Source organism: Gordonia sp. C13 (genome assembly GCF_023218005.1).
GTDB lineage: Bacteria > Actinomycetota > Actinomycetes > Mycobacteriales > Mycobacteriaceae > Gordonia > Gordonia namibiensis.
Map to the genome: position 1 here is coordinate 57,322 of NZ_JALPSY010000010.1, position 57,671 is coordinate 114,992.

General features: G+C 67.8%; 48 protein-coding genes, 1 tRNA gene and 1 pseudogene (2 of these 50 only partly in view). 18 read left to right on the forward strand and 32 right to left on the reverse strand.

Annotated elements, in window-relative coordinates; translation table 11 throughout:
* From M1L58_RS10595 to M1L58_RS10620, 6 genes are all read right to left on the reverse strand, one after another.
* A protein-coding gene (locus M1L58_RS10595; protein ID WP_248658868.1) for an AMP-binding protein crosses the window boundary here: on the reverse strand, positions 1-103 show its 5' portion. 1,553 nt of this gene lie to the left of the window's left edge; the window shows 103 of its 1,656 coding nt (coding positions 1-103); it begins with the start codon at positions 101-103; its stop codon lies off the left edge, out of view.
* Positions 104-173: 70 nt separating this feature from the next.
* Complete coding sequence (locus tag M1L58_RS10600; RefSeq protein ID WP_248658869.1) at positions 174-1,091, reverse strand: HpcH/HpaI aldolase/citrate lyase family protein; 918 nt, start codon at positions 1,089-1,091, stop codon at positions 174-176.
* A gap of 5 nt (positions 1,092-1,096) precedes the next feature.
* Entirely contained in the window at positions 1,097-1,597 is a 501-nt protein-coding gene (locus tag M1L58_RS10605; protein WP_006867780.1) for a MaoC family dehydratase, read from the reverse strand.
* Positions 1,594-2,739, reverse strand: coding sequence for an acyl-CoA dehydrogenase family protein (locus M1L58_RS10610; RefSeq protein WP_005201192.1), 1,146 nt, complete (start codon positions 2,737-2,739; stop codon positions 1,594-1,596). Before M1L58_RS10610 ends, M1L58_RS10605 begins: the two co-directional genes overlap by 4 nt.
* A 98-nt stretch (positions 2,740-2,837) precedes the next feature.
* On the reverse strand, positions 2,838-4,895 hold the full coding sequence (locus M1L58_RS10615; protein ID WP_248658870.1) for an acetyl/propionyl/methylcrotonyl-CoA carboxylase subunit alpha: 2,058 nt from the start codon (positions 4,893-4,895) through the stop codon (positions 2,838-2,840).
* Between the two features lie 57 nt (positions 4,896-4,952).
* Positions 4,953-6,530, reverse strand: coding sequence for a carboxyl transferase domain-containing protein (locus M1L58_RS10620; protein WP_308221806.1), 1,578 nt, complete (start codon positions 6,528-6,530; stop codon positions 4,953-4,955).
* A gap of 215 nt (positions 6,531-6,745) precedes the next feature.
* Here M1L58_RS10620 and M1L58_RS10625 point away from each other — a divergent pair, with 215 nt between their 5' ends.
* Positions 6,746-10,324 (forward strand): indolepyruvate ferredoxin oxidoreductase family protein, encoded by a 3,579-nt coding sequence (locus tag M1L58_RS10625; protein WP_248658871.1) that lies wholly within the window; start codon positions 6,746-6,748, stop codon positions 10,322-10,324.
* 157 nt (positions 10,325-10,481) lie between these two features.
* On the opposite strand, the gene M1L58_RS10630 is transcribed toward M1L58_RS10625, so the two are convergent.
* The 7 genes from M1L58_RS10630 to M1L58_RS10660 form a co-directional block, all read right to left on the reverse strand.
* Positions 10,482-11,300, reverse strand: a complete 819-nt coding sequence (locus M1L58_RS10630; protein WP_248658872.1) for an SAM-dependent methyltransferase — start codon at positions 11,298-11,300, stop codon at positions 10,482-10,484.
* Positions 11,281-11,973 (reverse strand): DUF5336 domain-containing protein, encoded by a 693-nt coding sequence (locus tag M1L58_RS10635; RefSeq protein WP_248658873.1) that lies wholly within the window; start codon positions 11,971-11,973, stop codon positions 11,281-11,283. The genes M1L58_RS10630 and M1L58_RS10635 overlap by 20 nt, the downstream gene beginning before the upstream one ends.
* Positions 11,974-12,184: 211 nt before the next feature.
* Positions 12,185-13,339, reverse strand: a complete 1,155-nt coding sequence (locus M1L58_RS10640; protein WP_248658874.1) for a DUF222 domain-containing protein — start codon at positions 13,337-13,339, stop codon at positions 12,185-12,187.
* Positions 13,340-13,635: 296 nt separating this feature from the next.
* Complete coding sequence (locus tag M1L58_RS10645; protein ID WP_248658875.1) at positions 13,636-14,871, reverse strand: acyl-CoA dehydrogenase family protein; 1,236 nt, start codon at positions 14,869-14,871, stop codon at positions 13,636-13,638.
* Positions 14,868-16,529, reverse strand: a complete 1,662-nt coding sequence (locus M1L58_RS10650; protein WP_248658876.1) for a class I adenylate-forming enzyme family protein — start codon at positions 16,527-16,529, stop codon at positions 14,868-14,870. Before M1L58_RS10650 ends, M1L58_RS10645 begins: the two co-directional genes overlap by 4 nt.
* A 39-nt stretch (positions 16,530-16,568) precedes the next feature.
* On the reverse strand, positions 16,569-17,549 hold the full coding sequence (locus M1L58_RS10655; protein WP_248658877.1) for a cyclase family protein: 981 nt from the start codon (positions 17,547-17,549) through the stop codon (positions 16,569-16,571).
* A gap of 283 nt (positions 17,550-17,832) precedes the next feature.
* On the reverse strand, positions 17,833-18,672 hold the full coding sequence (locus M1L58_RS10660; RefSeq protein WP_248658878.1) for a TetR family transcriptional regulator: 840 nt from the start codon (positions 18,670-18,672) through the stop codon (positions 17,833-17,835).
* A gap of 97 nt (positions 18,673-18,769) precedes the next feature.
* On the opposite strand from M1L58_RS10660, the gene M1L58_RS10665 reads away from it, so the two are divergent.
* Positions 18,770-20,404: a class I adenylate-forming enzyme family protein gene (locus M1L58_RS10665; protein ID WP_248658879.1), complete on the forward strand. Its 1,635-nt coding sequence runs from the start codon at positions 18,770-18,772 to the stop codon at positions 20,402-20,404.
* On the opposite strand, the gene M1L58_RS10670 is transcribed toward M1L58_RS10665, so the two are convergent.
* The 6 genes from M1L58_RS10670 to M1L58_RS10695 are packed head-to-tail and all read right to left on the reverse strand — an operon-like array spanning position 20,405 to position 24,804.
* Positions 20,405-21,046 (reverse strand): TetR/AcrR family transcriptional regulator, encoded by a 642-nt coding sequence (locus M1L58_RS10670; RefSeq protein ID WP_154883134.1) that lies wholly within the window; start codon positions 21,044-21,046, stop codon positions 20,405-20,407.
* A gap of 17 nt (positions 21,047-21,063) precedes the next feature.
* A complete protein-coding gene (locus M1L58_RS10675) occupies positions 21,064-21,684 on the reverse strand; it encodes a nitroreductase family protein (protein ID WP_006867795.1) in 621 nt (206 codons plus the stop codon).
* 53 nt (positions 21,685-21,737) lie between these two features.
* Positions 21,738-22,136 carry an NUDIX hydrolase gene (locus tag M1L58_RS10680; RefSeq protein ID WP_248658880.1) on the reverse strand — a complete coding sequence of 133 codons (399 nt, stop codon included), beginning with the start codon at positions 22,134-22,136 and terminating at the stop codon, positions 21,738-21,740.
* Positions 22,133-23,602 carry an acetyl-CoA carboxylase carboxyltransferase subunit alpha/beta gene (locus tag M1L58_RS10685; RefSeq protein ID WP_248658881.1) on the reverse strand — a complete coding sequence of 490 codons (1,470 nt, stop codon included), beginning with the start codon at positions 23,600-23,602 and terminating at the stop codon, positions 22,133-22,135. The genes M1L58_RS10680 and M1L58_RS10685 overlap by 4 nt, the downstream gene beginning before the upstream one ends.
* A gap of 45 nt (positions 23,603-23,647) precedes the next feature.
* Positions 23,648-24,124 carry an RDD family protein gene (locus M1L58_RS10690; RefSeq protein ID WP_006867798.1) on the reverse strand — a complete coding sequence of 159 codons (477 nt, stop codon included), beginning with the start codon at positions 24,122-24,124 and terminating at the stop codon, positions 23,648-23,650.
* Positions 24,121-24,804 carry a hypothetical protein gene (locus M1L58_RS10695; RefSeq protein ID WP_248658882.1) on the reverse strand — a complete coding sequence of 228 codons (684 nt, stop codon included), beginning with the start codon at positions 24,802-24,804 and terminating at the stop codon, positions 24,121-24,123. The genes M1L58_RS10690 and M1L58_RS10695 overlap by 4 nt, the downstream gene beginning before the upstream one ends.
* Positions 24,805-24,965: 161 nt before the next feature.
* Between M1L58_RS10695 and M1L58_RS10700 the strand changes: the two genes are divergently transcribed.
* Positions 24,966-26,027: a GmrSD restriction endonuclease domain-containing protein gene (locus tag M1L58_RS10700; RefSeq protein WP_248658883.1), complete on the forward strand. Its 1,062-nt coding sequence runs from the start codon at positions 24,966-24,968 to the stop codon at positions 26,025-26,027.
* 77 nt (positions 26,028-26,104) lie between these two features.
* Here M1L58_RS10700 and sucD read toward each other — a convergent pair whose 3' ends face one another.
* Both sucD and sucC read right to left on the reverse strand, forming a co-directional pair.
* Positions 26,105-27,007, reverse strand: coding sequence for a succinate--CoA ligase subunit alpha (sucD, locus tag M1L58_RS10705; protein ID WP_006867801.1), 903 nt, complete (start codon positions 27,005-27,007; stop codon positions 26,105-26,107).
* Between the two features lie 14 nt (positions 27,008-27,021).
* A complete protein-coding gene (gene sucC / locus M1L58_RS10710) occupies positions 27,022-28,185 on the reverse strand; it encodes an ADP-forming succinate--CoA ligase subunit beta (protein ID WP_006867802.1) in 1,164 nt (387 codons plus the stop codon).
* A gap of 445 nt (positions 28,186-28,630) precedes the next feature.
* Here sucC and M1L58_RS10715 point away from each other — a divergent pair, with 445 nt between their 5' ends.
* The gene (locus M1L58_RS10715; RefSeq protein ID WP_248658884.1) at positions 28,631-29,794 is read left to right on the forward strand and encodes a M23 family metallopeptidase; all 1,164 of its coding nucleotides are present in this window, start codon (positions 28,631-28,633) and stop codon (positions 29,792-29,794) included.
* 93 nt (positions 29,795-29,887) lie between these two features.
* On the opposite strand, the gene M1L58_RS10720 is transcribed toward M1L58_RS10715, so the two are convergent.
* Positions 29,888-32,395 (reverse strand): UvrD-helicase domain-containing protein, encoded by a 2,508-nt coding sequence (locus M1L58_RS10720; protein ID WP_248658885.1) that lies wholly within the window; start codon positions 32,393-32,395, stop codon positions 29,888-29,890.
* A gap of 194 nt (positions 32,396-32,589) precedes the next feature.
* Here M1L58_RS10720 and M1L58_RS10725 point away from each other — a divergent pair, with 194 nt between their 5' ends.
* Complete coding sequence (locus M1L58_RS10725) at positions 32,590-34,146, forward strand: hypothetical protein (RefSeq protein WP_006867806.1); 1,557 nt, start codon at positions 32,590-32,592, stop codon at positions 34,144-34,146.
* A 1-nt stretch (position 34,147) separates the two neighbouring features.
* On the opposite strand, the gene M1L58_RS10730 is transcribed toward M1L58_RS10725, so the two are convergent.
* The gene (locus M1L58_RS10730) at positions 34,148-35,950 is read right to left on the reverse strand and encodes a hypothetical protein (RefSeq protein WP_248658886.1); all 1,803 of its coding nucleotides are present in this window, start codon (positions 35,948-35,950) and stop codon (positions 34,148-34,150) included.
* Positions 35,951-36,050: 100 nt separating this feature from the next.
* On the opposite strand from M1L58_RS10730, the gene M1L58_RS10735 reads away from it, so the two are divergent.
* The 4 genes from M1L58_RS10735 to M1L58_RS10750 all read left to right on the forward strand — a co-directional run bounded on the left by M1L58_RS10735 (position 36,051) and on the right by M1L58_RS10750 (position 39,371).
* Entirely contained in the window at positions 36,051-36,410 is a 360-nt protein-coding gene (locus M1L58_RS10735; RefSeq protein ID WP_006867808.1) for a chorismate mutase, read from the forward strand.
* A 73-nt stretch (positions 36,411-36,483) separates the two neighbouring features.
* On the forward strand, positions 36,484-38,181 hold the full coding sequence (gene pgi / locus M1L58_RS10740) for a glucose-6-phosphate isomerase (RefSeq protein WP_248658887.1): 1,698 nt from the start codon (positions 36,484-36,486) through the stop codon (positions 38,179-38,181).
* 111 nt (positions 38,182-38,292) lie between these two features.
* Positions 38,293-38,817 (forward strand): hypothetical protein, encoded by a 525-nt coding sequence (locus tag M1L58_RS10745; protein ID WP_006867810.1) that lies wholly within the window; start codon positions 38,293-38,295, stop codon positions 38,815-38,817.
* 20 nt (positions 38,818-38,837) lie between these two features.
* Positions 38,838-39,371: a hypothetical protein gene (locus tag M1L58_RS10750; RefSeq protein WP_006867811.1), complete on the forward strand. Its 534-nt coding sequence runs from the start codon at positions 38,838-38,840 to the stop codon at positions 39,369-39,371.
* A gap of 79 nt (positions 39,372-39,450) precedes the next feature.
* Here M1L58_RS10750 and M1L58_RS10755 read toward each other — a convergent pair.
* Together M1L58_RS10755 and M1L58_RS10760 are read right to left on the reverse strand one after the other, a co-directional pair.
* Positions 39,451-40,199: pseudogene (locus tag M1L58_RS10755) on the reverse strand (SDR family oxidoreductase).
* Between the two features lie 74 nt (positions 40,200-40,273).
* Positions 40,274-41,164, reverse strand: a complete 891-nt coding sequence (locus tag M1L58_RS10760) for a DNA-formamidopyrimidine glycosylase family protein (protein WP_006867819.1) — start codon at positions 41,162-41,164, stop codon at positions 40,274-40,276.
* A gap of 25 nt (positions 41,165-41,189) precedes the next feature.
* Between M1L58_RS10760 and M1L58_RS10765 the strand changes: the two genes are divergently transcribed.
* Positions 41,190-41,930, forward strand: a complete 741-nt coding sequence (locus M1L58_RS10765; RefSeq protein ID WP_040536727.1) for a 3'(2'),5'-bisphosphate nucleotidase CysQ — start codon at positions 41,190-41,192, stop codon at positions 41,928-41,930.
* 10 nt (positions 41,931-41,940) lie between these two features.
* Positions 41,941-42,690 carry an ABC transporter permease gene (locus M1L58_RS10770; protein ID WP_248658888.1) on the forward strand — a complete coding sequence of 250 codons (750 nt, stop codon included), beginning with the start codon at positions 41,941-41,943 and terminating at the stop codon, positions 42,688-42,690.
* Positions 42,691-42,696: 6 nt separating this feature from the next.
* On the opposite strand, the gene M1L58_RS10775 is transcribed toward M1L58_RS10770, so the two are convergent.
* The 4 genes from M1L58_RS10775 to M1L58_RS10790 form a co-directional block, all read right to left on the reverse strand.
* Entirely contained in the window at positions 42,697-44,250 is a 1,554-nt protein-coding gene (locus M1L58_RS10775) for an HNH endonuclease signature motif containing protein (protein WP_248658889.1), read from the reverse strand.
* Between the two features lie 145 nt (positions 44,251-44,395).
* Positions 44,396-45,154, reverse strand: a complete 759-nt coding sequence (gene cobF / locus M1L58_RS10780; protein WP_248658916.1) for a precorrin-6A synthase (deacetylating) — start codon at positions 45,152-45,154, stop codon at positions 44,396-44,398.
* Positions 45,151-45,960 (reverse strand): SDR family oxidoreductase, encoded by an 810-nt coding sequence (locus M1L58_RS10785; protein ID WP_248658890.1) that lies wholly within the window; start codon positions 45,958-45,960, stop codon positions 45,151-45,153. Before M1L58_RS10785 ends, cobF begins: the two co-directional genes overlap by 4 nt.
* Before the next feature lie 26 nt (positions 45,961-45,986).
* Entirely contained in the window at positions 45,987-46,202 is a 216-nt protein-coding gene (locus M1L58_RS10790; RefSeq protein ID WP_248658891.1) for a hypothetical protein, read from the reverse strand.
* A gap of 82 nt (positions 46,203-46,284) precedes the next feature.
* Here M1L58_RS10790 and M1L58_RS10795 point away from each other — a divergent pair, with 82 nt between their 5' ends.
* On the forward strand, positions 46,285-47,244 hold the full coding sequence (locus tag M1L58_RS10795) for a GlxA family transcriptional regulator (RefSeq protein WP_006868304.1): 960 nt from the start codon (positions 46,285-46,287) through the stop codon (positions 47,242-47,244).
* Between the two features lie 29 nt (positions 47,245-47,273).
* On the opposite strand, the gene M1L58_RS10800 is transcribed toward M1L58_RS10795, so the two are convergent.
* A tRNA-Arg gene (locus M1L58_RS10800) sits at positions 47,274-47,349 on the reverse strand.
* Positions 47,350-47,647: 298 nt separating this feature from the next.
* Here M1L58_RS10800 and M1L58_RS10805 point away from each other — a divergent pair.
* Entirely contained in the window at positions 47,648-48,940 is a 1,293-nt protein-coding gene (locus tag M1L58_RS10805; protein ID WP_248658892.1) for an acyltransferase, read from the forward strand.
* Positions 48,941-48,975: 35 nt separating this feature from the next.
* Here the strand turns inward: M1L58_RS10805 and M1L58_RS10810 are convergent, their stop codons facing one another.
* Positions 48,976-50,199 carry an oxygenase MpaB family protein gene (locus tag M1L58_RS10810; protein WP_248658893.1) on the reverse strand — a complete coding sequence of 408 codons (1,224 nt, stop codon included), beginning with the start codon at positions 50,197-50,199 and terminating at the stop codon, positions 48,976-48,978.
* A gap of 151 nt (positions 50,200-50,350) precedes the next feature.
* Here M1L58_RS10810 and M1L58_RS10815 point away from each other — a divergent pair, with 151 nt between their 5' ends.
* Together M1L58_RS10815 and M1L58_RS10820 are read left to right on the forward strand one after the other, a co-directional pair.
* On the forward strand, positions 50,351-51,043 hold the full coding sequence (locus M1L58_RS10815; protein WP_006868301.1) for a TetR/AcrR family transcriptional regulator: 693 nt from the start codon (positions 50,351-50,353) through the stop codon (positions 51,041-51,043).
* Between the two features lie 55 nt (positions 51,044-51,098).
* On the forward strand, positions 51,099-52,727 hold the full coding sequence (locus tag M1L58_RS10820; RefSeq protein WP_248658894.1) for an MFS transporter: 1,629 nt from the start codon (positions 51,099-51,101) through the stop codon (positions 52,725-52,727).
* A 7-nt stretch (positions 52,728-52,734) separates the two neighbouring features.
* Here M1L58_RS10820 and M1L58_RS10825 read toward each other — a convergent pair whose 3' ends face one another.
* Entirely contained in the window at positions 52,735-53,175 is a 441-nt protein-coding gene (locus tag M1L58_RS10825) for an SRPBCC family protein (RefSeq protein WP_154884308.1), read from the reverse strand.
* 140 nt (positions 53,176-53,315) lie between these two features.
* On the opposite strand from M1L58_RS10825, the gene M1L58_RS10830 reads away from it, so the two are divergent.
* The 3 genes from M1L58_RS10830 to M1L58_RS10840 form a co-directional block, all read left to right on the forward strand.
* A complete protein-coding gene (locus M1L58_RS10830; protein WP_248658895.1) occupies positions 53,316-54,689 on the forward strand; it encodes an MFS transporter in 1,374 nt (457 codons plus the stop codon).
* A 16-nt stretch (positions 54,690-54,705) separates the two neighbouring features.
* Positions 54,706-56,679, forward strand: coding sequence for a gamma-glutamyltransferase (gene ggt, locus M1L58_RS10835; RefSeq protein WP_248658896.1), 1,974 nt, complete (start codon positions 54,706-54,708; stop codon positions 56,677-56,679).
* A gap of 190 nt (positions 56,680-56,869) precedes the next feature.
* Positions 56,870-57,671, forward strand: the beginning of a protein-coding gene (locus M1L58_RS10840; RefSeq protein ID WP_248658897.1) for a glutamine synthetase III family protein. 1,370 nt of this gene lie beyond the right edge of the window; the window shows 802 of its 2,172 coding nt (coding positions 1-802); it begins with the start codon at positions 56,870-56,872; its stop codon lies beyond the right edge, outside the window.

The following is a 57,671-nucleotide window of genomic DNA, read 5'->3' on the forward strand; positions in this document are numbered from 1 at the left end:
CGACGGTCCGCGCCAGCGTCACGCCGATGGTGTCCGTCAGCAGAGCAGGGCTCTGCGGACCGTGGGTATGTGCGAGGTTCTGGGCGTGAGCGTCATTGCTCATGAGCGGGCTCCGGTCTCTCGATGATGTCGGGGGAACGAGGGGAAGCGGAAAGCGGTTCGGCGCAGCGGGATCAGGCGTCGGCGTCGGCGGCGGGTCGTCCGGCCACGCGGGACAACACGACCTCCGCCTGCCGGAGCACCGGGCCGTCGATCATCTGACCGTCGAGGCTGAAGACCCCGCCACCGTGTTCGGCGGAGCCGTCGATCACCCTGTGCGCCCACGCGATCGCCTCTTCGGACGGCTGGTAGCCGGCGCGGATGTGCTCGACCTGCGATGGATGGATGCACGCGGTCGCGGTGTAACCGAGGGCCACCGCGTCGCGTACCTCGGCGACCAGACCGTCGACATCGTCGATGTCGAGATGCACCGAGTCCACGGCGAATTTGCCGTGCGCCGCGGCCGCGATGCGGACCATCGACCGGACCCAGGCGGCGACGTCGCGGTACTCGCCGGCGCGGGGCTCCGCGGGCCCGAACCGGCTCGACGTCCCGCCGAGTCCGGCGACCAGGTCCTCGGCGCCCCACATGAGGCCGATGCAGTTCGACGTGGCGGCGATGTCGTTGGCGCGGGTGGCACCCAGCGGCGTCTCGATCAGCGCGATCGTCTGGAACGCGGTGTCCAGGATCGACGCCACGTCCTCCGACTTGGCCTGCATGACGACGCGGTAGTTCGTCTCGGAGACCGCGGCGAGGTCGCGACGGTAGTCGCCAGTACCGGCCGGGTTGATCCGCACGATGGTGCGGTCCGGGTCGATCGGGTTGGCGATCAACGCTTCCCGCGCGGCAGCCCGATTCTCCGGAGACACCGCGTCCTCGAGGTCGAGGATCACGACGTCGGCCCGGTCGAGGGCCTTCTGGTAGCGCTCGGGCCGGTCTGCGGGACAGAACAGCAGTGCGGGCCCGGCGGGCAGCCAGGCGTTGGACAGCTGGGAATCGCCCAGACTCGATCCGCTCACGAGCGAATTGTCGGCGGGTCCGTCGAAGAACATCGTCGTCACTCCGTAGGTTTCTTGCGCACCAACGTGGCCCGCGCGGCTCGCGCGACCACCTCGCCGTGCTGATTGCGTCCGATGTGGGTCAAGTTCACCACGCCCTCCCCCGGCCTCGACCGGGATTCGCGTTTACCGGTGCACAGTGTCTCGGCGTAGAGGGTGTCACCGGCGAACAGCGGCGCGGGGAACGCAACCTCGGAAAAACCGAGGTTGGCCACCAGTGTGCCCTGTGTCAGCTGGCTGACCGAGAGACCCACGATCGTCGACAGCGTGAACATGGAGTTGATCAGGCGCTGACCACCGAAACCGGGCTGTTGCGCCGACCACGCGGCGTCGAGGTGCAGGGCCTGGGTGTTCATGGTGAGCGTCGTGAACAAGACGTTGTCGGCCTCGGTCACGGTGCGTCCGGGACGGTGTTCGTAGAGGGTCTCCTCGATGAACTCCTCGAACCACAGGCCGCGCTGGACGACCCTGTTCACGGGTGCCTGGTCGTTGTCGCTCATGCGAAACCCAGCTCCCGGGCGATGAGCATGAGCTGCACCTCGGTGGTGCCCTCGCCGATCTCGAGGATCTTCGAGTCGCGGTAGTGACGGGCGACGGGGTACTCGTTCATGAATCCGTAGCCGCCGTGGATCTGGGTGGCGACGCGCGCGTTGTCCATGGCCGCCTCGCTGGCCACCAGCTTGGCGATCGACGCTTCCTTCTTGAAGGGCTTGCCCGCCAGCATCTTCGCCGCCGCGTCGTAGTACGCGGTGCGCGCGACGTGGGCCCGGGCCTCCATCCTTGCGATGGCGAAGGACACCGACTGGTACTCGCCGATCGGCTTGCCGAACGACTGACGCTCCTTGGCGTACTTGACGCTCTCGTCGACGCAACCCTGCGCCGCTCCGGTCGCGAGTGCCGCGATCGCGATCCGGCCCTCGTCGAGGATCGACAGGAAGTTGGCGTACCCGCGGCCGCGCTCACCGAGCAGGTTCTCCTTGGGCACGCGCACATCGGTGAAAGTGAGCGGGTGGGTGTCGGAGGCATTCCAGCCGACCTTGTTGTAGGCCGGTTCGGCGGTGAAGCCGGGGGTTCCCGACGGCACGATGATCGTCGAGATCTCCTTCTTGCCGTTCTCCTTGACCCCGGTGACCGCGGTGACGGTGACCAGCGAGGTGATGTCGGTGCCCGAGTTGGTGATGAACTGCTTGCCGCCGTTGATGATCCACGAGTCACCGTCGTCACGGGCGGTGGTCGCGGTGGCCCCGGCGTCGGAGCCGGCACCCGGCTCGGTCAGACCGAAACCGGCGAGCGCGGTACCGGCGGTGAGGTCGGGCAGGTACTGCTGTTTCTGCTCCTCGGTGCCGAACCGGTAGATCGGCATCGCACCCAGGCTCACGCCGGCCTCGAGGGTGATGGCGACCGACTGGTCGATCTTGCCGAGTTCCTCGAGTGCGAGGGCCAGCGCGAAGTAGTCGCCGCCCATGCCGCCGTACTCCTCGGGGAACGGCAGCCCGAAGAGGCCCATCTTGCCCATCTGGGCGATGACCTCGTACGGGAAGGTGTGGTCGGCATCGTGTTTCGCGGCCACCGGCGCCACCACGGTCTGCGCGAAGTCGCGCACCGTCTCGATGAGGTCGGTGTACTCCTGCGTGAGTTCCATGAGAGTCCTGTTCACTCTTGTCGTTCGGTTCGATCTGTTCTGTTCCGAGCCCTTCGTGGCTCGTCGCTTGCGCTCCTCGCACCTCAGGGAGCGAGTGGTCAGGGAGTGGGAACGGACTCCCGGCTCTCCGCGGGGGTGACCACGGCGAGGATCTGTCCGGCATCCACCTTGTCACCCACCTTCACCGTGATGTCGACGGTTCCGTCGAGGGGTGCGGTCAACGCGTGTTCCATCTTCATCGCCTCGACGACCACGACGGCCGCGCCGCTGCTCACCTCGTCGCCGGATACGGCACCGACGGCGACCACGGTGCCGGGCATCGGGCTGGCGATCTCGCCGGCACGATCGTCGGCGGCCTCGTCGAGCAGCGGGCGGGCGAGATCGAGGACCCAGGCGCCGGACGGTCCCGACACCCACCAGGATTCACCGACCAGCGTCGACGACCAGGACTGGCTGACCCCGTCGACGATGAGACGGTCGGATTCGCGACCCTCGCCCGACTGTGCGGGGAGGTAGACGACCTCGGCGGTCCACGACTCACCCTCGGCCCCTTCACCACCCTCGGTGACCACGGTCGCCGATCCCGAGATCGACTGTGCATCAGCGTGTTCGACGCGAATCGACACGGTGGAGTGGTGTCCGCCGCTCACGAGCCTGGTGATCACCGGGGCCGGTTCGCCGACGCGCCAGCCGACCGCCGACGACCAGACGTCGCCGCGGTCCCGGGTCCCGATGCGGGCGAGGCCGACGAGGACCTGAGCCTCCGGGGAGGGTTGCGGCACCGCGTAGTCGGCGACCAGACGGTCGAGCAGTTCGGTGTCGAGTTCGGCGTCGACGACGGCCTGTTGCCGGAGGACGAAGCGGCAGAAGTCGATGTTCGTGACGACACCGAGCACGCGGGTGTGTGCCAGCGCCTGGTCGAGGCGTTCGAGGGCCTCCTCGCGGTCGCTGCCGTGCGCGATGATCTTGGCGAGCATCGGGTCGTAGTCGCTGCCGACACGCAGGCCCCCGAGCATGGCGGAGTCGACGCGGATGCCGCTGCCCGACGCCGTGTCCGGGTGGACGAGGTGTTCGATGGTGCCGCCCGTGGGGAGGAAGCCACGGGCGGGATCCTCGGCGTACACGCGGGCCTCGATGGCGTGGCCGGTGAGCGTGATGTCGTCCTGGGCGAAGCCGAGGATCTCGCCGCGGGCCACGCGGATCTGCTGCTCCACCAGGTCGATTCCGGTGACCAGTTCGGTGACCGGGTGCTCGACCTGCAGCCGGGTGTTCATCTCCATGAAGAAGAACTCGTCGGGCTTGTGGGCCGAGACGATGAACTCGACGGTGCCCGCGCCGGTGTAGCCGACGCTGCGGGCGGCGTCGCAGGCCGCCTCGCCGATCCGGGCACGGGTGTCGGTGTCGAGCAGCGCCGAGGGCGCCTCCTCGATGACCTTCTGGTGGCGGCGCTGCAGGGAGCACTCACGTTCACCGAGATGGATGACGTTGCCGTGGGTGTCGGCGAGGACCTGCACCTCGATGTGGCGCGGCGTGTCGACGAAGTGCTCGAGGAACAGGGCGTCGTCGCCGAACGCGGCGCCGGCCTCGCGTCGTGCGCGTTGTAGTGCGGCAGGCAGTTCGGCCGGGTCGGCGACGCGGTGCATACCCTTGCCGCCGCCGCCGGCGCTCGGTTTGATGAGGACCGGGAAGCCGATGTCGGGGGCGGCCGCGATCAGGTCCTCGTCGGTGAGGCCGGGACGCGAGAGACCCGGCACCACCGGCACGTCGCGCGCGGTGACCGCGGCGCGGGCGGTGATCTTGTCGCCCATCGTCGCAATGGCCTCGGTCGGCGGACCGATGAAGACGATGCCCGCCTCCGCCAGCGCGGCGGCGAATTTCTGGTTCTCCGAGAGGAATCCGTAGCCGGGGTGGACGGCGTCGGCACCGGTCTTGCGGGCCGCGTCGACCACGGCGTCGATGTCGAGATAGCTCTGGGCCGCCGCGGCCGGTCCGATCCGGACCGCGACGTCGGCCTCGCGGACGTGCCGGGCGTGCGCGTCGGCGTCGGAGTAGACCGCGATGCTGCGGATGCCCAGGCGGCGCAGCGTGTCGATCACCCGGCAGGCGATCTCACCACGGTTCGCCACCAGGACGCTGCGAATGGGTCGGGTGCTCACGGTCTGAAAGTCCTCTGTTGTCGTGGGTGAACTCGGGGATGACATGTCGGCCTCCGCTCACATCCGGAAGACGCCGTAGCGCGGGTCGGCCAGCGGCGCGTACCGCGCCGTCTCGAGGGCGAGTCCGAGCAGTGTGCGGGTCTGGGCCGGGTCGACGATGCCGTCGTCCCAGAGGCGTGCGGTCGAGTAGTAGGCGTCGGACTGCCGCTCGAACTGTTCGCGGATGGGCGCCTTGAAGGCCTCCTCGTCCTCTGCCGCCCAGGTGTCCCCGGATCGCTCGATCTGGTTGCGGCGCACCGTGCCCAGGGTGTCGGCCGCCTGCGGGCCACCCATCACGGAGATGCGCGCGTTGGGCCACATCCAGAGGAACCGCGGCGAGTAGGCCCGGCCGCACATCGAGTAGTTGCCGGCGCCGAACGAGCCGCCGACTATGACGGTGAACTTCGGGACCCGGGCACAGGCCACCGCATTGACCATCTTGGCGCCGTTCTTGGCGATGCCGCCCTGCTCGTAGGCCTTGCCGACCATGAACCCGGTGATGTTCTGCAGGAAGATCAACGGGATTCGACGCTGGTCGCAGAGCTCGATGAAATGCGCTCCCTTGAGGGCGGATTCGCTGAAGAGCACGCCGTTGTTGGCGATGATCCCCACCGGGTGGCCGTGGATGTGCGCGAAGGCGGTGACCAGGGTCGTACCGTAGTTCGCCTTGAACTCGGTGTATTCACCGGCGTCGCACATGATCTCGATGACCTCGCGCACGTCGTACGGGGTGCGGGAGTCGGTGGGCACCACGTCGTAGATGTCGGTCTGCGGACGGAGCGGCTCCCGCGACGGGATGGTCTCCCACTGCGGTGCCTCCCGCGGGCCGAGGGTGGCGACGATCTCACGGACCTTCGCCAGTGCCTGCTGGTCGTTGTCGACGAGGTGGTCGGTGACGCCGGAGACCGAGGAGTGCATCGCTCCGCCGCCGAGGTCCTCGGCCGAGACATCTTCGCCGGTAGCGGCTTTCACCAGCGGTGGACCGGCCAGGAAGATGGTGCCCTGGTTGCGGACGATGACCGTCTCGTCGCTCATCGCCGGGACGTAGGCGCCGCCGGCGGTCGAGGAACCGAGGACGGCGGCGATCTGCGGGATGCCCGCGGCGCTCATGTTCGCCTGGTTGAAGAAGATGCGGCCGAAGTGGTCGCGGTCCGGGAAGACCTCGTCCTGCTGCAGCAGCATCGCACCGCCGGAGTCGACGAGGTAGATGCACGGCAGCCGGTTGGCGGCTGCGATCTCCTGCGCACGCAAGTGCTTCTTCACCGTGACCGGGTAGTAGGTACCTCCGGAGACCGTGGCGTCGTTGGCCACGATCATGCATTCGCGACCGGCCACCCGGCCGACGCCGGCGATGACACCCGCGGCCGGCGCCTTGTCGTCGTACATCCCGAACGCGGCGAGCGGGGCGACCTCGATGAACGGCGAACCGACGTCCAGGAGGCCGTCGACGCGGTCGCGGGGCAGCAGCTTGCCGCGGGAGACGTGGCGCTCGCGCGCCTTGGCACCGCCGCCGGCGGCCACCGTCGTCAGACGCTGATGGAGCAGGTCGAGATTCTGCTGGTGCGCGGCCCGGAAGCCGTCGAGCGTGCTGGTCACCGTCGACCCTTCAGTTAGTAGGGATTAACTGAGCGGAATGGTACGCCATCGGGTGGCGTGTGTCACGCCCGCAACTGGCACCCCATCTGCGTGACGCGCGTCACGTCATCTCGTAGGGTGGTGTCAGGCCCACCACCCCCGGGCTCTCACAACCGATGCGTCGATCCCCGGCACGACCGGAGACGGCCACCGCACATAGAAGGCCAGGTAACCCCATGACCCTCGCAGACGACCGCGCACGCTTCCAGCAGGTGCCGACCCCACAGACCGGCTCGTCGGCAACACGCTCGTCCGAGCCCCTTCCTGACGACTTCTCGCTCGACGATCGCTACGCCCGCGAGTCGGGCACCATCTACCTCTCCGGCATTCAGGCCCTGGTCCGCATGGTCCGTGACCGTGCTCGCGTCGACCGCCGCCAGAACCTGAACACCGCCTCGTTCATCTCCGGCTACGAGGGCTCTCCCCTCGCCGGCTACGACCTCGAACTCGCCCGACGCCGCAAGCTGCTCGCGCCCTACGACATCACCCACCGGCCGGGCCTGAACGAGGAGATCGCCGCGACCTCGGTGATGGGTTCGCAAGTCGCCGCGCAGGTCGCGGAACTCGCCCCCACCGCCGACGGCACGCCCCGCGACGGCGTCGTCGGCTACTGGTACGGCAAGGCCCCCGGCCTCGACCGCGCCACCGACGCGATCCGTCACGCCAACCTCGTCGGCACGCATCCGTCCGGCGGGGCGGTCGCGCTGGTCGGCGACGACCCGGGCGCCAAGTCCTCGACCGTGCCGTGCGCGTCGGAGATGGCACTGGCCGACCTCTACATCCCGATCCTCTACCCCGCCGACTCGCAGGACATCCTCGACCTCGGTGTGCACGCGGCGGTCATGAGCCGCGTCAGCGGATTGTGGACGTCGCTGAAGATCTCGGCCCATGTCGCCGACGGCGCGTCGACCGCCCACGTCGATCCCGACCGGATCATCCCCACCTACGGCGATCTCGGGCGGAGCCCGCACGTGCCGAGTGGCCGACTGCTGGGCGCCAATCTGATGGAGCTCGAACAGAATCAGCTCACCACACGCATCCCCCGGGCGCTGGAGTACGCCCGGCTCAACGGGATCAACAAGATCGTGGTGTCGACCCCCGACGACCGGATCGGCATCGTCGCCGCCGGCAAGACCTACCTCGATCTCCGAGAGGCGTTGCGCCTGCTGAACATCGGCGATGACGACCTGCGTCGTCTCGGCATCCGCATCCTCAAGCTCGGGATGGTGTACCCGATCGAGCGGGACATCCTCGACCGCTTCATGTTCGGCACCGCGCCCGGTGATCTCGACGAGGTCATCGTCATCGAAGAGAAGCGCGACTTCATCGAGACGATGATGCGCGACATCCTGTTCCGGCATCCGCGTGCGCCGCGGATCGTCGGCAAGGTCCACGAGGACGGGTCGACCCTGTTCTCCCGCTTCGGTGAACTCGACGTCGATGCCGTCACCCGCGGCCTCGCGGATCGCCTCGCACGTCATCACGTCGACGCGGCGCAGGCGTGGATCGACAAGAAGTCGCGGCGTCGGACCCGCATCGAACTCCCGCTCGCCGTGCGCACGCCGTACTTCTGTTCCGGGTGCCCGCACAACAGCTCGACCAAGGTCTCCGAGGACACCCTCGTCGGCGCCGGGATCGGTTGTCACGCGATGGTTCTCCTGATGGACCCGCGCCAGGTCGGCGACGTCGCCGGGGTGACGCAGATGGGTGGCGAGGGCGCGCAGTGGATCGGTATGGCGCCGTTCGTCTCCGCCCGGCACTTCGTGCAGAACGTCGGTGACGGCACGTTCATGCACTCGGGCTCGCTGGCACTGCGTGCAGCGGTCGCCTCCGGTGAGAACATCACCTACAAGTTGCTCTACAACGGCACCGTCGCCATGACCGGCGGCCAGGACCCGGTCGGCGAGATGGACCTGCCGCGGCTGACCTCCCTCCTCATCGACGAGGGCGTCAGCAAGATCGTCGTGACCTCCGACGACCCGAAACGTACTCGCGCGCTGGGCCTGCCGAAGAACGTGGAGGTCCGCCACCGCGACGACCTGCTCGAGGTGCAGACCGAACTCGCGGGCGTACCCGGGGTGACCGTCCTCGTCCACGATCAGCACTGCGCCGCGGAGAAGCGCCGCAAGCGCAAGCGCGGCACCATGCCCACCCCCACCACACGCGTGATGATCAACGAACGCATCTGCGAGGGCTGCGGCGACTGCGGCGAGAAGTCGAACTGCCTGTCGGTGCACCCGGTGCAGACCGAGTTCGGACGCAAGACGCAGATCGACCAGAGTTCGTGCAACCTCGACTATTCGTGCCTGAAGGGCGACTGCCCGTCGTTCGTCACCGTCACCCCGGGTACGAAGCGGACGAGGGCCCGCGCCGCCGACATCCCCGACGCACTTCTCCCGGAACCGACGCTGCCCGCGGTGCGGGACACGTTCTCGCTGCGGGTCACCGGCATCGGCGGCACCGGTGTGGTGACCGTGTCGCAGGTGCTGGCGACGGCCGCGGTCCTCGACGGCCACGCCGCCCGGACCGTCGACATGACGGGCCTGGCGCAGAAGGGCGGAGCCGTCGTCAGCGACATCAAGGTCGCGCCGCACGACGTCGAGCAGGCCGCCAAGGTCGCCTCCGACGACTGCGACCTCTACCTCGTCTGTGACCCGCTGGTCGGAACCGACCCGGTCAACCTGAAGGTCGCGGCACCGGAGAAGACCGTCGCCGTGGTGTCCACGACGCAGGTGCCCACCGGGCTCATGGTCATCGACACCTCGGTGGGCTTCCCGGCGGAGACCGCGATCCATTCGGCGATCGACGCGAGGGTGACACGCGGCCTGTACCTGGATTCCGGTGCCCTGTCGACGGCGCTCTTCGGCGACGAGCAGTTCGCGAACATGCTCATGGTGGGCGCCGCATACCAGGCGGGCGCGCTGGCCATCTCGGCTTCGTCGATCGAGCGGGCCATCGAGCTGAACGGCGTCGCGGTCGATGCCAACGTGCAGGCCTTCCGTCGCGGACGTCAGGCGGTGGCCGACGCGGGCGCCGTGTCGGCGACCATCGCCTCGCTGCACGGCGCGGCGACCACGGAACCCGAACCGTCCGACCACGCGATGAGCGTCGTCCGTGCGAGTGGGTACGACGACGAGTCGGCACGCACCGTCGCCATCCGTTACGACGAACTGATCGCCTACGCCGACGAGCGTTATGCCCGTCAGTATCTCGACGTCGTCGAGCGGGTCCACCGCAGTGGAGGCGGCAACGCGTTGACCGACGCCGTGGCGCGCAACCTGTACAAGCTCATGGCCTACAAGGACGAGTACGAGGTGGCACGTCTGACGCAGGACGCCGCGTTCGCGGCGAAGGTGGCCGATGCGTTCGGCGACGACGCCGAGGTCGCCGTCCGGCTGCACCCGCCGACGCTGCGCCGGATGGGCATGCGCGAGAAGATGTCTCTCGGCGCCTGGGCGGACCGGCCGCTGGCGGGCCTCGCGAAGATGAAGCGACTCCGCGGGACGGCGCTCGACCCGTTCGGCCGCAACGAGATCCGTCGCACCGAGCGTGCACTGATCGTCGAGTACCGGGAGATCATCGACGCGGTGCTGACCGGGATCGAGAACGGCGGGATCGAGGAGTCGCAGTTCCCGGCCGTCGTCGAACTCGCCGGCCTCCCCGACATGGTGCGCGGCTACGAGAGCGTCAAGATGCGCAACGTCGAGAAGTACCGGGCGGAGGTCGGCCGGCTGCGCGGCTCGCTGGGGATCTGACACCGGGCGCGGTCCACCCCGGCGTCTGAAATGCGCCCCTGGAAACGACCCTCCAGCGGCCCACCAGCGACATATGGTCGCCCGTGGGCCGCTGGAGGGCTGATCTCGGGCGCAGATTTCAGGGGCGGATTTCAGGGGCGGATTTCAGGGGCGGATTTCAGGGGCGCCGCCGGAAGCGCGCGACGACGGTCTGACCGTCCTCGCCGGGGACGGCGTCGATGTCGAACGACGGCACGTACCCATCGCGGGAGGCGACGGCATCGAACTGGGCGACGTTCATCTCGATCAGCAGTACGCCGTCACCGGACAGCCACGTGTGTGCGTCGACGATCAGTGTGTCGACATGATCGAGACCGTCCACTCCCCCGGTGAGGGCACGTCGGGGTTCGTGGTCGCGGGCTTCCGGGGCCAGTAGGCCGAAGGCGTGATCGGGAACGTACGGCGGGACGGCGGCGAGCACATCGACGCGGCCGCGTAGCGACTCGGGTAGCGCGTCGAAGCCGATCCCGTGATGAATCTGCGCCGCGTCCGGCAGGTTTCGCCTGGCATGGACGAGCGCGTCTGCGGCGATATCGGCGGCGTGTACCTGCGCGCCGTCGACCGCAGCGGCCACAGCAGAAGCGATCGGTGCCACCCCGCAGAAGGCCTCGAGGACAACGGGTTCGGTCCGCTGCGACGCGGCCTTGATCGCCTCATGGGCCACCAACAGGGAACGCTGTCGCGGCACGAACACACCTGGTCCGACGCTGAGCCGCAGATCCCCGAACCGCACGTGCCCCAGCAGGTGTTCGAGGGGTTCACCCGCGACCCGGCGGGTGAACAGATCGTCGAGTTGGTCTGCGCCGGAGGCGTGTCGGCGGAGCAGTTCGGCCTCGTCCTCGGCGAATACGCAGCCCGCACGACGAAGAGCACTCACCAGCGGGTCTTCTATGAGACCCGCCGGCTGCACATGTCCGTCAGGAAGGTGTGGCGTCATCCTTCTTGAGACCGTACAAGAACGACGCGGCCAACAGCAGCGCCACCTGCACGAATCCGAAGATCAGCCCGACGATGGCGCCCGCTCCGAGGTCGAGGAACGGCGGCATGGACAACGCGGACGCGAACAGTGCCAACCATCCCGCGAGTGCGATCACTGCCAGGAACGGCAATGCCTTTCGGTACCGGGGAACGAGCACGAACGTCGTCGCGACCCCGACGACGCCGAGCAGGATGAAGAACTTGCCCGGGTTCAGCAGGATCTCGTAGGAGAAGAACCCGGGTATGCCGCCCTGCCCCTCCTCCAGATCGCGGCCCCACCGGTCGACTTCCTCCTCGGCTGCCGCGGACACGGTGATCCAGCTGATGAAGCCCATGAAGTACGTGACGACACCGGCCACGGCCGCGGCGAGCGCGAAAATCACCGAGAGATCGGGACGCGGCCCCAGACGTTGCGGCCCCATCCCGGGCGCGGGCCCCCAGCCGCCGGTCGGGTACTGATACTGCGGCGGATGCTCACCCCACTGCTGCCCGGGAACCCCACCGGTGGGCGGGCCACCCTGGAACTGCGCGGTCTCGCCCTGGTTGCCGGGGAATCCACCGGTCTGCGGCTGCCCGGGTGGGGATGGCGACCACTGACCGCCCTGCTGCTGGTTGGGATCACCTGGATTCACGGTGCGCTCCTCGTTCCTCATCCCCCGGACGGCCGCGCCTCATCGTCGTGACCTGCGGCCAGGGTAGGCCGACCGCCACCCCGATGCACCTGCGGCGACGAGATTCATTCGACCGGTCGGCCGATGTGACCAGACACTGTGGAGTTGTCAAGGAACGGATGCGGTCCCGACCGGCGTCGGGTGCGGAAGGTGCTGCGCTCAAGTCTTGGTGTCAGGCGGCGTCGTCGAGTCGCATGGTTCGTCGGTTGTAGGCGGGTAGCGGGCGTCGTTGGGGGTCGATGTCGGCGGGCGGGATGAGCCAGGGGTGGCGGTCGTAGCCGATCATGATGTCCCAGCCGTCGTGGTGGACCTGTGTATGTGATGGTGGGGCACCGCATTTGATGCAGGTCTCGTCCCGGATGATGATCGCCTTGCGCAGGTGGGGTGGGAACAGTCGTCGTTCGCGGCCCATCTGTAGTGGCACGGTCTCGCCGTCGATGACAATCTCGGTCAGGGTGCCGTCGCAGGACAGTTGTCGGGCGATGGCGTGGGTGGTCGGGCCGGTCCAGGGAAGGAATGCGGGGTTACCACCGTCGGCGGGGATGGTCAGGATCGTCTGGGCGCGTGGTGTGCCGATGGTGTCCATCGCCGCGCCGACTGCGGCTTGGTCGAGCAGTACTTCGAGTGCGTCGGCGCGGATCTGGGTTGCTGAGCGTCGGTCGGGGGCGCCGTCGGGTTCGGGTCGTGGTACGGAGCGTTCGTCGATCGTCGCGATGAACTTCTCACCGACGGCCTGTATGACGTTGGCGTGGATCTCGACGCGGCTGTCGTCGGTGGTGTGGTGTGACAGCGTGTCCAGGGATCGGTCGGCGCTCGCGGGGATGCCGCCCTGGTCGTCGGCGATGGTGTTGCCGATCGTCTGGGCGTGCTTTTGTATCTCGGCGGGGGTGGCACCGGAGAGGGCTTGGGCGAGGAGTCCGCTTTCGTAGGTGCCGCGGTCGTCGTCGGAAAGTGCTGTGGGTGAGCGTTTCTCGATGATTGCCATGCCACGGACGATGGCGTCGGCGACTTCTCCCGAGAGGGTTCCGTCGGCCGCGCAACTCTCGAGCTTGCTCAGGGTGCCGATGCTGTCGGCGATACGAATCGCACGAGTGGCGACCACCGGCGGGAATCCCATCTCGATCAGCAGCTTCTTGGTGGTCGATCCTGCTTTCTCCGCGACACGCAGATCATCGAGATCGCCTGCATAAGTGGAGATTCGGTGATCAGCCAGGTTGCGTACCTTTCTCCAGAAATCCAGATGCGAAATTGTCTTGCGCCCAGTGCGATCGTCGGTGGGTGGTGCGATTGCCGCGAGCTGGTCGAGGAGGGATTCGAGCGGTGCCATGACTCCACGGTACTCGCACATACGTTCGAGTACCGTGAATATTCCACAGCAGTTCTTGGTGAATTGTCAGTGGCTGCAGGATATTTCACGATCGCTAAGAACTGGAGGATTTGCAGCACATCTCCCCCGTCACCCGCTACCCGAGGAGCGAGCGCCACGAAGGCCTGGCGGCATCTGCTCACCAGGCCTTCGTGGCTCGTCGCTTACGCTCCTCGCACCTCAGGCAGCGGACCTGGGTGCGTCGCGCTCTTTCGGATCAGGCAGCAAGGGTGAAGGAAACCGCTACGCGGGAACGATCACCGACGTAGCTCCGACTTGGCGATGGTGCGGATGTGCACCTCGTCCGGACCGTCGAAGATGCGCATCGCGCGGTGCCAGCCGTACATTGCGGCCAGCGGCACGTCGTCGCTGACGCCGGCGCCACCGTGGACCTGGATCGCCCGGTCGATGACCTCGAGCGCGACCCGCGGCACCGACACCTTGGCGGCCGAAACATACGGCGCGGCGGCCTTGTTGCCGAGTTCGTCGATCGTCTTCGAGGCCAGCTGGCACAGCAGACGAGCCTGGTCGATCGCGATGCGCGACTCGGCGATCTGCTGCTGCACGACGCCCTGCTCGGCCAGCGGCTTGCCGAACGCGACGCGCCCCTTCGACCGCTGGACCATGAGGTGCAGAGCACGTTCGGCAGCGCCGAGCGCACGCATGCAGTGGTGGATGCGGCCGGGGCCGAGGCGCGCCTGCGCCATGGCGAATCCGCCGCCTTCCTCACCGAGCAGGTTCTCGGCGGGCACCCGGACGTTGTCGTACACGATCTCGACATGACCGTGCTGGTCGTGACGACCGAACACCGGTACGTCGCGGACCACGGTGACACCCGGGGTGTCGATCGGGACCAGCACCATCGACTGCTGTCGGTGGGTCGCCGCCTCGGGATCGGTCTTGCCCATCACGATGAGCAGCCTGCAGCGCGGGTCGGCCGCACCGCTCGTCCACCACTTCCGGCCGTTGATGATGTAGGAGTCGCCGTCGCGAGAGATGCTGGTCTCGATGTTGGTCGCATCCGAACTCGCGACGTCCTTCTCGGTCATCGAGAACGCCGACCGGATTCGGCCGTCGAGCAGCGGTTCCAGCCAGGTCTGCTTCTGCTCGTCGGTGCCGAACAGGTGCAGCAGCTCCATGTTCCCGGTGTCGGGCGCCGCACCGTTGACGGCTTCGGGCGCCAGATGCAGGCTCCAGCCGGTGATCTCGGCCAGACCGGCGTAATCGAGCTGGCTGATCCCGGATTCGGACGGCAGGAACAGATTCCACAGGCCGCGTGCGCGGGCCCGCTTCTTCAGCTCCTCGACGACCGCCGGCACGGCGTGATCGTCGGGACCGGCGAAGCCGCGCTCCTCTTCGTAGCGCTGCTCCGCCGGGAAGACGTCGGAGTGCATGAACGCAATGAGTTCCTCGCGCAGCTCCAACGCCTTCGCCGACGGCCGCAGATCCAGCGTCTCGGCCGGGGTGCGGAAGTTCAGATCCGGCTGGGTCACTGTGCCACCGTCCGCAGTTCGCGACGCAGCAGCTTGCCCGTGGCGGTCTTGGGGATGTCGCCCATCACCACGACCTCGCGCGGGTACTTGTAGGCCGCCATCCGCGTCTTGCAGTGGTCGATCAGTTCCTCCGGCGTCGCCTCCGTTCCCGGACGCAGACTCACGAACGCCTTCACGGTCTCACCGCGGTAGGAGTCGGGTACGCCGACGACGGCGGCCTCACGAACCGAAGGATGTTCGTACAGGACGTCTTCGACCTCGCGTGGCCACACCTTGAAACCACTGGTGTTGATCTGGTCCTTCTTGCGGTCGACGATGTAGAACCATCCGTCGGCGTCCATGTAGCCGACGTCGCCGGTGTGCAGCACGCCGTTCGGGATGCCCTTCGCGGTCGCCTCCGGCTTGTTCCAGTAACCGGCGACCACCTGCGGGCCGGCGGTGACCAGCTCGCCGACCTGGCCCGCGGGTAGGTCGTTGCCCTGCTCGTCGACGACCCGGACGACCGTGTCGTACACCGGGATTCCCACCGAGGTGGCCCCGGTCTCCTCGTCGGACGGAGCCGTCACACCGAACGGCACCGCATGCGACGGAGACGTGGTCTCGGTCAGGCCGTACACGTTGTGGATGTAGTGACCGAACCGCTGCTGGAATTCGGCGATCGTGCTCGGCGGGATCGGCGCCCCACCGGAGTAGATCTTCGACAGGGTCTTCAGCGATGCCGGGTCGATGTCCGGCACGTTCATCAGCGCGATGAACACCGTGATCGATCCGACCGTGAACGTCGCCTTCTCCCGCGCGATGGTCGCGATGGTGTCCGCCGGGTCCATCCGGTACATCAGGACCAGCGGCGCACCGGTGAGTTCGGCCAGTGCGATGTGCGCGATGAGACCGGTGATGTGGAACAGCGGAGCGACGCCCAGGATCACGTCGTCGCTGTCGACACCGACCCAGTCGCGGTAGGTCTGCGCGTTGAACACGACGTTGCGATGGGTGGTCATCGCGCCCTTGGGCGGTCCGGTGGTTCCCGACGTGTAGGTCAGGAAGGCGACGCTGTCTGCGGTGAGATCGACCTCGGGCGGGCGCTGACCGCGGTACTTGGCGAGCATCGTCGCCAGGTCGACGGTGTCGGGGCAGTCGATCTTCTCGACACCGGCCAGGGTTCCGCTGTTCGCGGTCTGGTACTCCAGCTCCGAGGTGGTGATGACGGTCCGCACCGCGGTCTTGTTGTCGCGCAAGGCCTCCTGTGCGACGTCGCGGTACAGCGACTGCATCGCGACCAGTACCGTGGCGCCGGAATCGACGAGGATCTCGGCGAGTTCACGGCTGCGGTACATCGGGTTGGCCGAGACGGCGATGCCGCCGGCCTTCCAGATACCCAGCTGCGCGATGACGAACTGCGGGATGTTCTGGGCGTAGACCACCGCGCGGTCACCCGGGGTGAAGCCCAGGTCCAGGATGCCGACCGCGAACGCGTCGGTCAGCTCGTCGAGCTCACCGGCCGTGATCGATCCGTCGAAGTAGCGGATCAGGTCGGCGCCCGGGTTGCGCGCGGCGGTGGCCGCGAACATGTCCAGCGCGGTCTCGAATTCGATACTGCGCGGCGCGAGATCCTGCTCGCGGTAGTGGCTGCGCCACACCTTGTCGTCGTAGACACTCATGTCTGACGTTCCTCTTTCGGCGAAAGACTCGAAAATGAGTCAGCGGATGACGACGGGGTTCACCGGCGCACCGGTGCCGCTGACGACCTTGAGCGGTGCCGCGACGTACAGGAAGCTCCAGCGGTTGTCGGCGGCACACGCCTCGGCCAGCTCCTCGAGCCAGACGATCTCGGTGAACACGACACCCAGGTTGCGCATGAGCGCGTTGTGAAGTGGAAGCGCCACACCGGATTCGGGGTCGGTGGTGACCTCGTTGGCGATGGTGTCGGTGACCAGGTTGGGGATCTCCTTGTCCTGGAACCACTGCACGAGTTCACGCGAGTAGGTCAGGCCGGGCTCGCAGAAGCCGTCGTAGAACTCTTCCGGGTTGTTCAGCTCGTACCAGTAGGTCAGCCACCCGGTGCGGATGATCAGGATGTCGTGCGGCTCGATGGTGACACCCTGTGCGGCAGCGGCGGCCTCGAGGTCGTTGTGGTCGAAGGTCTCACCCTTGTCCAGGTACTTCTTGCCGCGGTACCGGGCCATGTCGATGAGCACACCACGGCCGACGACGCCCTTCTCGGCGATCGGCAGCACCGACGCCTTCTCCAGTGCGTCGACGGTGCTGCGGGCGTCGTAGCCGTTGTAGAGCTTGCCGTCGTACCAGACGTGGCCGAGGGCGTCGTACTGCGTGGAGCCCTGCAGGAAGATGTTCGCGGTGTCGTCGGCGTAGTGCAGGCCGCCGGGGAACTGCGGCGCACCGTCGCCGTCCCACGACGACTCGTCGAGGATGTTCTTTCGGTTGATGCCCTCGCGGCCCGGCCACAGCGGATCTCCGGGGCTCTCGGTGCGACCCATCTCGATCTGGAGGGTGAAGGTCTCCCCCGACTTGATGTGGCCGACACCGCGCAGGACCTCGCCCGCGTCCAGGTAGTTCAGGGCGCCCACCTCGTCGTCGGGGCCCCACTTGCCCCAGTTCGACGGGGTGTCGGCTCCCAGCAGGTCACCCATGGACGGCGCAGCGGTCTCGATCTCGGTCATCTCATCTCCTTTGATTCGATCCAGAGCGGAACCGACGGTTCCGGGTCGCACCCAGAACGGTGCGGACTGAACTTTGCGACTGAACTTTGTGAGCGCTCGCTCGGTAAGTTCATTGTGACGAGCATCGCACTCGTTCGCAACGCCGTCAAGAGGCGAAATCGGTGATGTCTCAGGGTTTGTCAGCAGCAGAGCGGAAAGCCCAGTACATGCGGCAAGTTCAGCGAAGCTGAACACGCTCGAACCGGAGCCACAGAGCGTGGATCCGCCGACGGTCCGAGGCGGCCTAGCGGTCGGCCTGGTGCCCCACCATGGCGAGCGCCAGATCCGCGTACTCGCGAGCGATCCGGCGGCCGTGGGCGGCGTCGGAGTCGTCGGTCCAGGTAGGCACGGCCAGGCACATCGTGACGATCGCCTTGGTCGCCACGGACAGGTCACCCGACCGGAAGGCGCCGAGTTCGGCGGCGCGACGGGCCGTGTCGAGCAGGCGACCCTCGATCTGCGCCATCGACGCCTGCAGGTGCGTGCGGTTGGGTTCCTCCAGACGCCGGAGCTCCGTCGCCAGGACAAGCGCCAGCGCACGCCGCTCGACGTGGAACAGCGTGAGCGCCTCCACCATGTTGGCGAAAGCGGTCACCGCGTCGACGCCGTCGCCGGCCGCGTCGAGGCGTTGGGCCAGGTCAGCGTGGGCGATGTTGACCAGCGCGACGAGCAGATGCTGCTTGCTCGGGTAGTGGTGATAGATGCCGGCGACACTGATGTCGGCGCCGGCTGCGATGAGGCGCATCGTGGCACCGTGGTAGCCGAGCTCTTCGAAGACGTCGATCGCCGACTCCAGCACCGGGTCCAGGATCAGCGGGGCGAACACACGCCAGTCCGTCGGGTCCGCGGCGACCTCGACCTTCTCCGGTTGCGGCGACTCGAGGAAACGTGCGACGGGCACGTCCAGGCACTGCGCGATCTGACGCAAGCGGTCGACGGTGAGCCCGACCTTGCCGTTCTCGATGGCGCTCATGGTCCCGACGCTCACCCCGATACCGGCAGCCAGCCCACGCAGCGTCACGCCCGCCTGCTTGCGCAACTCGCGCACGGCGGCGCCGCTGTCGGTCACCGGTTGTTCGACCACGCTGAACAGCTTATGGGGAGGCGCCCATTTTTCGTAGACTCATCCTCGTGCTCCACGATCTGTCGCCTCGCTCGCGTCGCCCCGAACGCTCGTACGCATGAACGCCTACGAGAGCCGTCCCTGGCTGGCCAACTACCCGCCCGGACTCTCCGAGCACCTCGACCTCGAGTTCGGGTCCCCGCTCGAGGCGTTCGACGCCGCGCTCGCTGCGGCTCCCGACGCTCCGGCCGTCCACTACTTCGGCGCGACGCTGAGCTGGGCCGACCTCGACGCCGCCTCCGACGCCCTGGCCCACGCGCTCGGGGAACACGGCTTCGCGGCCGGCGACCGGCTGGGCATCGCCGTCCAGAACGAGCCGGCAATCATCCTCGGACTCCTCGCGGCCTGGAAGGTCGGCGGCGTCGCCGCTCTGATCAGCCCCATGTACAAGCGCAGCGAATTCCGCAGGGCCCTCGACGATTTCACGCCAACCGCGCTGCTCATCCTCGACGAGGTCCACGCGGAGGTCGCCGACGAGCTCGGGTCGATCGGACTCGTCGTCACGGCCTCGCCACTCGACTTCGCAGGCAGCGACGATCTGCAGCGCGTGTTCGACGTGTCCCGGGTTGTCACGGCAGGCACCGTCGAACTCCTCGACCTGATCGGCACCGGCTCGCGGGCGATCACCCGGCACGTACCCGCACCGGATGTCGTCGCGGTGCTGGCACCGACGTCGGGCACCACCGGCCCACCCAAGGGCGCGAAGCTGACGCACCGGAACCTCGCGTTCAGCGCGCAGGCCTATCGCACCTGGACCGGCCTGGAACCCGGCGAGCCGATCCTGTGCATGTCGCCGATCTTCCACGTCACCGGCCTGGTGGGCTCGGTGATGCTGGCGCTGTCCCTGCGCTCCCCGCTCGTTCTCACCCACCGATTCGACGCCGGCCTGATCTTCGACGCGGTGCGAGCCTGGCGTCCGGCGTTCTCCGTCGCCTCGATCACCGCCTACATCGCGCTGGCCGACCATCCCGACGCGTCGCCCGAGGCGTTCGAGTCACTCCGACTCCGCTATTCGGGGGGCGCACCGGTCCTCCCCGACGTCGCCGAACGGATCGAAGAGCGCCTGGGCGGGATGATCCACAACGTGTACGGGCAGACCGAGTCCACCTCGCCGACCCACATGGTGCCGCCCGGTGTCCCCGCGCCGGTCGATCCCGAAACCGGTGCTCTGTCAGTCGGTCTGCCGATCTTCGACACGATGGCCCGGGTCGTCGACGAGCGCGGCGAACCGCTGCCGCCGGGTAATTTCGGCGAGATCGTCACGGCCGGACCGCAGATCGCCGCCGGCTACTGGGGTCAGGTCGACGACGACGGATCGGCGCTGCGCAACGGTGAGATGCGTACCGGCGACGTGGGTTTCATGGATGCCGACGGCTGGTTCTACGTCATCGACCGCAGCAACGACCTGATCAACGCGTCCGGGTACAAGATCTGGCCGTTCGAGATCGAGCAGGTGCTGCAGTCGCATCCGGCGGTGCTCGAGACGGCTGTGGTCGGAATCCCCGACGACTACCGCGGTGAGTCGACCCGCGCCTACGTCGCCTTGCAACCGGGCGCGGAGGCCACGCCGACCGAACTCATCGAGTACTGCCGCGAACGGATGGCGGCCTACAAGTACCCGCGCGAGGTCGAGATCGTCGGAGCACTTCCACGCAGCGCGACCGGCAAGTTGCTGCGCCGCGAACTGCGCTGATCAGACCCGGCAGCCGAGTGCGGCCAGGGCCATCGCGGTGAGCAGACGACGCAGTTCGGACTCGTCGTAGGCGGGCAAGCGGGGCGAGGAGTTGAGCAGGCCGAACGTCGCGTGCACGCGGACGCGCGCCTCGGCCCGGTCGAGGGTGCGGCCCTCCTGCTGGTAGACGGCGATCACGACGTCGACCCAGCGTTCGACGTAGCGCCGCTGCAACAGTCGGACACGGTGGTTGGCCTCCGGCGTCATCGACGACAGATCACGATCCTGGACGACGATCAGGTCGGGTTTCGTGACGAGCACGTCGATGTGAAAACCGATGAGCGCCAACAGGGTCTCGGACGGCGGCCCGCCGCGGTCGACGACCTCGGCACCGCCGTCGTGCAGCCGCTGGCTGATGTCGACGAGCATCTCGTCGAGCAGTTCGGTCTTCGACGAGAAGTGCCGGTACATGGCCGGTCCACTCACACCGACCGCACGCCCGATGTCCTCGAGACGCACACCGGCGAAGCCGCGCTCGGCCATCTGCCGCGCGGCCGCGGTCAGCAGCTCGGCGCGCCGTGCGGCCTTCGCCTGGGTGCGACGGGTCGGCGGGCGGGGAACGTCCCCCGTCTCGACCGGTGGGGTGTCACTGGTGGCGGACATGGTGATCCGCACTCTACTCACCAGCCGTCGATGTGGAGCACCGAGTCGAGGGGCTTGCGCGGGGCCGGCTTGAAGTCGGTGCCGGTGTAGTAGGCCACCGGCAACAGGACACCCTGGTGGATGCCCGCGGGGATGCCGAGCAGCTCGGCGATCTCCTTCTCGTAGGCCAGGTGCAGCGTGGTCCACGCAGAACCGAGGCCGCGGGCGCGCAGCGCGAGTTGCAGGCTCCAGGCGCCCGGCAGCAGGGAGCCCCACACGCCGGCCTGGTTGCCCTCGGGCAGGTCGCCGCCGGTGTAGATCGCGCCGATGACCAGCACCGGGACCTGTCCCATCGTGTCGGCGAGGTATTGGGCGCTCGACGCGACCCGCTTGCCGGTCTCGTCGCGCGGCTGCTGCGCGGCGTAATACTTGGCGAAGGACTGCGCGTAGTAATCGGCGACCTTCTGCTTGAGTTCGGGGTCGGTGAGCACGATCCAGTGCCAGGTCTGGCTGTTGCTCCCGGTCGGCGCCTGCAGGGCGACCTCGAGTGCTTCCTTGACCACGTCGAGCGGGACCGGGCGGTCGTAGTCGAGACGCTTGCGCACCGAGCGCGTCGTCGAGAGCAGCTGGTCGGGATCGAGCGGCAGGAGTTCGGTCATGTCCCCATCTTCCACAGGATGGGCCGCGGGCACCACCAACCGTGGTCACATGCCTATTCGAGGAGCCCGTGTTTGCGGAGGTGCGCCACCAGTCCACGCGTCACCGGGAGCTCGGCGAGTTGCTCGGGCGTGAACCATCCGGCGTCCGCGGCGTCGTCTCCGGCACACAGCATCCCGGAGACGACCCGCGCGGCGAAGTCGTGGACCTCGAACACGACGTCGTCGGGCCCGGGGATGTCGACCGTCCACAGCAACTCGCCGACCTCGACGCGTAAACCGGTTTCCTCCACCATCTCCCGCACGACCGCGGCTTCGATCGACTCGCCGGGCTCGACCTTTCCGCCCGGCACCGTCCACTTCCCGGCCTGCGGCGGATTTCGCCGTTGGATGAGCAGGACCCGGCCGTCGTCGTCGGTGAGGACGGCACCGACCGCGACTATGCGCGTGGTCATCGCACGTCCGCCGCGGGTACCCGGGTGCGCGCTCGGGCGTCCGGCGTCGGCGAGCTCGCGAGGTATCTGCCGACCGCCTCACGAATTCCGGCCAGCGCGTTGGCGTCGGAGTCGGCGTCGACGATCACATCGACCATTCCCTGCGCTGCGAGCCGTCCGGCGAGAATGCCCTGGCGCGCGGCCATCTCGCCGGCGTGCTCGAGGTCGCGATGGACGATCAGACTCGCACCTTCGGGAGGCAACGGCGACAACCACGCATCGGCGCGGGCCACGCGCAGGTCCGCCGGGAACAGCGCCAACGCCGCACCGCCGGCGCCCTGCCCCAACATCACCGAGACGGTCGGGACCGCGACCTTGATCAATTCGACCGTGCAGCGGGCGATCTGGGCGGCGAGCCCGCCCTCCTCGGCGACCACCGACAGTTCCGCCCCCGGGGTGTCGATGATCGTGACAACCGGGAGGCCGAGATCGCCGGCGGCCATGATCGCCCGGCGCGCCTCGCGCAGGTGTCGCGGCCCGGGCAACTCGCCGTCCTCCTGGGACACCCGGTCGTAGCCGACGACCATCGCCACGCGGCCACCGAAGTCGCTGAGTGCGAAGCGAAGTGGGCCGGCGTCGGACAGTGCCGCCGAATCCCCGTGCGCGAGGAACTCGATGAGCCCCGCCCGTCCCGGTTCACGGGTTGCCAGGACGCTCGCCCAGGCGTCGTGCGCCGGCGCACCGAAGTCGTCGGGCGCGGGCTGCGGAGCCTGCGTCGGCGGCGCATCACCATGCAGGGCGAGCAGTCTCAGCACCGACGCCAGCCGCCCGGCCAGATCTCCCGGCTCCACCACATCGTCGACGACCGTTGTGCGAACCAGGTTCTCGGCCGTCTGCACGCCGTCGGGAAAGGGTTCGCCGTAGAGCCCCTCGTACACCCGGGGGCCGAGGAATCCGACGAGGGCGCCCGGTTGCGCCCACGTCACGTGACCGAGTGAGCCCCACGAGGCGAAGACACCGCCGGTCGTGGGATGCCGCAGATAGACGAGGTACGGCAGACCGGCCGCCTTGTGCGCGGTGACCGCGCCGGTGATCGCGACCATCTGGAGGAACGCCGCGGTCCCCTCCTGCATGCGGGTGCCGCCCGATGCGGGCAAGGCGATCAGGGGAAGGCGTTCGCGGGTGGCCCGGCCGATCGCGTCGACGATCCGTGCACCCGCGTCGCGGCCGATGGACCCACCGAGAAATCCGAACTCGCTGAGGACGATCGCCGCCCGGTGACCGCCGATCAGGCCGGTGCCGGTCATCACCGATTCGTCCGAATCGCTGCGCTCCCGGGCACGGGCGAGGTCGTCGGCGTAGGCGCGGTCGTCGCCGTCGGAGGTGACCGCGGGGCGGACGATCGCGGAGTCCCACGACTCCCACGATCCGTCGTCGACGATCAGGTCCCGCAAGTCCGCGGCCGACAACCGTGCCCGTTCACCCATGCCTCACACCGTATCCCGCACGCGGCCTCTGTACGGCGAACGCGGTCAGCGGGAGTAGATGACCCTGGTGCGGAAGACGATGTCGGCGACCGAGCGGCGCCGACGGTCGACGGCCACCCACACCAGGCCGATGGCGAAGACGGTGCAGAACAGGGCTCGCAGCACGGCGACGGCCGGCCGGACGCGTGAGCCCTTGCTGTTCACCACTCGGAGTCCCATCACGACCGAGCCCAGGGTGCGGCCGGACACCTCCCAGCACGTGGACAGGTAGAACACCGCGGTGATCACGAACCCCGTTGTGGTGAACAGGATGTTGAGCTGCGGGAAGTGGAACTCGCTGACGGTGACGGCGAACTTCATCAGGGCGAGACCGAGATAGCACGCGCCCAGGATGGTCCAGACGACGAGCAGGTCGAGGAAGGCCCCGATGCCGCGACTGACGATCCCGGCGTCCTTGTCCCGGTCCTGCACGGCATGCGCCCGGTGCACCGCCGGATGGTCGGGTTTCGGTTCTGCTGTCATCTGCCTGCACCGTCCTGGCCGGGCTCGTCGGCGACCTCGGCGGCGCGTCGACGCAGGAACCTGTTGACCGCGTTGGCGACCGCGTCGTCGGCACGTTCGCTGGTGCTGCGCACGTCGGTCATCACGTCGGCGGTGACCGATGTGCTGGCCTCCCGGATGATGTCCGGGAGGTCGACGCCGTCGATGATCTCCTCGGCGAGGCCGACGAGGTCGACGCGGTCGAGAATGGCCTCGATGTCTATCCGCGAAGCCACCGCGTCGAGGTCGACGGTCCCGATGACCTCGTCGATGTCCACCAGGGCGATGGCCTTCATCAGATCCACCTGCGCGACAGCACGATCGAGGTCGACCGTCTCGATCACCGCGTCGAGATCGATGACCGCGAGGACCTCGGCGATGAGCCGGTGCAGATCGACGTTGCGCAACACGAGGTCGGTGAGGTCGACCTCCTCGGTGAGGACCTCGACGACCTGGCGGACGACCGCACCGAGGATCGTCCGCGTCGTCGTGGCGACCCGGACGCGGGTGTCGTCGACCAACCGCTGCGCCCTGGTACGTGCCGCGCCGATGATCCCGCCCGCGACCGGCAGGCGTTCGGCCGCGTCGACGACGACCCCCGCGAAACGCCACGACTCCCTCACCAATTGGGATGTCGCACCGCCCCGCGGCTCTGGGTTCACCGCCGAATTATCGCACGCGGGGATCGGCCCGGACCGTCGCAATCGTGTCACGTCGTGTGCCGTGTAACGACCCCGGCGCAGAGCCGATATGTGGCTCGAGGCTCGTCGAAACAAGTGCGCGTCATGATGGTTGAGAAGTCCTATGAGAGGTTCGTTCGACGATGCCCGGATCTGTGTCCCCACGCCGGAAGCCGCTGTCCCGGTGGTTGCTCGCAGCCCCTGTCGCCGCGGCCTCATTCGCTGCCGCCGGCTGCGTGATCGACGGTCCGGTGACCGGTCCGTCCACGACGCCCGAGGCCACCTCGGCCGCCGCGGTCCCGACCGCATCGGCCGCCGCCGAGACCCCGCTGCCCACCGCGTCGGCCGTGATCGCCGTGGTCTCGGCACCGGCCGCGGACGACGCGCTGCAGACGCTGAACACCCTGGCCGTCAAGGGACGCGCACCCAAGACCGGATACGACCGCGACCTGTTCGGGCAGGCCTGGTCCGATGACGTCACCGTCGACGGCGGACACAACGGTTGCGACACCCGCAACGACATCCTGCGTCGCGACCTGACGGACATCACCCTCAAGCCGGGTTCCAACGGTTGCGCCGTCCTGTCGGGCACGCTCGACGACCCGTACACCGGCACGACGATCCGGTTCGTCCGCGGTCAGAGCACCTCCTCGGCGGTCCAGATCGATCACGTCGTCGCGCTCTCGGACGCGTGGCAGAAGGGCGCGCAGCAACTCTCGCCGCAGCAGCGCGTCGACTTCGCCAACGACCCGCGCAACCTGCAGGCGGTCGACGGTCCGACGAACCAGAAGAAGGGCGCCGGCGACGCCGCGACCTGGCTGCCGCCGAACAAGGGCTACCGGTGCACCTACGTGTCCCGTCAGGTCGAGGTGAAGGCCGCCTACCGGCTCTGGGTGACCCAGGCGGAGAAGGACGCGATCACCCGCGTCCTGACCTCGTGCGGTGCCACCGCGGCGGCGCCGACGACCACCGAGCGCACCGAGACGCGCACCTCCACGGCGACCCCGGTCCCCGAGACGACCCACACGCCGCCGCGGCTCTACGCCCCGCCGGCCGACACGGCACCGCCCGCCGAGGCGCCCGGCTCGGTCTACTACAAGAACTGTTCGGCGGCACGCGCGGCCGGTGCCGCCCCGTTGTACGCGGGTCAGCCCGGCTACCGCGCCAAGCTCGACCGCGACGGTGACGGAGTCGCCTGCGAGTAGGCGTCACCCGGCACACAGAGCGCGCGAAAAAACCCGAGCGGATGGTCCCGCTCGGGTTTTTCGGTGTCGAAGACGACTCAGAGAGCCTCGAAGAGCTCCCGTGCCAGCGCGGCGGTCTCGGACGGCGTCTTGCCGACCTTCACGCCTGCGGCCTCGAGGGCCTCCTTCTTGGCCTGTGCGGTGCCGGAGCTACCGGACACGATCGCACCGGCGTGACCCATGGTCTTGCCCTCCGGCGCGGTGAAGCCCGCGACGTAGCCGACGACCGGCTTGGAGACGTTGGCCTTGATGTAGTCGGCGGCACGCTCCTCGGCGTCGCCACCGATCTCACCGATCATGACGATCAGCTTGGTCTCGGGGTCCTTCTCGAACGCCTCGATGGCGTCGATGTGGGTGGTGCCGATGACCGGGTCGCCGCCGATGCCGATGGCGGTCGAGAAGCCGAGGTCGCGCAGCTCGTACATCATCTGGTAGGTCAGGGTGCCCGACTTGGAGACCAGACCGATCGGGCCCTTGCCGGTGATGTTGTTCGGCGTGATGCCGACCAGAGCCTCACCCGGGGTGATGATGCCGGGGCAGTTGGGACCGATGATGCGGGTCTTGGCGCCCTTCTCCACGTTGTAGGCCCACGCATAGGCGCTGTCCTGCACCGGGATGCCCTCGGTGATGACGACCAGCAGCGGGATCTCCGCGTCGATCGCCTCGATGATGGCGTCCTTGGAGAACTTCGGCGGCACGAAGGCGATCGAGGTGTCGGCCCCGGTCTCCTTCATGGCCTCTTCGACGGAGGCGAACACCGGCAGTTCGACGTTGTTGCCGTCCGCGTCGACATGCGACACCGTGGTGCCGGCCTTGCGCGCGTTCACGCCGCCGACGACGTTGGTGCCGGCCTTGAGCATCAGGGCGGTGTGCTTGGTGCCCTCACCACCGGTGATGCCCTGGACGATGACCTTGTTGTCCTTGTTCAGAAAGATCGACATTTTCCGTGGCTCCCTTACTTGCTCGCCAGCTCGGCGGCCTTGTCGGCGCCCGAGTCCATGGTTTCGGCGAGCGTGACCAGCGGGTGGTTCGCATCGGCCAGGATCTTGCGACCTTCGTCGACCTTGTTGCCGTCGAGGCGGACGACGAGAGGCTTGTTGGCCTCCGACCCCAGCTTCTCCAGGGCGCCGACGATGCCGTTGGCGACCGCGTCACACGCGGTGATGCCACCGAAGACGTTCACGAAGACACTCTTGACCTGATCATCGTTGAGGATGACGTCCAGGCCGGCGGCCATGACCTCGGCCGAGGCACCGCCACCGATGTCGAGGAAGTTGGCCGGCTTCACGCCGTTGTGCTTCTCACCGGCGTAGGCGACGACGTCGAGGGTCGACATGACCAGACCCGCACCGTTGCCGATGATGCCGACCTGTCCGTCGAGCTTGACGTAGTTGAGGTCGTTCTCCTTGGCCTTCAGCTCGAGCGGATCGGTCGCCTCGATGTCGGCGAACTCCGCGTGGCCGGGCTGACGGAAATCGGCGTTCTCGTCGAGGGTGACCTTGCCGTCGAGGGCCAGGATCTGATCGTCCGGGGTGCGGACGAGCGGGTTGACCTCCACCAGGGTGGCGTCTTCGGCGACGAAGACCTCCCACAGCTTCTGGATGGTCACGGCCGCGGCGTCGAGGACCTCGGCAGGCAGGTGGCCCTGCTCGGCGATCGAGCGGGCGGTCTCCAGGTCGACACCCTTGACGGCGTCGACGGCGACCCGGGCAAGACGCTCGGGCTTGGTCGCGGCGACCTCTTCGATCTCCATGCCACCCTCGACCGAGCACATGGCCAGGTAGGTGCGGTTGGAACGATCGAGGAGGAAGGAGATGTAGTACTCCTCCGCGATGTCGCTGGCCTCGGCGACCAGCAACTTCTTCACGACGTGGCCCTTGATGTCGAGGCCAAGGATGTTGGAGGCGTGGGACTGCGCGTCGTCCGGGGTCGCGGCGTACTTCACGCCGCCTGCCTTGCCACGTCCGCCGGTCTTGACCTGCGCCTTGATCATCACGGGCTTGCCGATTTCCTCGGCGATCGCCCGCGCGTCGGCGGCATCATCGGTCACCCGACCGGGTGTGGTGGGAACCCCGTGCTTGGCGAACAGTTCCTTCGCCTGGTATTCGAAGAGATCCATTCAGCTCACCATCTCGTAGATTTGCCCGCCGAAGGGTGTAACGCGGGCCATATCGGACTCTAAACCCGTACTGTATTGCCCCTTCGCGCGCACCCTGCCCTTGTGCGACAGATCACTCGCTCGGTCCCAACCTACTCGCGAGTACCTCTCGATACCTCTCACCTGGCAGATTCGCCCGTCCGGAGACCCGGCCTCGCGCACACGCGGCCCAGGGTGTTGAATCGATCGCGGCGACGAACCCGGGGAGCCTTTCATCCAGTCCGGCAAACCCCAGATTCGACGGCTTGACGAAGTTCGAGAAATCCTGTGACTCAGCTCACAAATTTCCGGTTAGCGGCTTTCTACGGTTGGACTTGCCGCAATCATTTCGTTACCGTCGGCTCTCAGAGTTGGTCACAGAAGGATTACGGACAAAACGTCGGATCCGCGGTAGCGAAGAGATGAGGTGGACGATTTGGCGGGACCCGGAGTCTCACGCGGATCGAGCCGCGTCCGATCGGGCGGGTTGGTCGACGACCTCACGGCAGAGGAGATGACCACCATCATCCCCTTCGTCGACGACGACACGGACTACGACCCCAGCGATTACGACTTCGGCCACGAAGCCCCCCGCTCGTCTGGTTCCACCACCCGGACACCGTCCGAAGAGACCACCTGGACTCCCTCGTCCTGGAAGGGCTACTACCGCCCGACCCACTCGGAGATCACTCAGGACATCCTGATCCCCGAGCACGAGTTCGATCAGTACGAACACGACGAGCCGTTCGACGTCGAAGGCGCCGAGCTCGACATGCTCGTCGACCTGGATTCCGACCAAGCCGAGAAAGAGTCCCACTCCGATCTCCGCCCGTTCCGCACGAACCCGGCCGGCCAGCGCGTCCGTCGCGGCGGCAAACACCGCATCGCGGCCCCGCCGAACGCCCTCAAGGGCGGACGCGCCGCCCTGATCGCCATGGCAGCCGGCGCAGCCGTTGCAGCGGTCTCCCAGGTGGGTGCCACCGACGACGCATCGACCAACACCGCCACCACGAACGCCGCAGCCGTCAACGACGCCACGGCCCCCGTCGACCTCGGTCCGGGAGTCGCCACCGCGTCGCCGATCACCGACCAGATGAACGTCTTCACCGACCAGCTCGGCGTCGGCGCCAAGATGGCCGCCGAGGAAGCGCAGCGCGAGGCCCTGGCCCGTCGCCCGCTCTACACCTCGCCGATCCCGCTCGGCCAGTACTCGTTCACCTCGGCCTTCGCGATGCGCTGGGGCACCATGCATGGCGGCATCGATCTCGCGGCACCGCTGGGCACCCCGATCCATGCGGTCACCGACGGCGTCGTGATCAAGGCCGAGCCGGCCTCCGGGTACGGCCACTGGGTCCAGGTGCGCGCCGACGACGGCACGGTCACCATGTACGGCCACATGTCCTCTTCGGGCGTGCTCGTCAGCGCGGGCCAGAAGGTCACCGCCGGCGACGTCATCGCACTGGTCGGCAACGAGGGCTTCTCCTTCGGCCCGCACTGCCACTTCGAGGTGTGGAAGGACGGCAACACCAAGATCGATCCGGTGCCGTGGCTCGCCTCCAAGGGCGTCAAGCTCGCCGGCTACACCGGCTAGATCTCTCTCAAGGCCTACGCCGCGCTCTCGCGCCTTCACGTTGCGTTCTGCACCGTTTTCCGGCACACAACGCAACGTGATCGAGCGGAGTCCCTAGAGCTTCTCCCCTGGGATGCCACCTGCGGTCAGCAGGGTGACGCGTCCGGCGCTGCCGCCGTAGTCGATGGTGACGCGTTCGGTGGCGCCACTGCCCTCCTTGGCCACGACCTTGCCCATGCCGTACTTGGGATGGTTGTGCCGGTCGCCGATGTCGAGGTGGACCTGCTTGTTGCGTCCGCGGGCCGGGTCGGAGGAATAGGACGACCGGCCGCGAGCGAACGACGAGCCGCCGCCGCTGCCCGAGAACGAGCCGTCGCGACCGAACACACCACCCGACGATCCTCCGAAGCCACGTGCCGAACGACGCGGCTCGGTGCGCCGCCAATCGATCAGATGCTGCGGGATCTCTTGCAGGAAGCGGGATTCCGGATTCGACACCGGCTGCCCCCACGAAGCGCGGGTCACCGATCGGGTCAGGTACAGACGCTGCTTGGCGCGGGTGATGCCGACGTAGGCGAGGCGGCGTTCCTCACTCAGTTCGTTCGGGTCACCGAGTGCTCGCATATGGGGGAAATGCCCGTCCTCCCAACCGGTCACGAACACGACCGGGAACTCCAGGCCCTTCGCGGTGTGCAGCGTCATCATCGTGACCACGCCGTCACCCTCGTCGGGCACCTGGTCGGCATCGGCGACCAGTGAGACCCGCTCGAGAAATGCTGCGAGAGAACCGGGTTCGGGCTCGCCCTCGCGGTCGATCTCGGCATCCTCGGCCTCGGACTCCAGGTCGATCTGCGCAGCGTCGGCGCTGAATTCCCGTGCGACGGCGACGAGTTCGTTGATGTTGTCGAGCCGGGCGCCGTCCTGGGGATCGTTCGACGCCTCCAGTTCGGAACGGTAACCGGTGCGTTCGACGATGGCGTCGACGAGTTCACCGATGTCGGCGGACTCCTCGGTGGCGTCGAGGAAGGCGGTGTCGGCGTCGTCGGTGTCGGGTTCGCCGAAGTGCGTGAGGAAGTCGGCGCGCAATCCCTCGATGAGTTCGACGAAGCCGCCGATCTGCTTGACCGCGCGCGTGTTCAGCAGCGCGACCTTGCCCTCGGCGGCGTCGATGAGCGACTCGTAGAAGCTGCGGCCGGTGTTCTCCGAATGCACGGCGACACAGGCCTCGGCTCGATCGCCGATGCCGCGTCGGGGGGTGTTGAGGATGCGTCGCAGGCTCACCGAGTCGTCGGGGTTGGCGACCACCCGCAGGTAGGCGACCACGTCTCGGACCTCTTTGCGCTCATAGAACTTGGTGCCGCCCACCACCTTGTACGGGATGCCGTGGCGGACGAACACCTCCTCGATCGCACGGGAGCCGGTGTTGGTGCGGTAGAAGACCGCGACGTCGGAGTACTTGTAGCTCGACGACCCGCCGATCGAGTAGTCGGTCAGTTCCTCGATCTCCTTGGCGATGAACGTCGACTCCTCACGATCGGAGTCGGCGACGTAGCCGACGATGAGTTCGCCGTCACCGGAGTCGGTCCACAACTTCTTCTCGCGACGGCCGGTGTTGCGCGCGATGACCGCGTTGGCAGCCGACAGGATGGTCTGCGTCGAACGGTAGTTCTGTTCGAGCAGAACGGTTTCGGCGTTGGTGAAGTCGCGCTCGAACTCTTCGATGTTGCGGATGGTGGCGCCGCGGAAGGCGTAGATCGACTGATCGGCGTCACCGACGACGCAGAGTTCGGAGGGTTCGAGGCCGCTCGCGGTGGTCTGCTCCCCCACCAGTTCGCGGATGAGGACGTACTGGGCGTGGTTGGTGTCCTGGTACTCGTCGACGAGGACGTGCCGGAAGCGGCGCCGGTAGTACTCGGCGACCTGCGGGTGACGGTGCAGCAGGGCGACGGTCTCGCCGATCAGGTCGTCGAAGTCGAAGGCGTTGGCCGCCCGCAGCCGGCGCTGGTACTCGCTGAAGATCTTCGCGATCGTCGCCGCGGTGAAGTCGTCCTCGTTTGCCGAGGCCGCCGCCTCGTCGGGCGAGACCAGCTCGTTCTTGAAGTTCGAGATCGCCACCGAGACACCGCGCGGACTGAACTTCTTCGGGTCCAGGTCGAGGTCGCGGATGATCATGCCCAGCAACCGCTTCGAGTCGTCGGCGTCGTAGATGGAGAAGTTGGAGTTCATCCCCTCCAGCAGCCCCGACTGCGCCCGCAGGATGCGGACGCACGTCGAGTGGAAGGTCGAGACCCACATGTAGGCGGCCCGCGGCCCGACCAGGTCGATGACGCGCTCGCGCATCTCGGCGGCGGCCTTGTTGGTGAAGGTGATGGCCAGGATCTGCCCGGGCGTGACGTCCCGCGCCGCCAGCAGGTAGGCGATGCGGCGGGTGAGGACCGAGGTCTTGCCCGACCCCGCGCCGGCGACGATCAGCAGCGGTGCGCCCGCGTGGAGCACCGCGGCGCGCTGCTGCGGGTTGAGGCCCTCGAGCAGGCGGGCGACGCGGTCGTCGGCGGCAGCCGTCCCCGAGGAGGAGGAAGACGTGCGACCGGCGAGGAGAGGGGCAGAAGAAGAGCTGTTCATCGGTAGTCCAGGCTACCCGCCCGCACCGACACCGCCCCGCCGGCCTCGGGCCGGACAGCCCGTCGTCCGTTCGCTCGACCGCCCCGTGCGTTGGCACCCGAGACGCTGGTCCCGCGGCTACGATGACCCGGTATCACTGGCTCGGGGCGCCCGTCGATGCGGTTGGAAAGCCTCGGCGACCGAAAGAGGCGACCATGAAGAGACCGTCGATTGCCCCCGCCGCCATCGTCCTCGGTGTCGGAGCGCTGGCTCTCGTGGTCGCCCTGATCCTGTCGTTCGTACCGTTCAGCAGTGCGGGCACGGTCGAGCCGACCGCCGCGTTCCGCGCTCAGAAGAGCCTGGACGAGGTGCTCTTCAAGATGGCGACGAGCCCCGCGGCCAAGTACACCGGCAAGGTCGCCTACAAGTACGACGACGCCCGCGGCGAGGGCACGGTCGAGTTCAGCGATCTCATCGTGACGACGTCGAACACCGCCGAGGGCACGGTGTCGCTGGGTTCCGAGCAGGGCGAGTACCGCCAGATCAGCAACAACCCGTACATCAGCGCGCCCACCTCGCTGTGGAACGAACTTCTCGTCGCCGACGAGAAGCTGAACCTCGACATGGCACCGTTGGACAACAAGTGGGCGTCGACGCGGTTCACCAGCCTCCCCCGCTTCGGCACCATCCTCGGCCCGGACAATCTGGCCGGCGACATCGGCAACGTCGAGTTCGGTTCCGAGCCGCAGCTCGGCGCCGAACTGCCGACCCCGAACAAGGGCACGCCCGACGCCCGCCGCTGGCCGACGAGCGATCCGCCCATCGAGTTCGTCGGCGACAACAAGGTGAAGATCGGCAGCTGGGAGATCACCTTCGACCCCGAGTCCAAGAACGTCACCAACGTGAAGGGCCAGTCCAAGCAGGGATCGGCAACCTACGACATCGACACCTCGGTGAGCCTGCAGCCGGCCGACCAGGCGCAGAAGGTGTTCGCCAATCAGCGCGCCCTCGTCGGCGATCTGTTGTCGGCGCCGGCGCCGGGTCTGTGGGCCAAGCAACCGGTCGTCACCCCGCGACTCGTCGGCGAGTGCACCACCGCGGCGTGCGCCTACGACTTCTCCGTCTCCGGCATCCCGTGGGCCGACGACGTCACCGGCCACTTCAACTACGGCATGACCCTGAACTTCGCCGTCGGCGGTCGCCCGGCGGGCGCGCTGGGCGGCGAGTGCAAGCCGGTCCTGCGCGTCGACTTCGGGCGGACCGCCACCACGCGGTGCACGGCGACCAACTTGCCGGCGAACTCGTCGATCGGCCCGCGTTCGGCCTACACCTACCTGGCCTTCCTCGACACCACCGAGGCCGACCTCAACAAGCTGATCGACGACAACGAGAAGCAGACCAACACCGAGGTCGTCTACGTCCGCACCGGCAACAAGAGCCCCGACCAGGCCCGCTACGGCGCCGGGATCACCGGCCTTCCCAGCTACTACGCGGTCAAGCGCGGCGAGTACCTCTTCGACGGCATCGGCACCGACGGCAACCTGCACATCACCTTCGGCCCGGGTTACTCCGAGCACATCAGCGGCGGCAGGTTCGACCCGAGCTGGGAGGGCACCGAGGTGCTCGAGAAGCAGATCGGCGAGCAGGTCAAGGCCGCCGGCGACGTGAAGGTCGTCTACTTCGTCAACGAGCCGGAGGCCGCGTCGGCACTGCGTGCCCTGATCGCCTCCGAAGGGCAGACCGACAACGTCAGCGCCTACTTCTACGAGTAGATCAGCCGCCGGCGAAGCGTGCCTCGACCGCCTCGCCGACCCGACCGGCTCCTGTGTGAAGTCGAAGTCCTGCGGTCACCGGGCGCACCGAGATCGCATCCCCGCCGCCGTCGAGCCGGACGTAGATGGACCCGAGGCCCGACCTGACCGGTACGCGCACGGCCTCCCCGCCGTCGAGTTTCATCTCGATCTCGCCGTCGCGGGTGGCGCAATAACTCAGTGCGACGGTCCACGGCCACGGAAACAGCGGTCCGTCGAGTGCCAGCCGCGCCGGCCCGGAGATCTCCGGTCGGGCGCAATTGCCGAGTCCCGCGCCGACGAGCCGTCGCTGGGTCACCCCGCCGGGCACCGCGTTGCCCGCGGTGTCGAGGACGAGGAGCCGGTCGGTGCTGGTGCCGAACTCCGGCCGCGGGTCGACCCGCCCGAAGATGCGGCTGATCTGGTTGTCCGGGTAGACCACCGGTTGCAGGATCTCCAGAGGGACCGACTGATCGAGCAGCGTCGCATCGGCGTTGTCGTGCAGGGTCGCGACCGCCGTCTTCAGGTAGTCGCCGGTGGGATTGTCGCGCCACGACGCCGAGAACGACACGAGCGAGACGACCGCCGACACCATCGCGAGCGCGGCGACGACCGGTAGGAGCAGTACGGCAGGCGACTGGTCCTCGGCCGCGTGGCGGCGTTCGGGTGTGGGCGGGGTCGTCGACCGGGCACCGACCAGCAGCGCGATGGCAATGGCGAAGACCAGCGCGGTGTCGGGGAGATAGCGCATGTGCTGGGCGAGGGCGACCGCGGTCTCCGGGCTCGAGCGGTTCCACATCACCGGGATCTGGGCGGCCACCGCGTACAGCGCGGCGAACGCGATGATCGGCACCGCGCCACGCCGGCGGGTGACCGCCCACCACGTGACCGCGGCCAGTACCAGCCAGCCGGCGACGATCATCCACGTCGCGGGGAATCCGGTGGGCGGGCCCGGAGTCCACCGGTCCCATTCCCACGGGCCACCGACCAGCGACGGCACGATGGCGTGGTCCACCGACCGCCACACCAGTCGCGCGGTCTGTCCGACCGAGTGGTTGCCCGCGAACGGATCGGCAGTGACGAAGTACACGACGACCCACACTGCCGACACCACCGCGAGCGACGCCCACAACTCGCGGCCGGCCCGCAGGGTCGAGGTCAGCGCGGTCCGTCCCGCGCCACTCGCCAGCACCGCGGCGACGAAGGCGATCGGGAGGATGAACAACGACTTCTCGAAGAAGGCCAGCGCGACGACGAAGACCACCGTCGAGCGGATCCACACCGCACGGCGTCGTTCCGGGTTCACGTCTCCCCGCGCGAGTCCCACGGCGTCGGCGACGATCCAGGCCAGTGCCGCCTGCATCGGCAATGTGTTGAGGCCCGACGCCCACCAGGCGAACGCGGGCACCGTCATCGGGCTGAACAGATAGAACGCCAGCGCCACCAGCGCACCGGCGCGGGCCGCGGGTGCGATCACGCGGATCACCCGCCACACCGCGATGGACGCGATCGCCTGCAGGACGATCAACGTCAGCGCCGGCAGGGCCCAGTTGACCGGCGCCAGCCAGGTGGCCACCCCGGCCAGCAGGAAGGCCGCCGGCATGAAATGCCCGTCATGGCTGTGCCCCAGGTACTCCCAGGACAAAATCGGATTCGACGAGGCCCGGGCGATCAGCACCAGATCGTCCCAGTAGAAGTTGCCGGTCGCGACGAGCCACCCCCGGATGATCAGCTGTCCGGCGATCAGGGCCACCGCGATCATCGACATCATGCGCGCGTTGAGCATGCGCTCCAGTGTCCATGTGGCGGGTGCGAGCACATCGACCGGAGGTGGGTCCGATCGGGTACCTGCAGGTCGGACCGGTGCGCCGTGGCAAAATCAGGCCGTGACCGATCGCAGCCCGAGTTCCGGATCCGACGAGCCCCAACAGTCGACTCCGACGTCCTTCGAGAACACGATCGATCTCGAGAAGTACCAGCTGACCTCGGATGTGGACGACCTGCCGGACGACATCGACGAGCTGCGCCTCGAGATCGACCGGCTCGATGCCGTCATCCTCGGTGCGATCAAACGACGCTCGGCGGTCTCGAAGAAGATCGGCGCCGCCCGCATGGCGTCGGGCGGCCCGCGACTCGTGCACAGCCGCGAGGTCAAGGTCATCGACCGGTTCGCCGAGCTCGGCAAGGAGGGTCACACCCTCGCCATGCTCCTCCTCCGACTCGGTCGGGGCCCCCTCGGCCGCTGACGCCACTGCGGAATTCGCACCGACGTGTGACGACCGTCGCGGTGGAGACGCCGACGACATAGGGTTGGGTGTCATGAGCACGCAGGCACCCGGCAGCGACTTCACCGGCACCGACCACGGCGACATCACCGCAACGCAGTCCTGGCAGGCTCTCGCCGCTCACCAGCCGCATGTGTACGCGATGCATCTGCGCGAGGTGTTCGCGATCGATCCCGAGCGCGGCCGCGAACTGACCGTCGACGTCGGCGATCTGCACATCGACTACTCCAAGCACCGGGTGACGCGGGAGACGCTCGAACTGCTCATGAGCCTGGCGCGCGAGGTCGGGCTGGAGGAGACCCGCGATGACATGTTCGCCGGGGCGCACATCAACACCTCCGAGGATCGCGCTGTCCTACACACCGCGCTTCGTCTTCCCGCCGACGCGACGCTCACCGTCGACGGACAGGACGTGGTCGCCGACGTGCACGAGGTCCTCACCAGGATGGGCGAGTTCACCGACCGTCTCCGTAGCGGAGAATGGAAGGGCCACACGGGGAAACGCATCACCGACGTGGTCAACATCGGCATCGGCGGATCGGATCTGGGACCGGTCATGGTGTACCAGGCCCTTCGCCACTACGTCGACGCCGGCATCCGCTGCCACTTCGTCTCCAACGTCGATCCAGCGGACATGGTCGGCACCCTCGACGGCCTCGACCCCGAGACCACCCTGTTCATCATCGCGTCGAAGACCTTCACCACGCTCGAGACGCTGACCAACGCGGCCGCCGCGCGGAGTTGGCTGCTCGAGGCCCTTGACGCCGGGACCGACGCGGTGGCAAAGCATTTCGTCGCGGTGAGCACCAACGCCGACGAGGTGGCGAAGTTCGGCATCGACACCACCCACATGTTCGGCTTCTGGGACTGGGTCGGCGGCCGCTACTCCGTGGACTCGGCGATCGGCCTGTCGGTGATGGCCGCGATCGGCAAGGAACGCTTCGCCGAGTTCCTCGAGGGATTCCATCTCGTCGACGAACACTTCCGCACCCAGCCACTCGAGCAGAACGCGCCGGTCATCTTGGGCCTGATCGGGCTCTGGTACAACAACTTCTGGGACATCGGCACCCGGGCGGTCCTCCCCTACAGCAACGACATGGCGCGCTTCGCCGCCTACCTGCAACAGCTCACGATGGAGTCCAACGGCAAGTCGGTGACCGCGAGCGGACACCATGTCACCACCGACACCGGCGAGATCTTCTGGGGCGAACCGGGAACCAACGGTCAGCACGCGTTCTACCAGCTGCTCCACCAGGGCACGCGGATCGTCCCGGCCGACTTCATCGGTTTCGCCGAGCCCACCGACGACCTGCCCGCCGGGCCCGACGGGTCGGGGTCGATGCACGACCTGCTGATGAGCAACTACTTCGCGCAGACCAAGGTGCTCGCCTTCGGCAAGACCGCCGACGAGATCGCCGACGAGGGGGTACCCGCACATGTGGTGGCGCACAAGGTGATGCCGGGCAACCGCCCCAGCACCTCGATCCTCGCTCCCCGTCTGACGCCCTCGGTGATCGGACAGCTCGTCGCCCTGTACGAACACCAGGTCTTCGTCGAGGGCGCCATCTGGGGGATCAACCCGTTCGACCAATGGGGCGTCGAACTCGGCAAGACCCAGGCAAAGGCGCTGCTGGGCACCATCACCCAGACCGACGCACCCGCCGCCGACGCCGACTCGTCGACCAACGAGCTGGTCGCCTGGTACCGCAAACACCGGGGTCGCGCGGTCTGAGGGTCGGCCGCTCCCGCGTGCAGGTTTCCTTCCCGCCCGGCCAGTTCCCTCGCGCTTATCGGATCCAATAAGCGGATGGGAAGCGGTGCCGCGGGAGGTTAGCGTGGCGGGATGCTGCCACAACGGATTCGACGACTCGCGGCCGGATTCGCGGTCACCGCACTGGCTCTCGTGGGCGCCGGCTGCACGCCCGGCGATCCCGTCGACCGCGCGCCCAGGACCTCGACCTCCACGTTGCCGTTGGCCAAGGTCGTAACCGCCGCTCCCAGCAGGGACATCGAGCCGGTCGCAATCAGGTTCCCGCTGCTCGCCGACGGGAACGTCGACGGCTGGGTGGCCGGAACGCTCGGGTCCGCACCCGGCGCTTCCGAGCGTGTGCCCGGTCCCACCACCTACTGGTTCGACGCCGTCGTCGACGTCGGCCCCGACCGAGTAACCGCCTGGGCCGATGAGTACCACGCTGTGCCTGTTTCTGCGCCCGTCTCGGTGGCCGCCGACGTACGCGACCTCGTACCCACCGGTGACCTCGTCGGCGGCCCGCACCTCGACGACGCGTTCTCGTCGGGCGAGTGGCGGGCGACCGTGTATCTGTCGCCGTCGACCGGCCGTGTGGTCGTGCTCGGCATAGACGACTGACGTGCGTAAGGTGACGGTCTGTGGCGAACAAGCAGGGACAGATCGTGGCGTCGGGCGCATTCCAGCTGTTCGGGAGTCGCCGTCGCGAGCAGGTCAGCGAGTTGCTGGGCGACATCTTCGGACGGACCGACATCGAGGCGCTGGCCTCGGACTGGCGTGGGGTCGTCTACTTCACCCTCTCCGAGGACGAGTCCCTCGACGCCGAAACGGTACTCGGGTTCGACGCGTCCAGCGGATCGTCGGGTGAGCTGGCGACCCTCGACGACGTCCTGGCCGCGGTTCGGACGGGCGAGGTCGCCGAAGCCGTCGACGTGGCGAGCTTCGACGCCTGGCGGACCGCCACAGGAACCCGCGCACTCGACATGGGCGCCTGCGTACCGCCGGCGCTGTACGAGTTCCTCGGCGGTGATCCCGCCGAAAGATCGGTCGACTCAGAAGATCTCGTGACCTTCGTGGCCACCGCCGCCGCGATCATGGGACGACTCGAGAAACTCGGCGTCGAACCGGGCGACGAGATCCCCGACGAGGTGTTCGACGAAAGCTACTGGCAGTAGTCGCCCTGGTCAGGTGGCCAGCGGCAGCGGGTGGCAATCGCCCGCGGGCTGATGAACGGCATCCACAACGGCGCAGTGCTCAGATCATCCGTCGACTGATCGACCCCGGCAGGTATTTGAGCGCCGCCGCGATCGGTGTCCACGGCCAGGCGGGGACCGGCGCCCAGGTCTTCTCGGCCTCGATCGCGGCGACCATGGCGTCGACGCCCTTGTCGGTGTCGACCATCAGCGAGGTCTTCACGCCCCGGTTGATGTCGGTCTCGATGTAGCCCGGTGCCACGATCGACACCGAGATCGGGGAGTTCGCGAACTCGGCCTGTAGCCCCTGCCCGAGCGCGGTGAGACCGGCCTTCGACGCCGAGTACGCCGCCTGGGCCTTGGGCATGCCGCGAACACCGGAGATGGAGCTGACCAGCACGAGGTGGCCGGCGTTCTGTTCGCGGAAGATCTCGAGGGCGGCCTCGGCCTGCGCGAGCGCGCCGACGAGGTGGTCTGCACGGTCTCGATGTTGGCGGCTGCCTTGCCGGTGCCGATCGGTGCGCCCTTGCCGAGACCGGCGTTGACGATGACGCGGTCGAGGCCGCCGAGTTCGTCGGCGAGCGCACGGAAGGTGACGGGTACCGCGTCGAGGTCGGTCACGTCGAGTTGCGCGGTCGCGACCTGGGTCGCCGTCGGCCGGAGTTCGGCGGCCAGGGCCTCGAGGTTGTCGACGCGCCGGGCGGCGAGCGCCAGCGAACGTCCCTGGGCGGCGAATCGGCGGGCCATGCCCTCGCCGAGTCCCGAACTCGCACCGGTGATGAGGATCTTCTGCCGTGTCGTCGAGGTCATGGACCCGAACCTACCGGCATCGCCCCCCGGCTACGCGGACCGCGACGTCAGGCGTAGTGCGCGTCCACCATCGCTCATTTCAGGAGCCGCGACATCCGGCGGTCGGCGAGGATCTTTCCACCGGTCTGGCAGGTCGGGCAGTACTGGAAGGACCGGTCGGCGAAGGACACCTCGCGGACGGTGTCGCCGCAGACCGGACACGGCAGTCCGGTGCGCGCGTGCACGCGGAGTCCGGTGCGTTTCTCCGACTTCAGCCGAGCGACGGTCTGACCCTCGAGGCGGCTCGTGGCGTCGGTGAGCACGGCCCGCATCGCGTCGTACAGGGTGCTCACCTGGCCGGGTTTGAGGGTCTTCGACGACGCGAACGGAGACAGTCGTGCGGTGTGCAGGATCTCGTCGGAGTAGGCGTTGCCGATCCCGGCGATGGTGTGCTGGTCGGTGAGCACGTTCTTCACGCGTCCGGTGGTGCCGGCGAGGATCTCGGCGAATTGTTCCTCGGTGAGTTCCAGGGCGTCGGGGCCGAGTCCGGCGACGCGGTCGATCTCGGCGAGGTCGCGGACGAGCCACACCGCGAGACGCTTCTGGGTGCCGGCCTCGGTGACGTCGAATCCCTCGCCGGGCAGGCCGCAGTGCACCCGCAGCGCGATCGGCGACTTGCCGCCCGGGCGTAGCGGCTTGGGTGAGAGGTCCTCGCTCCACCGCACCCAGCCGGCCCGCGACAGGTGGATGACCAGCGCCAGCGTCGGCTCGGACGCGGTGGCCTCCGACCCCGGGATGGTCCGGATGACCAGGTACTTGCCCACCCGGCCGACCGATTCGACGATCCGGTCGGTGAGCGCGGTGTACGGCGGATCGGCCGTCTTGAGCACGGACAGGGACGCGACGTCGACTCGCCGGATCGGGAGTCCGGCCGCGCGACCGTCGACATAGTCGGCGATGGCGGCCACCTCAGGGAGCTCGGGCATGCCACCAGTGTGCTCTAGTTAAGGGATGACTTCCCGACTTTCCGACGCCGAGCTGGCCGCCCGGATCGCCCAGGGAGCCGGGGAGATCCTCCTCGGGATTCGTCATGGCGACCTGTTGACCGGCAGCATGCTCGGCGATGTCGGCGATGCGCTTGCCCAGGCGTGGATCTCCACCGTCCTGCGCAAACACCGTCCGCGCGACGCGGTTCTGTCCGAAGAGGCGGCCGATGTCGGCGACCGTGCGACGGCCCAGCGGGTGTGGATCATCGACCCGCTCGACGGCACAAGGGAATTCGCCGCGGGCAGCGCGGACTGGGCGGTGCACGTGGCGTTGACGGAGAACGGGGTCGTCACCGAGGCCGCGGTGTCACTGCCCGCAACCGGTGAACTGTTCCGGACCGACACCGTCGAGAAACCCGGTGGCGAACTGACCCGTCGCATGGTCACGTCGCGGTGGGGCGGCTCGTATGAGACGAGCTATGTGTCCAACCGCCTCGGCCTGCAGATGGTTCCGGTCGGGTCTGCCGGCGCCAAGGCGATGGCCGTGGTCCGCGGCGACGCCGACGCGTACGTCCACGCCGGCGGTCAGTACGAGTGGGACAACGCCGCCCCGGTCGGCGTCGCCCTCGCGGCCGGCCTGCACTGCAGTCGTCTGGACGGTTCGGAGATCGTCTACAACAACCGCCACCCTTACATGCCCGATTTCGTGATCTGCCGCAGCGAGATCCGCGACGACATGCTCGCAGCCCTGCAGCAGATCTGGTGAACTTGCCGGTGTGAACGGAATCGGCGACGCCGTCGTCCGGATCGGCCCGGTTCTGGCGGTCGCGATCGTCGTGCTCGCCGTCGTCGCGGTGCTGGTGAACCGTCGAAGCGGTTTGGCGATCGACACTTCGGTGGCGACCCTGCGTGCCGTCGTCCAACTCGCCGCCCTTGCGGGCGTGCTCGCGGTGGTCGTTCCGCATCTGTGGGCGTCGGCCCTGTTCGTCGTCGTCATGGCCGTGGCGGCCGCGTGGACGTCGGCGCGACGGGTGCGGCGGGAGAACGCCGGTCTCGTCGTCATCGCACGATGCCTGGTGCCCGTGGCAGCACCGACCATCGCAATAGTCATCGTCTTGACCCTCGTGGGCGTCCTGCCTGCGAGGGGCATCGCGATCATCCCGACCGCCGGGATCCTGCTCGGCGGAGCCATGGTCACGACGTCACTCGCGGGTCGACGCGCTGTCGACGAGTTGGCAACGCGTCACGGTGAGGTCGAGGCCGCGTTGTCGCTGGGCCTGCTCCCCCGCGATGCCCGCCTCGAGATCTGCGCCGCCGCGTCGGCGAGCGCACTCATCCCCGGACTCGATCAGAGCCGGGCGGTCGGACTGGTCACCATCCCCGGTGCCTTCGTGGGCATGGTCCTCGGCGGCGCGTCGGTGTGGGCGGCCGCGGCCATGCAGTTGTTTGTGCTCATCGCACTACTCGCCGTCAGTTCGATCGCCATGCTCGTCACCGTGGAATTGGTGGCGCGCGAAGATCTGTGATGCCCGTCAGAATGGCGGCGGGTCGGCCTGGTCGGCGAGGCGCTGAGCCTTGTTGCGGGCACGTTCGGCTCGCCGGCGCGCGTGTTTGTGTGCGAGCCGGTTGGTGGCGGGCGGGGTGTCGTCGCCCGTGATGACCCGTGGTGTGGGTGGGGCTTGGGGTGGTTGTTCGTAGCGGATTCGACGCAGGTTGGGGAACGAGTCTTCGAGGTTTTCGGCGTCGCCGGGGATGACGAACCCTTCCGGAGTCCGGTATTCGGTGACCAGGCGACCCTCGTCGTCGCGGTACTGGACATCGACCCAATCGCCGAAGGTCTTGTGCAGGTGCCCGAACCGGCACTTGGCGTTGAGATTCTCACTCGACGTCGACCCACCCTGGGTGGGGTTGGTGCGGTCGTACTCGGTGACGTGGTCGAGATCGGAGTCGAATGCCGAACATCCGCAACCGGGTTCGGTGCAGTAGCCGTCACGAACACGCACGAAGTCGGAGCACGCAGCGGTGGGTCGATACGGATCGGCCGACTGCGCACCAGGGAAGACGATCACGACGTCTTTCGACGGAACGTCCTCGGCGACCACACGGGTTGGTGGTGTGCGGACCGGGGTGACGGGTGTGATGGTGGCGTCGGGCCGCTCGGCGAGGTCACGGACGTGCTCGTCGGAGACGATGCCGTGGCCGTCGACCCACCCGATCCCTGGTGCCCCGGCGAGAGTGGCGGCGTCGGTGACGACGTGGATGACGGCCTCGGTGCTCACCGACCGGACCACCTTCGCCGGGTCGGGAATCTCGGCGTCACACTGCTCACGTCGGCATTGGCAGTCGAAGACGGTGCCGGTCAACAGCGCGAACATCGCATCAGAGTTGCGCTGATTACGATTCCGGCCGTCCTGGGCACACACGGTGTCGGCGAGGGCTTTCACCGCTTTCGCGGCGATACGGATGTTTTCGGCGGCCATGACACCGGTGATCTCACCGGTGCCGTCGGTGAAGTTCTCGATCCACATACCGCGCTTGTCCAGCGCATCGCGACGCCGTTCCCGCACCGCGTCGGGGTCATGGCGGAACACCAGCCGGTCGACCATGTCCCGGAGTTTCGGTTTGGTCCAGGCGCCCTTGCGGTGGCGCAGGATGGACTCGATCTCGGTGTCGAGGTCGGCGATGGTCGCCGCGTCGGAGATCAGGTCGGTGCGCGAGATCACGGTTTGGATCAGCTGCCGCGACAGGATGCCGTCGCGCAGGGTGGTCAACACTTTCGGTAGCCGGTCGCGCAGGGCGAGGGCTTCCCCGACCCACTGATCGGCCTGATACCGGGTGATGGCGGCTTCGCGGCAGAGGCGGGTGACCATCTCGCTGTAGCGGTCGATGAAGAACCCGCCACTGGTGTTGATGACGAGTTGGTCGTAGACGGTGACGATCGACTCGTACCGGCACCATGCCAGGTAGGACTCACCGTGGCGGATCGCCCGGAGACGTTCCATATGGGTTGCGGTAGAGGATGATTCGGGGTGGGCAGGATCGACCCCGGCGAGAAACCCGCCTGGTAGATCGGTCCACCTGCTCACGCTGCCCCCACAACGTCTACAGCCCAACCTGGACGGCTGAATCTGTTACAACCAATCTAGATCAACCCACCGACAAACGCGGATCTCCATCCACAAGATCGGCGGGTAACGCGTTGCGCGGCAGACGGTTCGATCGGATTGAAGTTCAGCGGGTCTTGCGCAGCAGGTAGATGTCCATGATCCACCCGATCCGCTCGCGGGCTTCGGCCCTGGCTTCGACGATCTGCTCCGTCACGTCACCGACCCGGCCGCTGATGAGGATCTCGTCGTCGGTGCCGACGTAGGCGCCCCACCAGATGTGGTCGTCGGGGTCGGCGGTGCGGCGGAAGGCGAGATCGCCGTCGAGCATCACGACCTGGTTGGCGTCGGCACCGGCGGGGGTGTCGGCGAGGCGGCGACCGGTGGTGATGTGGATCGGTTCGCCGACGCGGTTGGCGACGATGCCGTGCGCGGCGGTGAGCGCACTCGCGCTGGTCACCCCGGGGATCACCTCGACCGTGAGCTCGAGATCGTCGCGTGCGGCGAGGTCGTCGACGATGCGCAGCGTGCTGTCGTACAGGGCGGGATCACCCCAGACGAGGAAGGCCGCCACCCCGCCGTCGCCGACCTCGTCGCGCAGTGCGGCGGCGATCAGATCGGCGCGCGCGGCGTGCCAGCGCCGGACCTCGGCGTCGTAGTCGGCGGGCGCACGGTCGCGCGGCGGGTCGGGGATCTCGACGAGCGAATACCCCTCGCGGGCATGTGCGTCGAGGATCGCCCGGCGGGCGTCGAGCAGTCCACTCTTCGCCGTTCCTTTCTCGAGCGCGAGGAAGGCGTCGACGTCGGCCATGGCGTCGATGGCCTGCAGGGTGACCTGGCGGGGACCGCCGGGGCCGATCCCGATGACCCTGATTCGCACGGTCAGATCTTCACCCTGGGCAGCCCGTGCTTGCGTGCGGTCATGTCCAGGATCAGCTGGCGGGGCGCGAGCCTGCGCAGGAAGAACACGACGCCCGCCTGGTTTCCCCGGGCATAGAAGGGTTTCGGGTGTTCGGCGAGCGCGGCGTCGACGATCTGGGTGGCCATGTCCTCCGCGCTGATCCCGGCGTCCTCGTTACGGCGCGTGGCCGCGGCGAGGGTCTCGTACTCGGCACGGTACGGCGAGTTCTCCCGGATATGGATGGACCGGCGGTCACCGATGCCGGTCGCGATGGTGCCCGGTTCGACCGAGATCATGCGGATCCCGTACGGCGCCACCTCACGACGCGTCGCCAGCGCGAAGGCCTTCAGCGCGGATTTCGTCGCCGCGTAGTTGGACCGGAACGCGACCGGGAAGCTCGACAGCATCGAGCCGACCATGACGACCGTGCCCCGACGTCGCTCGCGCATTCCCGGGAGGACCGCCTTGGTGAGGGCAACCGGTCCGAACACGTTGACGCGGAACAGATTCTCGATGGCCTGCATCGACGTGTCCTCGAGGGCGCCGGCCTGGGACTCGCCGGCGTTGTTGACCAGGATGTCGACAGGCCCGACGAGGTCGGCGCAGGCGGTGGCGGAGTCGTAGTCGGCGTTGTCGAGGCGGACGTAGGTGACACCGGGGATGGGGCTGCGCACTGAGTCCGGGTTGCGGGTGGTGCCGTAGACCCGATGGCCGCGGGCCACGAACTGTCGGGCGACTTCGGCGCCGATACCACTGGTCGCGCCGGTGACGAGAACGGTCTGGGAGCTCACGCCCGCTACGGTATCGCAGCCCCGTTCTACACGAGTCGGTCGTAGCGGCGCGTGAGGGTGCTCAGCTCGACGGCGACGCGATCGGTGTCGGGCCCGTAGGGACGCCTCGGATCGCGGGTCGACCAATCGACGAAACGCTGCAGCGGAGTACGAGTTCCGGCAGGCGTGCGGCGGGTGAAGTACACGAGCGCGACGACGGCCAGAAGGGCCACCGTGGCGAGAACGATGAGTGCGATGATCATGGCAGTAATTCTCTGTCCGCCTGATTACCGCCAACAGTGGCGCAAACGTCAATGTCCGCAAATCTTCCGCCATACTGGCGTCATGCTGAAATCGGTCGGGGTTCTGCTCCACGGCAACGTCGCGATGTTCGAGTTCGGCGTGGTCCACGAAGTGTTCGGCCTCGACCGGACCGACGACGGCGTCCCCGGTTTCGACTTCCGCGTCGCTTCCCCCGACCCGTCCGTGCCACTTCCGGTCGGCAACGGCGTGTCGATCCAGGTGTCGCATTCCCTCGACGAGTGCCGCGACGTCGACCTCGTCGCCATCCCCGGCGGAAAGGTCGACGGCGACTATCCCGAGGAGATCCTCGATACCGTGCGCGCGGTGGTCGACAACGGCGGCCGCGTCCTCACGGTGTGTTCGGGCGCCTTCGTCGCCGGCGCGGCAGGCCTGCTCGACGGCCGCCGCTGCACGACGCACTGGCGCTTCGGCGAGGAGCTGGCACGACAGTTCCCGAAGGCGAAGGTCGACACCGACGTCCTCTTCGTCGACGACGGCCCCATCACCACCAGCGCCGGGACGGCAGCCGGGATCGACGCGTCATTGCACCTCGTCCGCGAGGCATGGGGGCCGGGCGTCGCGAACCGGATCGCCCGTCGCATGGTCGTCTCACCCCACCGCGACGGCGGTCAGCGACAGTTCGTCGACGCCCCGATGCCCGCGTGTTCCGACGAGGGATTCGGAGCGCTGCTCAGCTGGCTGCTCGAACATCTCGACCGTGACATCAGCGTCGACGACATGGCGGAACGGATGCACATGTCCGGCCGGACGTTCGCGCGGCGGTTCGTCGACGAGGTCGGGGTGTCACCACGGAGATGGCTCACCGAACAGCGTGTACTGGCCGCCAAGAACCTGCTGGAGTCGACGGATGCGCCGGTCGAGGAGGTCGCTCGACTGGTCGGATTCACCTCGGCGACGCTGCTCCGGCACCACTTCGCGGCATCCGTCGGGGTGTCGCCGCTGGTGTACCGACGGCGGTTCGCGAAATCCGCCGCGGTGTGAAAAACAACTGGTGGTGCCCCGCTGTGGTCTGGTGCCCTCGGTAGGATTCGAACCTACGACCTACCCTTTAGGAGAGGGTTGCTCTATCCCCTGAGCTACGAAGGCGGGCGCCCATTCGGGCGACGCGGCAAGTCTACGGCAGCAACCCCGGACTCCTGTGGCCCCTCCTCGGATCGTGAAGATGGCGAATTTCCCCCTGTCGTCGGCCCTCCGCACGGTCGGACTTCACCGATCTGCTGCATGCGCTGCCGTCCGGTAACCTCGACCGCTGACAAGGAACCGGGCAATTCCGGCTGTGATTGTCATCACTGAGGACACCCCGGCGTTGAGGTTCCTGCCAGATTCGGCCCGTACACTTCGTTCAGGTAACAGTTTGGTCAACCCGGGGGAGGTCTTTGCGTTGGTGCACGCAGCGAGCTCGGCGCGCACCGCCGACACCGAGACCAGCACGTCTGCGGACTCGGACATCACGACCGGCATCGCGCCGGCGACGCCGCCTCCGACGTCCGCCCCGGTTCCCACACCGCGTTCCCGCGCTCACACCGCCGACTTCGTCCGCGTGTTCTTGTTCACCTTCGTGGTCGTCGCGCACAGCGTGAACGCGATCAACGGCGGGCCCGACGAGGTGCGCGGCGCCAACCTGGTCGGCACCCTCTGTCACCTCACCCGCTACGGCTTCGTCGCGGTGACGCTCTACGTCCTCGTGCTGAGCATGCAGGGCCGGGAGATGTCCCCGGTACAGTTCTGGCGCCGCCGCTTCGGTTTGGTGATCGGGCCCTACCTGGCCTGGACCGTCATCTACGCGATCACCGATCACATCGTCATCCGGGACAACCCGTTCCCGCCGACCGGTGAATGGTTCTCCGGACTCGCACACGACCTGCTCGTCGGCGAGGGCAAGTACCAGCTGTACTTCCTCCTGATCTCGATGCAGATCTATCTGTTCTTCCCGCTCATCGCGTGGATCTTCGAGCGCGGCCGCAACCGGCCGTGGCTCCTGCTGTCCGGTGGCGCGCTCATCCAGATCACGATGTTCGTCATCTACCAGTACCTGCCGCGGCCCTCGGGCGCCGCCTGGGACGTCACCTACCACCACCTCTGGAAGACGCTGCCGATGTACGCGCTGTTCGTCGCCATGGGTGTGGTGGCGGCGCAACACCAGCAGGCTGTGGACAAGTGGCTGCGTGAACACATGGCGACCGTGGTGCTCGTCGCCGCCGGGTGCGCCGCGTTCACCGTCGCCGGTTACCTGCTGGCGACCTCGCCGGGCAACGTGCCGTGGAAGGCCAACACCGCCTGGAACCCGGTGTCGCTGCCGTGGCTCGTGGGTGGGTTCGTGTTGCTGTGGCTCATCGGTCTCGTCTGGGACGACCGCCGCGCAGCGGGCCGTCCGGCCGCGGCGAAGTTCGTCTCGCAGGCGACACTGCGTGCGTTCGGCGTCTTCGCCGTGCACCCGCTCATCCTCGACGTCCTCGGACGCGTCGGATTCCTCAGCGGGCTGTTCGAGTGGTTCCCGCATTCGGCGATCCTGCGGTCGCTGATCCTCATCGCGGTCGTTCTCACCAGCTCGCTGATCGTCGTCGACCTACTGCTGCGCCTCCCGTTCAGCAAATGGCTGACCGCCCGGCCCCGCATCCCCCTGCTGCCGAAGCGCGAGAAGAAGCAGGACCGAGCGGTCGCAGCCGAAACCTCGTAGCCTCGTCGGCGGTAAAAAGGAGTCGATCGCCGCAGTCACCGGTACTTGGGGTTGTTGAACACCGGGATCTCGATGTTGATCGGCATCCGCAGTTCCGACATGTAGAAGAGGACGAACTGGCGGAGGAATTCGTCGATCATCCAGTACGCCTCGCGCGGCATCCCGACGTTCAGCAGGCCTTCACGGACCAGTACATACGGCGTCCAGGCCGTCTCCAGCAGCGGCGTCCACACGGGTTCGCGCGGGATGTTCAGCCCGTCGGCGGCCTTGTCGCCGAGCATGAATCGGGTCAACGCCCCGAGCACTCCGCGTGAGAGCAGGGTCAGGTCCAGATTCATACCCAGGTCGAGCAGCATGTCCGCGAGCTTGCGACCCTCCGGCGTGGGGTGCTGGATCGGGTCGAGCACCTGCCTCGCCTGGGATTCGGCGGCATTCCACGACGCCGGGATGTACTCATCCTTGACACCCAGCATGTGCGCGGTGATCTGCCACGAATGCAGGAAGCCCGCCGACTCGTCGGCGGCGATCGGCACCTGCCACTTCTCGAAGTTGCGCATCACGGTGGTCGGCAGGCTGTGCCAGGTCACCATGATGTCGGCCTGGCTGATCGGCACATCCTCCGATGCGGAGTGCACCCAGTGCGGTGACTGCGGGAGGAGGTGTCGGACGCCGGCATGTGCCATCCGGGTCTTAAGGCAGGTGACGACCATCTCGCCGTCGGGTTGGTAGGCGTTGAGAGATCCGATGTCGTAGCCGAGTTTGGCGGTCTTGGAGATGCGGTCCTTGAGGTCCCATCCACCCTTGGAGTAGTAGACCGCCCGCGCCTCCTTGGGGATGAGGGTGCTCATCATGCCGCTCGCGAAGCCGTAGATGATGCCGAGGTACGTGCCGCGCTTCTGGTTGAACCTCACCGCGGCGGCCAGCTTGGACCGGTCGGTCCACGACGGCAGCTGCCGCGCGTGCTCCATGAAGTCGCGCAGCTCCGGCGGCAGCCCGGCCGGCAGCGGCTGCGAGTTCTTGTGCCAGGTCCGCAGCAGCTTGTTGACCTTCGGCGCCTGACCACTGTCGATGACCTTCGCGATCACCGGGTCGGCCTCGTCGTCCCAGAGGGTGCGCGGGTCGGCGCCCGCACCGCGGCCCGGCAGCGAGTTCGCCGGCGACCACGTCCACGGGGTCGCCGGGGCCACCGCGGCCACCGCCCCGGCCGCTCCGACGACCCCTGCTGCCTTGAGTAGCTTGCGCCTGTTCAGATCGTGCATGGCCCCGTCCCGTTCAGTCCGATGTATCAATGTGACAATCTTCGTAACCTTGTATCCTTGATAGCATCGAGAGACTCAGGACACACCGACATTCTCGGATTTGCGATCGTTGATCCGGGCAGATCGATCGCCACACCGAAGGGAATCGCCGATGCCGTCGTCCGCTGCGGACATCCCCGGTCCGGGCTTGATGCCGGTCGGTTCGTCGTCGAGCTCGGTGATCCACCGCGCGTTCCTCGGGTCCGTGAACCCCACCGACACCGAATCCGACCCGACGGCCGAACGTCTTCTCGACGCCGCCTTCGACCTCTTCTGCCGACTCGGCATCCAGCGGACCCCGATGGAGAAGGTCGCGAAGAACGCGGGCGTCACGCGGGTGACCCTCTACCGGAAGTTCGCCACCAAGGACGCTTTGGTCGACGAGGTGGTGCTGCGCGAGTTCCGGCGCTACTTCGACCAGTTCCGCACCGACATCCCGGCCGCGCAGACGGTGGCCGAGCGCGTGGTCGTCGGATTTGTCGGATCATTGCGGGCCGTCGCGAGCAACCCCCTGATCAGCGGGATGGCCGACTCCGAGTCGAGCATGCTCATCGAATCGATGATCGGCGACGACGGCCTCCTGCTCTCCGTCGTGCAACAGTTCGTGGCCGCTCAACTACGACGAGAACAGTTGGCGGGCAACATCTCCGAGGACCTCGACATCGAGATCGTGGCCGAGATGATGGTGCGCATCTCGGCGTCGTTCCTCACCGTGCCGAGTCGCGTCGTCGACATCACCGACGACGCCCAGTTGGCCGACATCGCGAGACGGTTCCTCGTCCCGATGCTCGATCCGCCGCGCTGACGGCTCCCGGCTGGGACAATCGTCGGATCACTTTCCAGCTGAGGGGAGTTCCGCGATGCGTTCGTGGTCGGTCATCGTCATCCTCGCGGTCTCCCAGTTCGTGATGGTGCTCGACAGCACCGTCATGAACGTGTCGATCTCGGTCGTGGCAGCCGATCTCGACACCTCGATCACCGGCATGCAGGCCGCGATCACCTTCTACGCCCTCACGATGGCGGCGTTCATGTTGACCGGTGGCAAACTCGGCGACCTCATGGGCCGCGCGCGGGCCTTCAAGATCGGTGCCGTCATCTACGGGATCGGTTCCCTCACGACGGCTTTGAGCCCCAACCTGACCGTCCTCATGCTGGGCTGGTCCCTCGTCGAGGGTCTCGGCGCAGTACTGGTGATACCGGCGATCGCCTCCCTGGCCGCCATCAATTACACCGGAAAGGCCCGGGTCACCGCCTTCTCGGTCCTCGGCGCGGTGACCGGACTCGCCGCCGCCGTCGGCCCGTTGCTCGGCGGTCTGATGACCACCTACGCCTCGTGGCGATACGTCTTCGTCGCCGAGACCGTGGTGATGGTCGTCGTCCTGTTCGCGGCGGGACTCATCCACGACGTCGAGCGCGACCGCGACGTACGAATAGACCCGCTCAGCGTCCTCGCATCCGCCGGCGGCCTGGCCCTCATCGTCTACGGAGTGTTGCAGTCGAAGACCTGGGGATGGTTGAAGCCGCAGCACCCGCCGGAGGTCGGCGGCACCGAGATCGCCCCGCTGGGCGTATCCCCGGTCGCTTATCTGCTGCTGATCGGCGTGGTCGTGCTGTGGCTGTTCGTCGACCGTCAACGCACGCTCGCCCGTACCGACCGGCAACCACTGCTCCGCGTCGAACTGCTGCGGATCCCCGCGCTGCGCAGCGGCCTCGGCGGATTCCTGGCCCAGTACTTCGCGATCGCCGCGCTGTTCTTCGTGGTGCCGGTCTACCTGCAGACGATGCAAGGGCGCGATGCACTGCAGACCGGGGTCAAGATCCTACCGCTATCGGTAGGGCTCGTGCTGTTCTCGATCCTCGGATCCTGGCTCACCGCACGACGCTCCGCCCGCTTCATCGCCCGCGGCGGGCAGATCATCATGGCCCTGGGCGTCCTCTTCGTGATCGCCGCGGTCGGAGTCGACCTGCGAAGTGTGGCCTTTGCCATCGGGATGTTCGTCGTCGGAGCAGGTTTCGGCCTCCTCGCCTCCCAGCTCGGCAACGTCAACATGTCCGCGGTCGAGGAGAAGGACACCTCCGAGGTCGGCGGACTACAGGGCACCTTCCAGAACCTCGGCTCGTCGTTCGGTACGGCGGTCGCCGGTTCGGTGTTCATCCTCCTGCTGTCGTCGGGTTTCCTCTCCACCGTCGGCGACACCGAATCACTGTCCGCCACAGAGCAACAGCAGATCGTCTCCACCGTCGACGACGCCGGGGTGCCCATCATCTCGGCGGATCAGGCACGCACCCTGGTCCTGGACTCCGGCGGCTCGGAGTCCGCCGCGCAGGCCGTGTCGGAGGCCTACGCCGACGCGCAGGTCGCCGCGATCCAGCAGGCCCTGTTCATCGTGTTCGTGCTGCTCGTGCTGGCGCTGCTCTTCTCGAGGAACCTGCCGAATCGGGTCGTCGCGCACGGCGACGACACCGCCGACGGGGTCACCGGGACGTGAGACGTGCTCAGCCCCCGGCGACCACGTTCTTCGCGATGGTGGCCTCCGTGTGCTTGATGGCCTGGGCGGCGAACGGCCCGACGATGCCACCGAGCACTCGACCCGCGATGCCGCCGGGCAGGGTGTAGCTGAACTCCACCTGCAGTTCGGTGCCCTTGTTCGCGTCGAGGAACCGCCAGGTGGTGTCGGCCTGGAAACCCTCGATCGCCTTGAGTTCGATCAGTTCGTCGACGACGTACCGGGTGCATTCCACGACCGACTTGAGCTTCTTCGGACCGACGTCGATCGTCAGCTCGAAGACGGAGCCCAGACCCTGGGTCTGCTCGGTCCGCGGCTCGAAGCGGGTCACCCCCATCAGGTACTCGGGAACGTTCTGGTACCCGTCGACATACTGGAAGACCTTGTCCCGAGGCGCATCGACCACTGCCTGATGACGTACCACTCCCACGCTCTACCCCGTTCTCGCGTGCCCGGCCCGGTGTGGCCGTGCTGTTCCCGATCGACACTATGCGGTCGGTACCGCTTCCGGGCGCGGGACACGGCCCACCGATTTGACCCCCGTCGCCGGGTCCGATATTCCTTCAGACGGTGTCGACGTCAACGGGCGGATGGTCCGAACTCCTCGCCCGTGAACACCGCGCCGCGGTGTCGGTCTTCGCCGGCGGCATCCTCGTCTTCGCCATCAACACCTTCCTCACCTCGGCCTCGCTGCCCAGCACCGTCGCCGACATCGGCGGCGAACAGTTCTACGCCTGGGTCGTCACGGTCTTCCTGATCGCCTCCGTCGTGGCGTCGATGTTGGTGACGCGCGCGCTGGCCCAGTTCGGCGCCCGGGGCGCCTATCTGATCGGGTTCTCCGCGTTCGCCGCGGGCTCACTGGTCTGCGCGCTCACCCCGACCATGCCGATCCTGTTGATCGGCAGGCTGATCCAGGGACTCGGCGGCGGACTTCTCACCGGCCTGGCGTTCGCGGTCGTGCAGATCGCCCTGCCGCAGCGCATCTGGGGCCGGGCCGTGGCGATGATCTCGGCGATGTGGGGTGTCGGCAACATCGTGGGTCCGGCGATCGGCGGCATGTTCGCCGAGGTCGGATTGTGGCGGGGCTCCTTCTGGTTCCTGACCGTCGTCACGCTGGCCATCGCCGCGGTGGCCGCCCGGGTGCTGCCGCGCGGTCGCGGCTCCGGCGACCGGCACCCGTTGCCATGGGCATCGCTAACAGCGGTGACCGTCGCAGCCGGCGCGGTCTCGGTGGCCGCGATCTCCGGTTCGACGACGGCGGTCGTGGTTCTCGGCGGTGTCGCGTTGCTCGCCCTGCTCGGGTTCGTGGCCGTCGATCGACGCGGTGACACCGGCCTGCTCCCCCGTCTCACCTATTCGGTGGGCAATCCCCTCAAGTGGATCTACCTCTCGATCGCGGTGTTGGCGGCCGGGTCGACCGCCGAGGCCTTCCTCCCGTTGTTCGGCCAGCAGGTCGGCGGGCTGTCACCTTTCACCGCGGGTCTTCTGCCGGCCGCGCTGTCGACCGGGTGGACGGTCGCGCAGATAGCCAGCAGCACGTGGGCCCACGGCCGCTCGGCATCGGCCGCCCGCGTCGCGGGGCCGGCATTCCTCGCCGCGGGCCTGGCCGGTTACGGCCTCCTCCAGTCCTCGACCGCACCGATCGCGATCGCCGGCTGGTATGTCTGCCTCGTCGTCGCCGGCATGGGCATCGGCATGGCCTTCCCGCACATCGCGACCGCCGCCATGGGCATCACCGACGACCAGGCCGAAGCCGCGCGCGCATCGGCGGGCATCAACTCCGTGCAGATGGTCGCCAACACCGTCGGGTCGGCTGCGGCCGGTCTGCTCGTCAGCTTCGGCGCCGACGCGGTCGGGTCGGCACGACTGCTCTCGTTCGGTTTCGCCTGGCTCGCGGTGGTCGGGGTAGGCATCGCCGTTCGGTCGGTCCGCCCTGCGCGGTGACCGTACGCTGAGGTCCATGAGACGCCGTCGGGGAAGTCATCATCTCGGATCCCGCGGCCTCCGGCTGACGGTGGTCGCGGTCGCTGCCACGCTGGTCGTCGCCTCGTGCGGGTCCGACGCCGACGAACCGTCCGCCGCGCCGGTCACCTGCGCGGAGATCCCGAACGGCGAGCTCATCGACGCCCAGGAGGTCTCGGCCGCCCCCACCGACATCGCGACCCGACCCGAGATCGCTTCGGGTTACCGCAGCGGGATGAAGCCGGTCCGGACCGGGACCTACGCCGCGGCGACGGCCAATCCGCTGGCCACTCGCGCGGCCTGCGAGGTGTTGCGCGACGGTGGCACCGCGGCCGATGCCCTGGTGGCCGCGCAGATGGTGCTCGGGCTCGTCGAACCGCAGTCGTCGGGTATCGGCGGCGGCGCCTTCGCCCTCTACTACGACGCGGCGTCGAACACGGTGCGCGCCTTCGACGGCCGCGAGACGGCACCCGCGGCCGCCACCGAGACCTACCTGACGCAGATCTCCCCGACCGACCCGGCGCCGCCCGTACCGAGTGCCCGCGCGTCGGGACGATCGATCGGCGTCCCCGGCGTGCTGCGGATGCTCGACATGGTCCACGGCGAGTACGGCAAGCAGGCCTGGCGCGACCTGTTCGAGCCGGCGATCACCCTGGCGGACAGCGGTTTCGAGATCAGCCCACGACTGGCCGGGGCGATCGCCGCCTCCGCACCGGAGCTGAAGGCCGACGAGGAGGCCCGCACCTACTTCCTGACCGGCGAGGGCACGGCGAAGCCCGCGGGCACCGACCTGGTCAACCCGGCGTACGCCAAAACTCTTGGCGTTCTGGCCGCCGACGGCGCCGACGCGATGTACGACGGCCCGCTCGCCCGGGCGATCGTCGCCGAAGCGGGCAGCACCGCCGGCGGTATGACGCCGAGCCTGATGACCGTCGACGACCTGCGCGACTACCGGGCGATCGCCCGCGAACCCATCGTGACGGAGTACCGCGGCCGCCAGATCGTCGCCATGCCCGGACCGTCGTCGGGCGGCATCGCCGTCGCCTCCACGCTGGGCATCCTGGAGAACTTCGACCTGCCGACGATGGGCCCCACGGAGCTCGATGCAGACGGTGGCAGGCCGAATCCCGCTGCGGTGCACCTGATCACCGAGGCCGAGCGACTCGCCTACGCCGACCGCGACACGTACGTCGCCGACCCCGATTTCGTTCCGCTGCCCGGGCGCGGCGTCGAGACCATGCTCGATCCCGCCTATCTGAAGGAGCGGGCCGGGCTGATCGAACCCGACTCCTCCCTGGGTGAGGCACCGGCCGGGGACCTCGGGCCGGTCCCGCTCGGTTCGCATCCGGGGACCGAACACGGCACCAGCCACATCACCGTCGCCGACCGCTACGGCAACGTCGCATCGATGACGACGACCATCGAATCGGCGTTCGGCAGCTACCACATGGTCGACGGCTTCCTGCTCAACAATCAGCTCACCGATTTCTCCGCCGAACCGCGCGACGACGACGGCGCACTGCTCGCGAACCGGGTGTCGCCCGGCAAGCGTCCGCGCTCGTCGATGGCGCCGACCCTGGTGATGCAGCCCGGAACCGACGGCGCCCCCGCGCAGGTGGTCGCCGCGCTGGGTTCCCCGGGCGGATCGGTCATCATCCAGTTCGTCGTCAAGACGCTCGTCGGAATGCTCGATTGGGGCCTGAACCCGCAGCAGGCGGTGTCGATGATCGACTTCGGCTCCGCCAACACCCCGACGTCGAACGTCGGCGGCGAACATCCCCTGGTCGACATCACCGACGACGGCGCGAACGACCCCCTCGTACGGGGTCTCCGCGAACGCGGCGAAGAGGTGTCCGTCGACGAACAGTCCAGCGGACTCAGCGCGATCATGCGCCACGACTCCGGATGGATCGGCGGCGCCGACCCGCGCCGTGAGGGTGCCGTGATGGGCGACGACGCCACGCTGCGGTGAACCGCTGACCTCGGGGAGCGGGATCATCCGAACGGACGAATCCGCTCTGCGCCATCAGTTTTCCTCAGCGTCACACGGGGGCAACGGGGCGCATACACCCAGCTCATAGCGTCGACTCGCTCGCAATCGCGAACCCAGCGACTTCGTCGTGCCGACCTGATGGTGTCGACGAGAAACACCAGGAGTAACCATGAGTGGCAGCATGTCCCGCCGTCAGGCCATCGAGGCCGTGACGACCTACGAGGTGTCGGCACCCGGATTCACCGAGCCGTTGGCAGACACCTTCGGACGCAACGTGTTCAGCTTGTCGGTCATGAAGAAGCGCCTGCCGAAGCACGTCTTCAAGGCGGTCGCGGCGACCATCGACACCGGCTGTCCGCTGGACCCGACCCTCGCCGACTACGTCGCGGTCGCGATGAAGGACTGGGCCATCGAGAAGGGCGCAACGCACTACGCGCACGTCTTCTACCCGCTCACGGGTTTCACCGCGGAGAAGCACGACTCGTTCCTCGAACCCGATTCGAGCGGTGCATCGCTGGCCGAGTTCGCGGGCAAGACCCTGCTGCAGGGTGAGCCCGACGCGTCGAGCTTCCCCAACGGCGGTCTGCGCGGCACCTTCGAGGCGCGCGGCTACACCGGCTGGGACGTGACGAGCCCCGCCTACATCCTGGAGAACCCGAACGGCAACACCCTGTGCATCCCCACGATCTTCATCTCGTGGACCGGTGAGGCGCTGGACAAGAAGACCCCGCTCCTGCGCAGCCAGCAGGCCATGAGCAAGCAGGCGATGCGCCTGCTGAAGCTCTTCGGCCACGAGGACGTCGACACCGTCGTCTCCTACGCCGGCGCCGAGCAGGAGTACTTCCTGATCGACGAGCACTTCTTCTACGCCCGCCCCGACCTGATGACCTCCAACCGCACCCTGTTCGGCGCCCCGCCGTCGAAGGGTCAGGAATTCGACGACCACTACTTCGGCGCCATCCCCGAACGTG

What these genes read in the sequence shown, in the direction of transcription:
- M1L58_RS10730 (WP_248658886.1), bottom strand. Translation starts at nt 35,950, where the DNA reads ATGCTCAACGCGCGCATGATGTCGATGATCGCGGTGGCCCTGATCGCC.
- ggt (WP_248658896.1), top strand. Translation starts at nt 54,706, where the DNA reads ATGAGACGCCGTCGGGGAAGTCATCATCTCGGATCCCGCGGCCTCCGG.
- M1L58_RS10625 (WP_248658871.1), top strand. Translation starts at nt 6,746, where the DNA reads ATGACCCTCGCAGACGACCGCGCACGCTTCCAGCAGGTGCCGACCCCA.
- pgi (WP_248658887.1), top strand. Translation starts at nt 36,484, where the DNA reads ATGAGCACGCAGGCACCCGGCAGCGACTTCACCGGCACCGACCACGGC.
- M1L58_RS10690 (WP_006867798.1), bottom strand. Translation starts at nt 24,124, where the DNA reads ATGACAGCAGAACCGAAACCCGACCATCCGGCGGTGCACCGGGCGCAT.
- M1L58_RS10815 (WP_006868301.1), top strand. Translation starts at nt 50,351, where the DNA reads ATGCCGTCGTCCGCTGCGGACATCCCCGGTCCGGGCTTGATGCCGGTC.
- M1L58_RS10610 (WP_005201192.1), bottom strand. Translation starts at nt 2,739, where the DNA reads ATGGAACTCACGCAGGAGTACACCGACCTCATCGAGACGGTGCGCGAC.
- M1L58_RS10765 (WP_040536727.1), top strand. Translation starts at nt 41,190, where the DNA reads ATGACTTCCCGACTTTCCGACGCCGAGCTGGCCGCCCGGATCGCCCAG.
- M1L58_RS10630 (WP_248658872.1), bottom strand. Translation starts at nt 11,300, where the DNA reads ATGACGCCACACCTTCCTGACGGACATGTGCAGCCGGCGGGTCTCATA.
- M1L58_RS10670 (WP_154883134.1), bottom strand. Translation starts at nt 21,046, where the DNA reads ATGTCCGCCACCAGTGACACCCCACCGGTCGAGACGGGGGACGTTCCC.
- M1L58_RS10700 (WP_248658883.1), top strand. Translation starts at nt 24,966, where the DNA reads ATGCCCGGATCTGTGTCCCCACGCCGGAAGCCGCTGTCCCGGTGGTTG.
- sucD (WP_006867801.1), bottom strand. Translation starts at nt 27,007, where the DNA reads ATGTCGATCTTTCTGAACAAGGACAACAAGGTCATCGTCCAGGGCATC.
- M1L58_RS10725 (WP_006867806.1), top strand. Translation starts at nt 32,590, where the DNA reads ATGAAGAGACCGTCGATTGCCCCCGCCGCCATCGTCCTCGGTGTCGGA.
- M1L58_RS10640 (WP_248658874.1), bottom strand. Translation starts at nt 13,339, where the DNA reads ATGGCACCGCTCGAATCCCTCCTCGACCAGCTCGCGGCAATCGCACCA.
- M1L58_RS10760 (WP_006867819.1), bottom strand. Translation starts at nt 41,164, where the DNA reads ATGCCCGAGCTCCCTGAGGTGGCCGCCATCGCCGACTATGTCGACGGT.
- M1L58_RS10655 (WP_248658877.1), bottom strand. Translation starts at nt 17,549, where the DNA reads ATGACCGAGATCGAGACCGCTGCGCCGTCCATGGGTGACCTGCTGGGA.
- M1L58_RS10605 (WP_006867780.1), bottom strand. Translation starts at nt 1,597, where the DNA reads ATGAGCGACAACGACCAGGCACCCGTGAACAGGGTCGTCCAGCGCGGC.
- sucC (WP_006867802.1), bottom strand. Translation starts at nt 28,185, where the DNA reads ATGGATCTCTTCGAATACCAGGCGAAGGAACTGTTCGCCAAGCACGGG.
- M1L58_RS10600 (WP_248658869.1), bottom strand. Translation starts at nt 1,091, where the DNA reads ATGTTCTTCGACGGACCCGCCGACAATTCGCTCGTGAGCGGATCGAGT.
- M1L58_RS10745 (WP_006867810.1), top strand. Translation starts at nt 38,293, where the DNA reads ATGCTGCCACAACGGATTCGACGACTCGCGGCCGGATTCGCGGTCACC.
- M1L58_RS10675 (WP_006867795.1), bottom strand. Translation starts at nt 21,684, where the DNA reads ATGACCGAACTCCTGCCGCTCGATCCCGACCAGCTGCTCTCGACGACG.
- M1L58_RS10810 (WP_248658893.1), bottom strand. Translation starts at nt 50,199, where the DNA reads ATGCACGATCTGAACAGGCGCAAGCTACTCAAGGCAGCAGGGGTCGTC.
- M1L58_RS10795 (WP_006868304.1), top strand. Translation starts at nt 46,285, where the DNA reads ATGCTGAAATCGGTCGGGGTTCTGCTCCACGGCAACGTCGCGATGTTC.
- M1L58_RS10665 (WP_248658879.1), top strand. Translation starts at nt 18,770, where the DNA reads ATGAACGCCTACGAGAGCCGTCCCTGGCTGGCCAACTACCCGCCCGGA.
- M1L58_RS10650 (WP_248658876.1), bottom strand. Translation starts at nt 16,529, where the DNA reads ATGAGTGTCTACGACGACAAGGTGTGGCGCAGCCACTACCGCGAGCAG.
- M1L58_RS10820 (WP_248658894.1), top strand. Translation starts at nt 51,099, where the DNA reads ATGCGTTCGTGGTCGGTCATCGTCATCCTCGCGGTCTCCCAGTTCGTG.
- M1L58_RS10680 (WP_248658880.1), bottom strand. Translation starts at nt 22,136, where the DNA reads ATGACCACGCGCATAGTCGCGGTCGGTGCCGTCCTCACCGACGACGAC.
- M1L58_RS10790 (WP_248658891.1), bottom strand. Translation starts at nt 46,202, where the DNA reads ATGATCATCGCACTCATCGTTCTCGCCACGGTGGCCCTTCTGGCCGTC.
- M1L58_RS10685 (WP_248658881.1), bottom strand. Translation starts at nt 23,602, where the DNA reads ATGGGTGAACGGGCACGGTTGTCGGCCGCGGACTTGCGGGACCTGATC.
- M1L58_RS10720 (WP_248658885.1), bottom strand. Translation starts at nt 32,395, where the DNA reads ATGAACAGCTCTTCTTCTGCCCCTCTCCTCGCCGGTCGCACGTCTTCC.